Annotated in this window: 55 protein-coding genes and 2 tRNA genes (2 of these 57 cut by a window edge); 28 read left to right on the top strand and 29 right to left on the bottom strand. The window is 35.6% G+C overall.

Features of this window, described 5'->3' with window-relative positions; all coding sequences use genetic code 11:
- Window positions 1-1,115, top strand: the 3' portion of a protein-coding gene (locus tag RNZ47_RS05230; protein ID WP_311937403.1) for a sensor histidine kinase. It extends 1 nt beyond the left edge of the window; 1,115 of the gene's 1,116 nt are visible here — the last part of the coding sequence; its start codon straddles the left edge of the window (only 2 of its three bases are visible, at window positions 1-2); it ends in the stop codon at window positions 1,113-1,115.
- On the opposite strand, the gene galE is transcribed toward RNZ47_RS05230, so the two are convergent.
- Both galE and RNZ47_RS05220 read right to left on the bottom strand, forming a co-directional pair.
- Window positions 1,112-2,134 (bottom strand): UDP-glucose 4-epimerase GalE, encoded by a 1,023-nt coding sequence (galE, locus tag RNZ47_RS05225; RefSeq protein WP_311937401.1) that lies wholly within the window; start codon window positions 2,132-2,134, stop codon window positions 1,112-1,114. The two genes, RNZ47_RS05230 and galE, sit on opposite strands and share 4 nt — an antisense overlap.
- The gene (locus tag RNZ47_RS05220; RefSeq protein ID WP_311937399.1) at window positions 2,127-3,260 is read right to left on the bottom strand and encodes a DegT/DnrJ/EryC1/StrS family aminotransferase; all 1,134 of its coding nucleotides are present in this window, start codon (window positions 3,258-3,260) and stop codon (window positions 2,127-2,129) included. The genes galE and RNZ47_RS05220 overlap by 8 nt, the downstream gene beginning before the upstream one ends.
- A gap of 159 nt (window positions 3,261-3,419) precedes the next feature.
- Here RNZ47_RS05220 and RNZ47_RS05215 point away from each other — a divergent pair, with 159 nt between their 5' ends.
- On the top strand, window positions 3,420-4,655 hold the full coding sequence (locus tag RNZ47_RS05215; protein ID WP_311937397.1) for a 3-deoxy-D-manno-octulosonic acid transferase: 1,236 nt from the start codon (window positions 3,420-3,422) through the stop codon (window positions 4,653-4,655).
- A 126-nt stretch (window positions 4,656-4,781) separates the two neighbouring features.
- On the top strand, window positions 4,782-5,069 hold the full coding sequence (locus RNZ47_RS05210; protein WP_311937396.1) for a hypothetical protein: 288 nt from the start codon (window positions 4,782-4,784) through the stop codon (window positions 5,067-5,069).
- A gap of 286 nt (window positions 5,070-5,355) precedes the next feature.
- Here RNZ47_RS05210 and RNZ47_RS05205 read toward each other — a convergent pair whose 3' ends face one another.
- The 4 genes from RNZ47_RS05205 to mutS form a co-directional block, all read right to left on the bottom strand.
- Window positions 5,356-5,562 carry a hypothetical protein gene (locus RNZ47_RS05205; RefSeq protein ID WP_311937394.1) on the bottom strand — a complete coding sequence of 69 codons (207 nt, stop codon included), beginning with the start codon at window positions 5,560-5,562 and terminating at the stop codon, window positions 5,356-5,358.
- 295 nt (window positions 5,563-5,857) lie between these two features.
- Window positions 5,858-5,941: transfer RNA gene (locus tag RNZ47_RS05200), tRNA-Leu, on the bottom strand.
- Between the two features lie 30 nt (window positions 5,942-5,971).
- Window positions 5,972-6,043 (bottom strand) — tRNA-Gly (locus tag RNZ47_RS05195).
- Window positions 6,044-6,141: 98 nt separating this feature from the next.
- Window positions 6,142-8,754 carry a DNA mismatch repair protein MutS gene (mutS, locus tag RNZ47_RS05190; RefSeq protein ID WP_311937391.1) on the bottom strand — a complete coding sequence of 871 codons (2,613 nt, stop codon included), beginning with the start codon at window positions 8,752-8,754 and terminating at the stop codon, window positions 6,142-6,144.
- A gap of 235 nt (window positions 8,755-8,989) precedes the next feature.
- Here mutS and RNZ47_RS05185 point away from each other — a divergent pair, with 235 nt between their 5' ends.
- The 3 genes from RNZ47_RS05185 to RNZ47_RS05175 all read left to right on the top strand — a co-directional run bounded on the left by RNZ47_RS05185 (window position 8,990) and on the right by RNZ47_RS05175 (window position 11,154).
- Window positions 8,990-9,526 (top strand): RNA methyltransferase, encoded by a 537-nt coding sequence (locus RNZ47_RS05185; RefSeq protein WP_311937387.1) that lies wholly within the window; start codon window positions 8,990-8,992, stop codon window positions 9,524-9,526.
- Complete coding sequence (locus RNZ47_RS05180; protein WP_311937383.1) at window positions 9,519-10,178, top strand: class I SAM-dependent methyltransferase; 660 nt, start codon at window positions 9,519-9,521, stop codon at window positions 10,176-10,178. The genes RNZ47_RS05185 and RNZ47_RS05180 overlap by 8 nt, the downstream gene beginning before the upstream one ends.
- A gap of 451 nt (window positions 10,179-10,629) precedes the next feature.
- Window positions 10,630-11,154 (top strand): T6SS immunity protein Tdi1 domain-containing protein, encoded by a 525-nt coding sequence (locus RNZ47_RS05175; protein ID WP_311937380.1) that lies wholly within the window; start codon window positions 10,630-10,632, stop codon window positions 11,152-11,154.
- A 214-nt stretch (window positions 11,155-11,368) separates the two neighbouring features.
- Here the strand turns inward: RNZ47_RS05175 and folK are convergent, their stop codons facing one another.
- Window positions 11,369-12,499 (bottom strand): 2-amino-4-hydroxy-6-hydroxymethyldihydropteridine diphosphokinase, encoded by a 1,131-nt coding sequence (folK, locus tag RNZ47_RS05170; RefSeq protein ID WP_311937378.1) that lies wholly within the window; start codon window positions 12,497-12,499, stop codon window positions 11,369-11,371.
- A gap of 212 nt (window positions 12,500-12,711) precedes the next feature.
- Between folK and RNZ47_RS05165 the strand changes: the two genes are divergently transcribed.
- The 5 genes from RNZ47_RS05165 (at window position 12,712) to rpsU (ending at window position 18,023) form a co-directional block, all read left to right on the top strand.
- A complete protein-coding gene (locus tag RNZ47_RS05165; RefSeq protein WP_311937375.1) occupies window positions 12,712-13,008 on the top strand; it encodes a GIY-YIG nuclease family protein in 297 nt (98 codons plus the stop codon).
- Window positions 13,009-13,184: 176 nt separating this feature from the next.
- The gene (locus RNZ47_RS05160) at window positions 13,185-13,889 is read left to right on the top strand and encodes a queuosine precursor transporter (protein WP_311937372.1); all 705 of its coding nucleotides are present in this window, start codon (window positions 13,185-13,187) and stop codon (window positions 13,887-13,889) included.
- A 108-nt stretch (window positions 13,890-13,997) separates the two neighbouring features.
- Window positions 13,998-16,667 (top strand): AsmA-like C-terminal region-containing protein, encoded by a 2,670-nt coding sequence (locus RNZ47_RS05155; RefSeq protein WP_311937370.1) that lies wholly within the window; start codon window positions 13,998-14,000, stop codon window positions 16,665-16,667.
- Between the two features lie 265 nt (window positions 16,668-16,932).
- Entirely contained in the window at window positions 16,933-17,796 is an 864-nt protein-coding gene (locus RNZ47_RS05150; protein WP_311937367.1) for a sigma-70 family RNA polymerase sigma factor, read from the top strand.
- 32 nt (window positions 17,797-17,828) lie between these two features.
- On the top strand, window positions 17,829-18,023 hold the full coding sequence (gene rpsU, locus RNZ47_RS05145; protein WP_311937365.1) for a 30S ribosomal protein S21: 195 nt from the start codon (window positions 17,829-17,831) through the stop codon (window positions 18,021-18,023).
- Window positions 18,024-18,219: 196 nt separating this feature from the next.
- Here rpsU and RNZ47_RS05140 read toward each other — a convergent pair whose 3' ends face one another.
- Both RNZ47_RS05140 and RNZ47_RS05135 read right to left on the bottom strand, forming a co-directional pair.
- Entirely contained in the window at window positions 18,220-18,444 is a 225-nt protein-coding gene (locus RNZ47_RS05140; protein WP_311937362.1) for a hypothetical protein, read from the bottom strand.
- 67 nt (window positions 18,445-18,511) lie between these two features.
- Window positions 18,512-19,306, bottom strand: a complete 795-nt coding sequence (locus RNZ47_RS05135) for a DUF2797 domain-containing protein (RefSeq protein WP_311937360.1) — start codon at window positions 19,304-19,306, stop codon at window positions 18,512-18,514.
- A 164-nt stretch (window positions 19,307-19,470) separates the two neighbouring features.
- Between RNZ47_RS05135 and RNZ47_RS05130 the strand changes: the two genes are divergently transcribed.
- Both RNZ47_RS05130 and RNZ47_RS05125 read left to right on the top strand, forming a co-directional pair.
- Entirely contained in the window at window positions 19,471-20,985 is a 1,515-nt protein-coding gene (locus RNZ47_RS05130) for a GH3 auxin-responsive promoter family protein (RefSeq protein WP_311937356.1), read from the top strand.
- A gap of 133 nt (window positions 20,986-21,118) precedes the next feature.
- The gene (locus RNZ47_RS05125) at window positions 21,119-22,744 is read left to right on the top strand and encodes an OmpA family protein (protein WP_311937353.1); all 1,626 of its coding nucleotides are present in this window, start codon (window positions 21,119-21,121) and stop codon (window positions 22,742-22,744) included.
- A gap of 301 nt (window positions 22,745-23,045) precedes the next feature.
- Here RNZ47_RS05125 and clpX read toward each other — a convergent pair whose 3' ends face one another.
- The 6 genes from clpX to RNZ47_RS05095 form a co-directional block, all read right to left on the bottom strand.
- Entirely contained in the window at window positions 23,046-24,278 is a 1,233-nt protein-coding gene (gene clpX, locus RNZ47_RS05120; RefSeq protein WP_311937351.1) for an ATP-dependent Clp protease ATP-binding subunit ClpX, read from the bottom strand.
- Window positions 24,279-24,354: 76 nt separating this feature from the next.
- Window positions 24,355-25,029, bottom strand: a complete 675-nt coding sequence (clpP, locus tag RNZ47_RS05115; protein ID WP_311937350.1) for an ATP-dependent Clp endopeptidase proteolytic subunit ClpP — start codon at window positions 25,027-25,029, stop codon at window positions 24,355-24,357.
- A gap of 218 nt (window positions 25,030-25,247) precedes the next feature.
- Complete coding sequence (gene tig, locus RNZ47_RS05110) at window positions 25,248-26,576, bottom strand: trigger factor (RefSeq protein ID WP_311937347.1); 1,329 nt, start codon at window positions 26,574-26,576, stop codon at window positions 25,248-25,250.
- Between the two features lie 143 nt (window positions 26,577-26,719).
- Complete coding sequence (locus RNZ47_RS05105) at window positions 26,720-27,067, bottom strand: phage holin family protein (RefSeq protein WP_311937344.1); 348 nt, start codon at window positions 27,065-27,067, stop codon at window positions 26,720-26,722.
- A 30-nt stretch (window positions 27,068-27,097) separates the two neighbouring features.
- Window positions 27,098-27,895: an alpha/beta fold hydrolase gene (locus RNZ47_RS05100; protein WP_311937342.1), complete on the bottom strand. Its 798-nt coding sequence runs from the start codon at window positions 27,893-27,895 to the stop codon at window positions 27,098-27,100.
- A gap of 22 nt (window positions 27,896-27,917) precedes the next feature.
- Complete coding sequence (locus RNZ47_RS05095; protein ID WP_311937340.1) at window positions 27,918-28,631, bottom strand: pyridoxine 5'-phosphate synthase; 714 nt, start codon at window positions 28,629-28,631, stop codon at window positions 27,918-27,920.
- Window positions 28,632-28,720: 89 nt separating this feature from the next.
- On the opposite strand from RNZ47_RS05095, the gene RNZ47_RS05090 reads away from it, so the two are divergent.
- The 9 genes from RNZ47_RS05090 (at window position 28,721) to RNZ47_RS05050 (ending at window position 38,286) form a co-directional block, all read left to right on the top strand.
- Window positions 28,721-29,380 carry a CBS domain-containing protein gene (locus RNZ47_RS05090; RefSeq protein WP_311937337.1) on the top strand — a complete coding sequence of 220 codons (660 nt, stop codon included), beginning with the start codon at window positions 28,721-28,723 and terminating at the stop codon, window positions 29,378-29,380.
- Window positions 29,381-29,384: 4 nt separating this feature from the next.
- The gene (locus RNZ47_RS05085; RefSeq protein WP_311937335.1) at window positions 29,385-30,269 is read left to right on the top strand and encodes an NAD kinase; all 885 of its coding nucleotides are present in this window, start codon (window positions 29,385-29,387) and stop codon (window positions 30,267-30,269) included.
- 112 nt (window positions 30,270-30,381) lie between these two features.
- Complete coding sequence (gene porG / locus RNZ47_RS05080; RefSeq protein ID WP_311937333.1) at window positions 30,382-31,071, top strand: type IX secretion system protein PorG; 690 nt, start codon at window positions 30,382-30,384, stop codon at window positions 31,069-31,071.
- 1 nt (window position 31,072) lies between these two features.
- A complete protein-coding gene (gene uppS, locus RNZ47_RS05075; protein ID WP_311937330.1) occupies window positions 31,073-31,813 on the top strand; it encodes an undecaprenyl pyrophosphate synthase in 741 nt (246 codons plus the stop codon).
- A complete protein-coding gene (locus tag RNZ47_RS05070) occupies window positions 31,785-34,397 on the top strand; it encodes a BamA/OMP85 family outer membrane protein (RefSeq protein WP_311937501.1) in 2,613 nt (870 codons plus the stop codon). The genes uppS and RNZ47_RS05070 overlap by 29 nt, the downstream gene beginning before the upstream one ends.
- 198 nt (window positions 34,398-34,595) lie before the next feature.
- Window positions 34,596-35,666, top strand: coding sequence for an OmpH/Skp family outer membrane protein (locus tag RNZ47_RS05065; RefSeq protein ID WP_311937327.1), 1,071 nt, complete (start codon window positions 34,596-34,598; stop codon window positions 35,664-35,666).
- A gap of 43 nt (window positions 35,667-35,709) precedes the next feature.
- On the top strand, window positions 35,710-36,216 hold the full coding sequence (locus tag RNZ47_RS05060; protein WP_311937324.1) for an OmpH/Skp family outer membrane protein: 507 nt from the start codon (window positions 35,710-35,712) through the stop codon (window positions 36,214-36,216).
- Between the two features lie 177 nt (window positions 36,217-36,393).
- Window positions 36,394-37,173 (top strand): glutamate racemase, encoded by a 780-nt coding sequence (gene murI / locus RNZ47_RS05055; protein WP_311937321.1) that lies wholly within the window; start codon window positions 36,394-36,396, stop codon window positions 37,171-37,173.
- Between the two features lie 15 nt (window positions 37,174-37,188).
- A complete protein-coding gene (locus RNZ47_RS05050; RefSeq protein ID WP_311937319.1) occupies window positions 37,189-38,286 on the top strand; it encodes a hypothetical protein in 1,098 nt (365 codons plus the stop codon).
- Window positions 38,287-38,428: 142 nt separating this feature from the next.
- Here the strand turns inward: RNZ47_RS05050 and RNZ47_RS05045 are convergent, their stop codons facing one another.
- Genes RNZ47_RS05045 through RNZ47_RS05030 form a run of 4 tightly spaced genes read right to left on the bottom strand, consistent with a single transcriptional unit; the run spans window position 38,429 to window position 42,264 of the window.
- Window positions 38,429-38,944: a gamma carbonic anhydrase family protein gene (locus tag RNZ47_RS05045; protein WP_311937316.1), complete on the bottom strand. Its 516-nt coding sequence runs from the start codon at window positions 38,942-38,944 to the stop codon at window positions 38,429-38,431.
- Between the two features lie 33 nt (window positions 38,945-38,977).
- The gene (locus RNZ47_RS05040) at window positions 38,978-39,712 is read right to left on the bottom strand and encodes a LytR/AlgR family response regulator transcription factor (RefSeq protein ID WP_311937312.1); all 735 of its coding nucleotides are present in this window, start codon (window positions 39,710-39,712) and stop codon (window positions 38,978-38,980) included.
- Window positions 39,713-39,739: 27 nt separating this feature from the next.
- Complete coding sequence (locus RNZ47_RS05035) at window positions 39,740-40,087, bottom strand: hypothetical protein (protein ID WP_311937309.1); 348 nt, start codon at window positions 40,085-40,087, stop codon at window positions 39,740-39,742.
- A gap of 2 nt (window positions 40,088-40,089) precedes the next feature.
- Window positions 40,090-42,264: a histidine kinase gene (locus RNZ47_RS05030; RefSeq protein WP_311937307.1), complete on the bottom strand. Its 2,175-nt coding sequence runs from the start codon at window positions 42,262-42,264 to the stop codon at window positions 40,090-40,092.
- 249 nt (window positions 42,265-42,513) lie between these two features.
- On the opposite strand from RNZ47_RS05030, the gene RNZ47_RS05025 reads away from it, so the two are divergent.
- A complete protein-coding gene (locus tag RNZ47_RS05025) occupies window positions 42,514-43,665 on the top strand; it encodes a vWA domain-containing protein (protein WP_311937303.1) in 1,152 nt (383 codons plus the stop codon).
- Between the two features lie 142 nt (window positions 43,666-43,807).
- Here RNZ47_RS05025 and RNZ47_RS05020 read toward each other — a convergent pair whose 3' ends face one another.
- Window positions 43,808-44,812 (bottom strand): PorP/SprF family type IX secretion system membrane protein, encoded by a 1,005-nt coding sequence (locus RNZ47_RS05020; protein ID WP_311937301.1) that lies wholly within the window; start codon window positions 44,810-44,812, stop codon window positions 43,808-43,810.
- Between the two features lie 142 nt (window positions 44,813-44,954).
- On the opposite strand from RNZ47_RS05020, the gene RNZ47_RS05015 reads away from it, so the two are divergent.
- From RNZ47_RS05015 to RNZ47_RS04995, 5 genes are all read left to right on the top strand, one after another.
- Window positions 44,955-45,857, top strand: a complete 903-nt coding sequence (locus RNZ47_RS05015) for a NifU family protein (protein WP_311937297.1) — start codon at window positions 44,955-44,957, stop codon at window positions 45,855-45,857.
- Window positions 45,858-45,963: 106 nt separating this feature from the next.
- Window positions 45,964-46,164, top strand: coding sequence for a dodecin family protein (locus tag RNZ47_RS05010; protein WP_311937295.1), 201 nt, complete (start codon window positions 45,964-45,966; stop codon window positions 46,162-46,164).
- A gap of 147 nt (window positions 46,165-46,311) precedes the next feature.
- Window positions 46,312-48,348, top strand: a complete 2,037-nt coding sequence (locus RNZ47_RS05005; RefSeq protein WP_311937294.1) for a thioredoxin domain-containing protein — start codon at window positions 46,312-46,314, stop codon at window positions 48,346-48,348.
- On the top strand, window positions 48,345-48,701 hold the full coding sequence (locus RNZ47_RS05000) for a DUF1304 domain-containing protein (protein WP_311937293.1): 357 nt from the start codon (window positions 48,345-48,347) through the stop codon (window positions 48,699-48,701). Before RNZ47_RS05005 ends, RNZ47_RS05000 begins: the two co-directional genes overlap by 4 nt.
- A 16-nt stretch (window positions 48,702-48,717) precedes the next feature.
- Complete coding sequence (locus RNZ47_RS04995) at window positions 48,718-49,533, top strand: mechanosensitive ion channel family protein (protein WP_311937291.1); 816 nt, start codon at window positions 48,718-48,720, stop codon at window positions 49,531-49,533.
- Here RNZ47_RS04995 and tsaB read toward each other — a convergent pair.
- The 9 genes from tsaB to RNZ47_RS04950 all read right to left on the bottom strand — a co-directional run.
- The gene (tsaB, locus tag RNZ47_RS04990) at window positions 49,530-50,207 is read right to left on the bottom strand and encodes a tRNA (adenosine(37)-N6)-threonylcarbamoyltransferase complex dimerization subunit type 1 TsaB (protein ID WP_311937289.1); all 678 of its coding nucleotides are present in this window, start codon (window positions 50,205-50,207) and stop codon (window positions 49,530-49,532) included. The two genes, RNZ47_RS04995 and tsaB, sit on opposite strands and share 4 nt — an antisense overlap.
- A gap of 241 nt (window positions 50,208-50,448) precedes the next feature.
- Complete coding sequence (locus tag RNZ47_RS04985; protein WP_311937285.1) at window positions 50,449-51,837, bottom strand: TolC family protein; 1,389 nt, start codon at window positions 51,835-51,837, stop codon at window positions 50,449-50,451.
- Window positions 51,821-52,939 (bottom strand): efflux RND transporter periplasmic adaptor subunit, encoded by a 1,119-nt coding sequence (locus RNZ47_RS04980; RefSeq protein ID WP_311937282.1) that lies wholly within the window; start codon window positions 52,937-52,939, stop codon window positions 51,821-51,823. Before RNZ47_RS04980 ends, RNZ47_RS04985 begins: the two co-directional genes overlap by 17 nt.
- Before the next feature lie 15 nt (window positions 52,940-52,954).
- Window positions 52,955-54,199, bottom strand: coding sequence for an ABC transporter permease (locus RNZ47_RS04975; RefSeq protein ID WP_311937279.1), 1,245 nt, complete (start codon window positions 54,197-54,199; stop codon window positions 52,955-52,957).
- 2 nt (window positions 54,200-54,201) lie between these two features.
- Window positions 54,202-55,431 (bottom strand): ABC transporter permease, encoded by a 1,230-nt coding sequence (locus tag RNZ47_RS04970; RefSeq protein WP_311937276.1) that lies wholly within the window; start codon window positions 55,429-55,431, stop codon window positions 54,202-54,204.
- Window positions 55,424-56,125 carry an ABC transporter ATP-binding protein gene (locus RNZ47_RS04965; protein WP_311937273.1) on the bottom strand — a complete coding sequence of 234 codons (702 nt, stop codon included), beginning with the start codon at window positions 56,123-56,125 and terminating at the stop codon, window positions 55,424-55,426. Before RNZ47_RS04965 ends, RNZ47_RS04970 begins: the two co-directional genes overlap by 8 nt.
- Before the next feature lie 94 nt (window positions 56,126-56,219).
- A complete protein-coding gene (locus RNZ47_RS04960; RefSeq protein ID WP_311937270.1) occupies window positions 56,220-56,438 on the bottom strand; it encodes a CAMCR motif-containing small membrane protein in 219 nt (72 codons plus the stop codon).
- 25 nt (window positions 56,439-56,463) lie between these two features.
- Window positions 56,464-56,997, bottom strand: coding sequence for a DUF420 domain-containing protein (locus RNZ47_RS04955; RefSeq protein WP_311937268.1), 534 nt, complete (start codon window positions 56,995-56,997; stop codon window positions 56,464-56,466).
- Between the two features lie 47 nt (window positions 56,998-57,044).
- Window positions 57,045-57,671 carry the 3' portion of an SCO family protein gene (locus RNZ47_RS04950; protein ID WP_311937266.1) on the bottom strand. 117 nt of this gene lie beyond the right edge of the window, so 627 of the gene's 744 nt are visible here — the last part of the coding sequence; its start codon lies off the right edge, out of view; it ends in the stop codon at window positions 57,045-57,047.

Below are 57,671 nucleotides of genomic sequence, written 5' to 3'. Positions count from 1 at the left end.
TGATAAAAAAATTAAAAAAGTATTTAGACTTTAAACTTATAGCCATTCTATCGTTTGTCTATTTGCTATTTGTTATTATTTATTCTTCAAAAAACGCCTATTTACGAATCTTAATCAAAAGAAAAACAGATTGGGGAGAATTTGTTTTTAACAATGTTTTAGACTGGTGCCTAATTATAATCTTTATGGTTTTTATAGCCATTACCACAAAGTATTTAATGAGTAAAAAAACAAAGCTCATTTTAATTGCTTTTATACATCTATTTTTTTCGTTTTTTATAGGCGCATTTACCATTGGTATTTCGTGGTGCATTGATATGCTCAGAAACCCTTCGGATGAAGTTAACTTTTCTTTTGAAGAGCTTTGTATAACTTTTATAAGACTGGTGGATTTACATTTTTTAATCTACATATCCTTAGTGGCGCTAATCTATATGTATTACTATTTGAAAAAAGTTGAAGAAAGCAAAATACAAACCATAAAGCTTCAAGAGCAACTTTCAAAATCGCATTTAAAATTTCTTCAATCTCAAATGCATCCGCATTTTCTATTCAACACGTTAAACGGGATTCATTCCTTAATGGATATAAATATTGAAAAGTCTAAAACCATGGTTGTCGATTTAAGTGATCTTTTAAGAAATGTATTGGATAAAAAAGATGAGAATTTAATTGAACTGCAAGAAGAACTGAAAATACTTAAAAAATACATCCACATTAAAAAAACGCGCTTTTCGGACCAACTTAATATTCATCTCAATATCGAAGCGGGTTTGGAAAATGTTTTGGTGCCCAACATGCTCATTCAGCCCATTGTCGAGAATTCCACCAAACACGGTTACGGCACGGAATTTATTTCATTGGAAATTATAATCGATATTTATAAAAAAAACGAAAAGCTTATTGTTAAAGTTCAAAATGATGGAAAAGCGTTAAAAGAGAAACTTCCCGCTTTGCTAAAAAAAGGTACGGGACTTAAAAACATTAAAGAACGATTGGCCTCCTTATATGGCAACAATTATAAGTTCAAAATTTATAACGAATCTGGTAAAGTGGTTACCAAGGTAAGCTTCCCTATAAAATTATCGATATCTAAAATTGAAAAAGAATTTTAACCCTTTCTAACTTTTTGCTCCCATTTCCAAGCAGATCGCATGGCATCATCAAGGGTTAATTCTGTTTTCCAACCTAACTGGTTATTAGCCTTGGTGGTATCGGCATAGGCCGAAATAATATCGCCTTCTCGTCTGCCAACAATTTTATAATTTAGCTTTTCTCCCGAAACTTTTTCGAAGGCTTTAACAACTTCCAAAACAGAGCTGCCTTTTCCGGTTCCTAAATTAAAGGTTTCGTAATTCGCTTTGTTTTTATTTTGCAATAAGCGATTAAGCGCCACAACATGTGCTTTGGCTAAATCTACTACATGAATGTAATCGCGAATACACGTCCCGTCTGGCGTTGGATAATCGTCACCAAAAACGGATAACTGCTCGCGAATACCAATAGCTGTTTGGGTAATAAATGGCACCAAATTTTGTGGTACGCCTATGGGCAATTCCCCTATTTTTGCCGATTCGTGCGAACCAACCGGATTAAAATAGCGTAATGCAATCGCTTTTAAGCTTGGGGTTACTTTACAGGTATCGCTTATAATTTCCTCTCCTATTTGTTTGGTGTTACCGTATGGCGATTCCGCTTGTTTTACTGGCGCATTTTCGGTTATTGGCAATTCATCGGCTTGACCGTAAACCGTACAAGAAGAACTGAAAATAAATGACGCCGACGGTAATTTTTTCAACTCTTTTAAAATATACACCAGCGTAGAAATGTTGTTTTCGTAATACAACAATGGTTCTTGCACACTTTCGCCAACCGCTTTACTTGCCGCAAAATGAATCACCCCTTTTATGTCGTTATGCTTTGCAAAGAAGTGTTCTACTTTCGGTCTATCCTTTAAATCCAGTTTTTCAAAAATTGGAGTTTTTCCCGTAATAGCGGAAATACCATCTAAAACATTTTCAGAAGAATTCGACAAATCATCAATAATAACAACCTCGTAGCCTTCGTTTTGTAATTCTACAACCGTATGCGAGCCAATAAAACCTAAACCGCCTGTAACTAATATTTTATCCATTTATAAAATTTATAAGAGTTGATGTGATATATTCGATTTGTTCGTCATCCAATTCCGTGTGCATGGGTAACGAAATAACATCTTTAACCAATTGATTGGTAACAGTAAAATCTGCTTCGTTATAACGCGTATCAGCATAAGCCTTTTGCCTGTGAAGCGGAATTGGATAATACACTCCACACGGTATGTCGTGTGCGTTTAAGTGCTTTACCAAAGCATCTCTATCTACACCTTTTACCTTTAAGGTGTATTGATGGAACACGTGATTATCATCACTCCCCGTTCTAAAAGGAATTTCAACGTTATTTATATTTTTAAATGCCGCATCGTATTTGTTGGCGGCCTCTCTTCGTCTATCGCAATAATCATCTAAATACGGTAATTTTGCATCTAAAACAGCCGCTTGAATACTATCTAATCTGGAATTCACTCCAACAACATCGTGATGGTAACGCTCGTACATCCCGTGATTTACAATACCTCTAATCGTGTGCGCTAAATCATCATCGTTTGTAAAAATGGCACCACCATCGCCATAACAACCTAGGTTTTTTGATGGAAAAAACGACGTAGAGCCCACGTGGGCAATAGTTCCGGCTTTGGCTTTTGTACCGTCTTTATAGGTATATGTCGCGCCAATGGCTTGCGCATTATCTTCAATAACAAATAAATTATGTGTTTTTGCAATGTCCATGATAGCTTCCATATCAGCACACTGCCCAAACAAATGCACAGGAACTATGGCCTTTGTTTTTGGTGTGATGGCTTTTTTAATGGCTTCAATATTTATATTGAAATCATCCGGATTAACATCTACTAAAACCGGGGTTAAATTTAGCAAGGCGATAACCTCTACAGTCGCTGCAAAAGTAAAGTCGGCCGTAATAACCTCATCACCTGGCTTTAAGCCTAATCCCATCATGGTAATTTGCAACGCATCGGTACCATTGGCACAGGGAATAACATGTTTTACATTGAGATACTGCTCTAAATTCTTTTGAAACTCATGAACTTTATACCCGTTTATAAATGAGGCGGTGTCAATAACCTCCTGAATTGCTGGGTTTACAACATCTTTTATTTGACTGTACTGACCTTTAAGGTCTACCATTTGAATTTTCTTCATCTAAAAATTTTTATGGTTCATTTATGCTAAGAAAACAGATGAACATTATTTTAATGAATACGCTTTTAACAGCTTTAATGTAGCGAAATTACAAAATTCATAAGCGTTAACCAACGTATTTATTTTAAAGAAATGTATTTTAGCATTAAAGAAATAAAATTGAGTTTAATTTATAATTTAGGAATTTATCTGGCCCAATTAGGCTTAAAATGTGTTGCGCCATTTAACAAAAAAATTGCCTTAGGCGTTAAAGGACGCTCTGAAACCTTTAATACTTTAAAAAACAACCTTAACAAAACCGACAAAACGCTTTGGTTCCATTGTGCCTCTTTGGGCGAATACGAACAAGGTCTTCCTGTTTTTAAAGCCTTACGCGAGCATTACAAAACACATAAAATCGTGCTCACTTTTTTTTCGCCTTCAGGGTACCAAATTCGTAAAAATTCACCCATTGCCGATGTGGTTGTTTATCTGCCAATAGACACAAAAAAGAATGCCAAATCCTTTTTAAATATGGTAAACCCCGAACTTACCATTTTTGTTAAATATGATATTTGGCCCAATTTTTTAAATGAATTAAAACAACGGCAATTATCCACTATTTTAATTTCGGCCGCATTTAGGGAAAATCAATCGTTTTTTAAATTTTACGGCAAAACACTGCGGGATGCTTTATTTACTTTCGAACATATTTTTACTCAAAACAGAGCTTCAAAAACATTGTTGGAGTCCATAAACTACAATCGTGTTACCGTTTCTGGCGACACCCGTTTCGATCGTGTTTACAGTCAATTAAACCAAAACAATCAGTTAGATTTTATCGAAGATTTTAAGGACAACAACTTATGCGTTGTAGCTGGAAGCACTTGGTTACCGGACGAAAATTTATTTGTAGATTACATTAATAATGAAACCGCAAAGGGGGTAAAATTTATATTGGCGCCTCATAATATTAATAATGCCCAAATAAAAAACTTAAAAGAAAAATTACATACCGAAACCGTTTTATTTAGCGAAAAAAATGAAAAGGACTTCTCGCAAGCACAGGTGTTTATTATTGACACCATAGGTTTATTAACTAAAATATACTATTACGCCGATATAGCTTACGTTGGTGGCGCCATGGGAAACACGGGCTTGCACAACACTTTAGAGCCTGCGGTTTTTGGTGTTCCTATTATTATTGGGAATAATCACGTTAAATTTCCTGAGGCTAAATCTATGATTGATATTGGCGGGATGTTTTCTATTTCCAATCAAAAAGAATTCAATACCGTATTAAATGAACTTGTTAAAAACGAGGTCAAAAGATTGGATTCGGGTAGTAAGAATTTAGAATACATTAAAAAAAACAAAGGCGCTGTCATCCAAATCCTCGATTATCTGCGTATATAGAATGATTTTAATATCAAATGTTAAAAAATTAACACAATCTTAATAGGTTTTAACAATAAGTTATTAAATTCGTAATCTAGATTTTAAAAATTAACACTAAAACAAAAACCAATGAAAAAATTATTTTTGAGCACTGCTTTATTGCTAGTATTAGGCTTATCATTTACATCTTGTAGAGACACCAAAAAGGCTGAAGATTCAATAGAAGAGGCTGTAGAAGCTACAGAAGAAGCTGTAGAAGAAGCTGCTGATGCCATTGAAGACGCTGTTGATGATGCAGGTGATGCTATAGAAGAAGCCGGTGATGATGCTGGTGAAGCAATAGATGAGGCTGCAGACGCTGCTGGCGAAGCTGTAGACAAGGCTGCTGAAAGTGCAACACAAAAAGTAAAAGAAGCTACCGGCGGAAATTAAAAAACGTCTAAAGTTTAAAGAACCACCTTTTAGGTGGTTTTTTTATGCTTAAAAGTTAAATATATTGTGACTTTCAAAACAAGTTGACGGCTTTTTGTTGTGTACACAGCTTTCTTACTTTTCCGTATTCATTTCCTCACTGCTTTAATAATAGCCAAAGCATTTTTTAAATCTTGCTCTAGTTTTTTATAATCCTTGTTGGTTATAATATCCTTAGAAATCAATTGGAAACCGAAATAAAAAACTTTAAGTGCGGTTATTATCTTGACAAGTATTTATCAAGGTTTTAACCCTTTGAACTTTTACTTCTTAAAAATTCCACATCTGACAATAATTGATTTGCTAGCATTTCTGCCGCCTCTAGAGTTAGATTTACACGTTTACTACCTATTTTAGTACAAATACTTTTGCCACTTGGAGAAAAAACCTCTATTGTTTTCTCAAAAGTTGTTGTCTCACTAATTTTACCTTTAATAATTGTCTTTTTTAACATAATAATTTGCTTTTCTTGATTATCGCCATAAATATAATACAATAATAACACTGCCCTATGATGCTATAGGATTTGAATGTGACAACGGCATTACTGTAATTGATAATATTACTTAAAAAAATCAAAAATTGATTTTTAGTGATTTCTACCAATTTTTCAAAAGCAAAATAATGATTGTCCTAGGAAAGCTAAAACTCTAAAAAACACTTTTATTGACGAGGTTGGCTAAATGTTGCCTAATTAAAAAAAGAAAACCGCAAACAATTGAATAGCAATCGTTTACGGTTCTTCTGAGTACTGAAGACGGGACTTGAACCCGTACGTCCTAATGGACATTGGATTTTAAGTCCAACGTGTCTACCAATTCCACCACTTCAGCAACTTTGGTATGTTTTAATAAAGTTTTCAGAGCGAAAGACGGGATTTGAACCCGCGACCCCCACCTTGGCAAGGTGATGCTCTACCCCTGAGCTACTTTCGCAGTAATTATAATTAACGAGCAATATCGCTATTGCGGATGCAAATTTAAAATATTTCTAGGAATTCCAAAGCCTTTTTAGAGAAATTATAAAATTATTTTTACGCTTGTTTTTTCTTCACCAACATCCGCTTAATTTCGTTCAATTTCATAAGCGCTTCAACAGGTGTAAGTGTATCAATATCAATGTGTAAAATTTCTTCTTTTATATTCTCCAACAACGGATCGTCTAAATTAAAGAAGCTTAACTGCATCTCGTCGTTTAACGATTTTACTTTATCGGTGAGTTCTTCACTTGAGTGCGATTGCTCTAGTTTTTTTAATATTTTGTTCGCACGATGCAAAACCTGCTGTGGCATGCCCGCCATTTTTGCAACGTGAATACCAAAACTGTGCGCGCTTCCACCTTCAACCAATTTTCGTAAAAAAAGCACATTGTCTTTTAATTCTTTTACAGACACATTAAAGTTTTTTATGCGCGAAAAAGTCTCGCTCATTTCATTTAACTCGTGATAATGTGTGGCAAACAGGGTCTTGGGTTTTGCAGGATGCTCGTGTAAATACTCACTAATTGCCCAAGCAATCGAAATACCGTCATAGGTACTTGTACCTCTTCCAATTTCATCTAAAAGCACCAAACTTCTGTCGGAAATATTATTCAATATTGAAGCCGTTTCGTTCATTTCTACCATAAACGTAGATTCTCCCATCGAGATATTATCGCTGGCACCAACCCTTGTGAAAATTTTATCCACCAATCCAATTCGAGCGGTTTTGGCCGGCACGAAACTTCCTATTTGCGCCAATAAAACAATGAGTGCGGTTTGACGTAAAATAGCCGATTTACCAGACATATTAGGTCCAGTAATCATAATGATTTGCTGTGTTGTTCTATCTAAAAACACATTGTTTGCAATATAGTTTTCGCCAATGGGCAATTGCTTTTCGATAACGGGATGCCTCCCATCCTTTATATCCAAATCAAACGAATCGTCAATAGTGGGATAACTGTATTTATTCTCTTTTGCCAATTGCGAAAACCCACATAAACAGTCTATTTGCCCAATTAAATAAGCATTTTGCTGTACGGGTTTTATATACTGATTTAACCAAATTACCAATTCTGAAAACAACTGCTGCTCAATGGCTAAAATGCGTTCTTCAGCACCTAAAATTTTGGCTTCGTACTCTTTAAGCTCTTCGGTTATATACCGTTCGGCATTAACCAAAGTCTGCTTTCGTATCCACTCTTCCGGCACTTTATCTTTGTGCGTGTTACGGACTTCAATATAATACCCGAACACGTTATTCGAGGCTATTTTAAGCGATGTAATGCCCGTGCGCTCACTCTCGCGCTCCAACATAGCATCCAAATAATTTTTTCCGGATTTTGACAACGCCCTTAACTCGTCCAATTCCGAAGAAAATCCAACAGCAATACTATTTCCTTTTAAAACATTAACGGGTGCTTCTTCATTTAAAGTTTCCTTTATTTTCTCACGAAGCACATCGCAACCTTGTAATTTATCGCCAATAATTTTAAGCGATTCGTTATCACAATTTGAAGCCAACGCCTTTATGGGCACAATAGCTTCTAAAGAATTTTTAAGCTGAATAACCTCGCGCGGATTTACTTTTTCTGTGGCCACCTTAGAAATTAAACGTTCTAAATCGCCAATATGCTTGATGTGATTCTGAATTTTTTGAAGCGTTGATTTGTCTTTGGTCAAAAAACTAACCACTTCGTGTCGCTGTTTTATTTTTTCAACATGTTTCAAAGGCAATGCCAACCAGCGTTTTAACAACCTGCCGCCCATGGGCGAAATGGTTTTATCAATCACATTTAATAGCGTTACGGCATTGTTATTTGTAGAGTGATAAAGCTCTAAATTCCGGATGGTGAATTTGTCCATCCACACATAATCATCTTCCGCTATTCTAGAAATTGAAGTAATGTGCTGCAATTTATTATGTTGCGTTTCGCCCAAATAATGCAAAATAGAACCTGATGCAATAATGCCTTCGTACAAATCTTCAATACCGAAGCCTTTAAGCGTTTTTGTGTTGAAATGTTTGGTTAGGGTTTCGTAGGCATAATCGGTTTGATAGACCCAATCCTCTAAATAAAAGGTATGAAAATCGTCGCCAAAGGTGTCGTTAAAAAGAGTGCGCTTTTGTTTGGACACCAACACTTCGCTCGGGCTGAAATTTTGAAGTAACTTATCGATATATTCCGCATTGCCTTGCGAGGTTAAAAATTCGCCTGTTGAAATATCCAAAAACGAAATGCCAATATATTTTTTTTCAAAATACACCGAACATAAAAAGTTGTTGGATTTCGATATTAAGACCTCATCGTTTAAAGCCACACCAGGCGTAACCAATTCGGTAACACCACGTTTTACAATGGTTTTGGTTTGCTTTGGGTCTTCAAGCTGATCGCAAATAGCAACCCGCTCGCCCGCTTTTACCAACTTAGGCAAATACGTGTTTAACGAGTGGTGCGGAAAACCGGCCAACTCAATTTCGCTTTCGCTACCTGCACCGCGTTTGGTTAAAATAATACCTAAAATACCCGCCGTTTTTACGGCATCACTTCCAAAGGTTTCATAAAAATCGCCAACACGAAACAACAACAAAGCATCAGGATACTTGGCCTTAATGGCGTTGTACTGTTTCATTAACGGTGTTTCTTTTTTTGATTTTTTTGCCAACGGAATTTTGTTTTTAAGTAAGTTTGCTAATGTAATTAATTATTGATGTTTTTTTAAGCCGAAACGCTAGAAGTTATCTACAATTATTAACAAAATACTAACTTTTAGGTCGCTGCGAATACACGAATGATTGACTTGAAAAGATTTGTATGGGTTTAAGAAAATATCCGTGCTTTCATGGCGAATAAATAAAATTAAGATTTCCGCCTTCGCGGAAATAAAAAAACGATATTCAATGCGCAAACTAAAAAATAGCGAATTAGACCGATTAAGCATTCATGCTTTTAAAGACGCCCAAAAAACACCGTTAATCATTATTCTCGACAACATTAGAAGCTTAAATAACATTGGTTCGGTTTTTCGAACCAGTGACGCCTTTTTAATCGAAAAAATTTATTTGTGTGGCATTACGGCAACGCCTCCGCATAAAGACATACATAAAACCGCATTGGGAAGTACCGAAACGGTAGATTGGGAATACGCCGAAAACACTTTAGATGTGGTTGAAAAACTTAAAGCCGAAAACGTAAAAATATGTGCGATTGAGCAGGCCGAAAATGCCACCATGCTTAACGATTTTACAGTTTTACCCAACACCAAATACGCCTTGGTTTTTGGCAACGAGGTAAAAGGTGTTGCCCAAAATGTGGTAAACATTAGCGATGTGGTTATTGAAATTCCTCAATTTGGCACCAAACATTCTTTAAATATTTCGGTGAGCTGTGGCGTTGTGGTTTGGGATTTGTTTAGCAAACTTAATTGCAGTGACTAAAAAACCAAAACAGCCTTGGCCCACAAAAGCAGTGATGCATCAAATTTACGAAAGGCATCTTTGGGGCGGAAACGAGACCGATTTTTATTCGGGAGAAGGCTCGCACAATCCAGAAATCACAAAGCCATATTTAGAGGCGGTCTCCACATTTTTAAAATCTTTTACAAACCCGCTAACGGTATGCGATTTAGGTTGTGGCGATTTTAATATCGGCAAGCAACTCACCAAATACACTAAAAAATATAGTGCCGTAGATATTGTTGAATCCCTTATTGAAAGAAATAAAACATTATTTAAAGAAGACAACTTAGAGTTTCGCTATTTGGATATTTCAAAAGAAGCACTCCCCCAAGCAGACTGCGTTATTTTACGGCAAGTTTTGCAGCATTTATCGAATGCTGAAATACAAAACATTTTAAAAAAATTAAAAACTTATAAATACATCATTCTAACGGAACATATACCTTTGGGTAACTTTACCCCGAACAAAGACATCATTTCCGGGCAAGGGATTCGGCTAAAACAAAACAGCGGTGTTAACATTTTGGAAGCGCCTTTTAATTTTAAGATTAAAAATGAAAAACAACTTAACAAGTATGTTTTGGATGATAAAAAAGGACGTATTGTAACGACGTTGTTTGAGGTGTTTTAGCGGTGGTTTTTTGAGTGAACTCGTTTTTGTCATTCCGTGCTTGACACGGAATCCAATAATAATCGAAACTGAAATGTAGATTCCTGCCTTCGCAGGAATGACAAAATTAACTTACAATTCAACTTGGTTCTAATTTTAAAAAAAATTAACTTCGCTTATCGGTGGATATTAATCATTGAAACAGATTGATATGCAAAAACCATGGTAAAACATTTAATGAAAAACTGATTGGAACCATTTAAACTAATAGAAAGAGTTAACTCCTTAGATACTTTTCTTGAATTTATCAAAGCTCTAATGCTTGACAAAAGAGAGGAAGACGAAAAAGAAAATTAGAACCATCATCACCTTATTCATCCGGACATAATGGTTGGGAACATAATGATATTGCTTCACTTCTTGATGCTATACACGCTGGCACAAAGGACAGTGGGTTTTCTGAAGAGGCAAGTTGGAAAAATTTTGCAGAAATAATTTATATTGGGAAAATCTACGAATAATGAAAATTACTTGGAACGACTTAAAGATTGATTTTAAACACATTGACCAAAATCGGTTGACAGAAAGTTGGAGTTGGTTAATCGGAACTGATAAAAAACCAATTTTAATGTCTAGTATTGGGGATTTATTTCTTGCTGATGAAAAAGGGTTCTGCTTTTGGCTTAATGTTGGAGAGGGAATTTTCGAAAAAGTGGCTGACAACATCGAAGAGTTTAAATCTAAACTAAAAGACAGTGAACAAGTTGACGAATGGTTTTTAATTGGACTTATAGAAAAATTAAAAGAAAGCGGACTTGAGTTAACCGAAAAGCATCTTTACGGATATAAAAAATTGCCCGTTTTAGGTGGAGAATATGAGCCAGAAAATTTTGAATTAACTGATATTGAAGTTCATTTCGAATTAAGCGGACAAATTCATAAACAAATTAAAGATTTGCCAGACGGAACAAAAGTCAATTTAACAACAACCGAATAAAAAACGTTTTACAACACGATGTATAAAACATAGCTAATAAGTACAAAACCGAAAGGTTTTTTATATTTAGAAAGTCCGCCAAATTTTTAATTTGGCTTTAAAAAGAGAAAAACTAAAACAAAATATAAAAATTTGGCTCTATATTAATCCGAAAAGTTAGTGTCTTTTTACACGCTACGTTTCATATACAAAACCGATAAGCGGAACTCCAAAATCACATCCCACAAATCTCATCCAAAACCCATAAATAATCCCCTCGATTTTCAACAAAATCCCTGTCGGAAATATCAATGATTTTTACATTAAAATCGCTTTGGGTTTTTAAAAATTCCAAATAACCCGCGTTTATTTTTTCCAGGTATTCGTTGTCTATATTCTGCTCGTAATCGCGTCCGCGTTTTTTAATGTTTTGTTGCAACCGTTCGGTGTTTTGATACAAATACACGTATAATTCAGGCTTTTTTAAATCTTTGTACATCAAATTAAAAAGCTTTCGGTATAACATAAACTCATCTTCAGCCAAAGTAATCTTTGAGAAAATAAGCGATTTAAACACGTCGTAATCGCTCACGATAAAATCTTTAAACAAATCGAGTTGCGCCAAATCGTCTGATATTTGCTGGTAGCGATCGGCCAAAAAACTCATCTCCAAAGTAAAGGCGTAACGCTGTGCATCTTCGTAAAATTTAGGCAAAAACGGATTATCGGCAAAACGTTCTAAAATAAGTTTCGCATTAAAATCGTGCGCCATTTTAGTAGCTAAACTGGTTTTTCCGGCGCCAATATTCCCCTCAATGGCAATGTAGTTGTATTTTGAAAAATCATAGACTTTGCTCGGATTTTTCAACCAAATATTAATGGGTTCCAAAACCGATTCGTCTTCACATTCCGCCAACAAAACCGAGACGACTTTATGGTTTTTGGGGTGCTTTATTTTAGATGCAATATCGTTAAGCGGTTGCAGTACAAACCTGCGTTTTTCCATTTCGGGATGCGGCACTTGAAGTGTTTGGGTATCGATAATTTGGGTTTCGGCAAAAACAATGTCCAAATCAATGGTTCGGGCTTCATAACCCGCTCTTTTTTTTCGGGTGCGCCCTAAAGCGGTTTCAATAGACAGTAGTTCCTGTAACACCTGTTCCGCGCTCAAATACGATTCCAATACCGCGCAGGCATTAAAAAAGTCATCACTTTCAAAACCAAAGGCAGGCGATTTATAAACTTTCGAAATCAGTTTTATATGCCCTATCTTTTTATGAATGGCATCCATGGCGTTTTGTAAATTTTTAAATTTATCGCCTTTGTTGCTGCCTAATGCAATATAAAATGTAGTTGGTTTTTTCATTGAGAAAGCAAATTAACTAAAAGTAAATGGTTTACTTTATATTTACATTAATGATTTATTCACAATTATTAGTTCCCGAAACAATGCTCTTGTGTGGCACCACTGAAACTTGTATAGAACTAATAATAATTAATAACGAATGTCACTTCGAGTGATTCCGATTTTTTTATCGGAATTGTATCGAGAAGTCTAGAATTTTCAACTTTATAACTATGAAAATCTATTATGTTTATATTTTAAAATGTTCAGACAACACGTATTACACAGGCATAACATCTAATTTAACTAAGCGAATTGCTGAACATAAATCTGGAAAATATAATGATAGTTACACTTTTGAACGGAGACCAATTCATTTAGAATTTTATGCAGAATTCACAAATATCGATTTGGCTATTGCAACCGAAAAACAAATCAAAAAATGGTCCCGAGCTAAAAAAGAAGCATTAATTAATAATGATTTCGATAAGCTTCCTAACTTAGCCAAAAAGAAATTTAACAAACCTTAGTTCTCGTTATATCGCTTCGAGTGATTCCGATTTTTTTTATCGGAATTGTATTGAGAAGCTTTAGAAATCAAAATTTAAAACTATTAAATAAGTATATTGAATTAAACAAGTTCTCGATACAATGCTCCTGCGTCGCATCACTCGAACTGACAACAAATTATTTATTCACAATTTATATGACATTAAAAGACAAACTTGCGGCACAGCGTATTTACATGCTTTTAGGGGCGCTGTTTATAACATCGTTGGTGGTTTCAAACTTGATTTTTCAAAAGTTTTTTTATTGGCACCCGTTGGACATTGAGGTTTTTGGGAGCAAACTTTTTATTGTGTCGGTTGGTATTTTACCCTATCCCATTACCTTTTTAATCACCGATTTAATTAGCGAGATTTACGGTAAAAAGCGGGCAAATCAAGTAGTGGTTACCGGTATTTTTGCCTCTTTGTTTTCGGTATTAATTGTTTATGTTGCCGATGTGGTTCCCGCTTTTGCAGATTCGCCCATTAACGATTCTATTTTTACAAAAGTATTTGGCCGAACCATTTTAGCGGTTGGCGCCAGCATGACGGCCTATTTATTTGCGCAATTTGTAGATATTCAAATTTATCATTTCTGGAAAAAACTCACCCGTGGCAAATACCTTTGGCTGCGCAACAATTTCTCGACATGGTTATCGCAATTTGTCGATACATTTTCGGTTGTTTTTCTGTTGTGCTTTTTCGAGGTTTTGCCCTGGAGCCTTTTTAAAGGCTTATTGGTTAGCGGGTTTTTATTTAAGGTTTTTGTAGCTGCTTGCGACACGCCTTTTTTATATTTGGGCGTTTATTTATTCAGAAAACGTTTTAATCTAAAGGTAAATGAAGAGATAGATTTACTGTAATTTCGTTTGCGTTAATATTACTTTCGTTAAGGTTAAACTTTTATTAAACTTTTTAGTTATTTAAACTTAAACACAATCACACTCGTATATTTATATAAACTCGTTTTTATGAAAAAAGCTTTAAAAATTATTGGCATTACATTACTAATTATCATTGTACTTTTAATTGCAATTCCTTTTGCGTTTCAAGGCCAAATTAAAGACATGGTTAAGCGATTTATAAACGAGAACGTCAATGCCAAAGTGGAGTTTAGCGATGTTAGCCTAAGTTTTATCAGTAGCTTCCCGCAAGCCCATGTTAGCGTAAGCGATTTGGTGATTACCAATTTTGCGCCTTTTAAAGACGAAACGTTGGCCACCGCAAAAAACATCGCGTTTACCATGCCTATTAAAGAGCTGTTTAAAAAAGCCGACGACGACCCGATAACCGTAAATTCCATTGATGCCGACGAAGTTTTATTAACCTTAAAAACAAATAAATTTGGCGATGTTAATTATGATATTGCCAAAGCAGATGAAAAGGCTTCAACCGAAACACCATCAAGTAGTTTTTCCTTTAATCTTGAAGAGTACAGCATCAACAACAGTGCGTTAACGTATTTGGATGAAGCTTCAAATATGATCATCCACGTATCTGAAATAAACCATACAGGCAACGGTATTTTTTCCGCGGAAGCGTCAGAATTAAACACCAAAAGTGAAGCCAATTTGAGCATTACCATGGATAGCACTACCTATTTAAGCAACAACCCCGTAAAATTGGATGCTTTAATTGGGTTGGATTTAAACAACAGCATTTACACCTTTAAAGAAAACAAAGGTTTTATTAACGATTTGCCTTTGGAGTTTCAAGGTTTTGTGAAGCTGTTGGAAAACGGACAGGAGATCGACATCACTTTTAAAAACCCGGAATCTGATTTTAAAAATTTCTTGGCGGTGATTCCAAAAGCCTATTCAAAAAATATTGACGATGTACAAACGACGGGCGATTTTAAAATAAGCGGTATTATAAAAGGGTTGAATTCGGATGAAACCATTCCTAATTTAGACATTACTATCACTTCAAACAACGCCTCGTTTAAATATCCCGATTTGCCAAAACGTGTGAGCAATATTTCCATAAATACATCAATAAAAAACACCACGGGCAATGTAGATGATACGTTTATAGCCATTGATAAACTCGATTTTAAAATTGATGACGATGTATTTAAATCGTCGGCAACCTTAAAAAACATCACCAAAAACATGCTGGTTAACGCCAATATTGACGGGGTTTTAAATTTAGCCAACATTACCAAAGTGTACCCCATTGAATTGGATAATGCGTTGAGCGGTATTTTAAAAGGAAAAATCAATACTTCCTTTGATATGAAAGCCATTGAAACCAATGCTTATGAGCGTATTAAAAATAACGGTTCGGCCAGCATTACGGATTTTGTATTTTCATCGGAAGATATTGTAAACCCCATTCATATTTCAAAAGCAGATATGACCTTTAATCCGGGAACGGTTTCGTTAAATCATTTTAAAGCCAAAACGGGCGATAGCGATATAAACGCTACCGGAACGATTAAAAATCTACTGGGTTTTTTATTAAGCGACAACACCTTGCAAGGGAATTTTAACGTGAATTCCAACGTATTTAAAGTGAGTGATTTCATGTCGGAAGATGAAGCTTCCGCTGAAAACAAAACGACATCAAATACCGAATCGCTAAAAATTCCCGCCTTTTTGGATTGTACCATTAATGCCGATGCCAAAACCGTGGTTTACGACAATTTAAATTTAAAGGATGTTAAAGGCACGCTGTTAATTAAAGACCAGCAAGCCACCTTAAAGAACATGACCTCCAGTATATTTGACGGTGCGTTATCGATTACCGGCGATGTGTCAACAAAAAGCGAAACACCCACTTTTAATTTGAATTTGGGCGCCAATGGGTTTGATATTGCGCAATCGTTTAACAACATGGAATTGCTTCAAAATTTAGCTCCCGTAGCCAAATTGCTCGCTGGTAAATTAAATACAACCATTAATCTTTCGGGTAAATTAGACGAAACATTTTCACCCGATTTGGGTAGCATGTCCGGTAACGCTTTCGCGGAATTATTAGCAACTCGAATTGGCGCAAACCAAAGTGAATTGATGACAAAACTTGAAGGCGCACTAAATTTTATAGACTTTAAAAAATTGGATTTAAAGGATTTAAAAACCAAACTGGAATTCGCCAACGGACAAGTAAGCGTAAATCCATTTCAAATAAAATACGATGATATTGTAATTAACGTTTCGGGCTCCCACGGTTTCGATAAAACCCTAAATTACAGCGCTATTTTTAACGTACCCGCAAAATATTTAGGCGGTGAGATCAATCAATTAATCGGAAGAATCAATACCGAAGAAGCTAAAAATATCGCCATTCCGGTTACGGCCAATATTGGTGGCTCTTACACGAGTCCGACCGTAAAAACCGATTTAACCAGTGGCATTAGCAGCCTAACAAAACAACTTATTGAGATTGAAAAACAAAAATTATTAAATCAAGGCAAAGACAAGGTCAAGGATTTAATTGGCGATGTTATTGGCAACAATAAAACCAAAACCGACTCGCTTAAAAAAGAACAAAACAACACGGTTAAAGATGTTTTAGGTGGTATTATCAATAAAAACAAAACACCAACAGATTCTACAAAAACAAATACCAATGATGCGGTTAAAAACGTGCTTGGAGGTTTATTGGGTAAAAAGAAAAAAGCAACGGATACGGTTAATTAGTTGCTAGGAATTGCCCAAATTTATCATTCGCACAATATTTTTATTAAATATAATGGAATGAAGTGTTTATCTAAAATTATTTGAAGGCTTCAATTTTGGAATACAAATACCCTAAATCGTTCAAAATTGCCCAAAATCTTTAAAAAAACACTAAATTTTGTTCGTTTTTGCCCGTTTTTACATAAAAAATGGTTAAAAATTAGGTTTTATAAAATATAAAGTTATGTTGTATGGCGAAAATTATTTAAATTTTATATAAATAGATATGAGGCAATTAAAAATCACTAAACAAGTTACTAATAGAGAGTCTAAATCGCTTGATAAATATCTACAAGATATTAGCAAAATACCGTTAATTACCGCAGACGAAGAAGTGGAGTTGGCGCAAAGAATTCGCCAAGGCGATCAAAAAGCATTAGATACACTTACAACCGCTAACTTGCGTTTTGTTGTTTCAGTCTCAAAACAATACCAAAATCAAGGTCTGTCATTACCAGATTTAATTAACGAAGGTAACGCAGGCTTGGTAAAAGCGGCTAAACGTTTTGATGAAACTAGAGGTTTTAAATTTATTTCTTATGCCGTTTGGTGGATTCGACAAGCAATTCTTCAAGCTTTAGCAGAACAATCTCGAATAGTTAGATTACCTTTGAACAAAATTGGTTCTATAAATAAAATAAACAAGGCTTATTCATTTTTAGAACAAGAGCACGAAAGAGCGCCGAGTGCTGAAGAAATTGCTAATAATCTAGACCTTTCGGTTAAAAACGTAAAGCAATCTATGAAGATTTCTGGCAGACACGTTTCAATGGATGCGCCTTTGAAAGAAGGAGAAACATTTAGTTTGTATGATGTTGTAATGTCTGATGAATCGCCTAAACCAGATAATGGTTTAATGAGAGATTCCTTAAACATTGAGTTAAATAGAGCATTAGACACCCTATCTGAAAAAGAGGCAGAGGTAATACGAAACTATTACGGCATAAGTAAAAAGCACCCGATGAGCCTACAGGAAATAGGCATTTCGTTTGGATTAACACGCGAACGGGTAAGACAAATTAAAGAAAAAGGCATTCGCAGATTGCGACATACCTCTAAAAGTAAAGTATTAAAAACGTATTTAGGATAGTCCTAAAAACACAAAACTATTAATAAAAATATATGCTAAAAATTATTGTAAAAGATGGCGAAAACATCGAACGCGCCTTAAAACGTTACAAAAGAAAACACCGTAACATTAAAGTTATGCAGAATTTAAGAGACGGACAGTTTTTTACTAAACCTTCAGTGAAAAGACGTCGCGAAATTCAAAAAGCCGCTTACATTCAAAAGTTACGAGATCAAGAAGATATATAGTTTTCTAGTTTCTTTACAAAACATAAAGGCTGTCTAAAAAAAGGGCTTAATGCTTGTTAATTTGAGCTAAGCCAATTTTTCAATGCAATAAAATCTGTGCATTCAAACTATCGTTTAGGCTAAATATTCACTTTTTTTTTAGACAGCCGCTTTATCAGTAAATTTCCAAAGGTTCCAACATGCTTTTAAAAAACGGCTAGCTTCTATAGCCTATAGGGTTGTCTTCATAAAAATCATCAAAAGTTTTAGTGGTTGTATAATTGTCTTTTAAAACCTTATAAACCGTAATAACCACAAAAAGCTGCCCGAAACACATAAGATAAAACACCCAGTTAAAAGGCATGTTTAGTGACGCCATAATGGTTAACGTTACCAACAAGAGTGTTGCAATAACAACATAAAATATACCTGTAATTTTCATTTTTTACTTTCAATTTACTAAATAACAGGGTTTTATGAAAATTTACAGCGTTAAAAATAGTATATAACTACGGCAAGCTTATTTGAACAACCAAACCTTCGTTTGCCCGAATATTAAAAACGGTATCGTCTTCAAATATTAAATATTGGCCTTTTAATCCAACCAACGTTCCAGTGTATTGTTGCTGCTTGATAATATTCAAGCTTTTAGGTTTTAAAGGATATTTATAAACAGGGAAATCTATGTTTGTTTCCGTATTATTTTCGATAAAATAGTCTTTAGCCTCATCCGGAATGTATTGCTTCAGTCGCTCACGCCACTCTACTAAATCTTCATCTTCCACATCGTTTTTAAGCATTTTCCGCCAGTTGGTTTTATCGGCCACATGGTCTTTTAAAGCTACTTCGGTTATACCTGCCAAATACCTGTTTGGTACTTCTACAATTTCAATGGCTTCGTGTGCGCCTTGATCTATCCAACGTGTCGGCACTTGCTGTTTTCGGGTAACTCCAACTTTTACGTTACTGGAATTTGCCAAATACACAATGTGTGGCTGCAACTGTACTTTCTTTTCATAGGCCAAATCGCGGTCTTCTTTACCCAAATGTGCCGTACTTAATTCGGGGCGCATAATCCAATCTGCCGCTTGAGGCACTTCAAAAAAACATTGCTTATCAAAGCCTTGTCGGTAAATGGGCTTATCCAATCCGCAATTTAAACACTGATATTTAACAAATTGCATAGTTATGGTTTTGTTCAACAGCTGATTCATGTTTAAAAAATCGTTTTCAAACACCAAATAATATTGAATGGGTTGCGAAAACTCTGTTTCCATTTTTGTTAAAACACCTTGGTAGGTCATCTGTTTAAAATTTTTAATTGTTTCAGAATGTAACAAAAATTTTATCACATTCAGGAATTCGCATCAAAATTTCAAACATTTATTTGAAAAACCTAAATGTTAATTTTTGATACGCATTTCATAAAAAAAAGTCTTATTTTTAAGAACTTAAAGATAAAATAAATATGCCAATTCCTTTAGTAAATTCTATTGCTTCTTGGTTTTTAAAAAAACGATTTCATCAAATCGATTTATTTTTAAAATACCCAAACGAAGTACAAAACGAATTGCTTTTAAGCCTTATAAACACTGCTAAAGATACCGAAATTGGCAAACAGTACGATTTTGCGTCCATTACCAATTACAGCACATTTGCAGAGCGTATACCTATAAAAAACTACGAAGGTTGGCAGGATGTTATTGAGCGATCGCGCAGGGGTGAAACCAATATCTTTTGGCCGAGTCCCATAAAATGGTTTGCAAAATCTAGCGGCACCACCAATGCCAAAAGTAAATTTATTCCGGTTAGCAGCGAATCTTTAGAAGACTGCCATTACGCCGCCGGAAAAGACTTGTTGTGCATGTATCTCAACAATAACGAGGATTCGCAGTTGTTTACGGGCAAAAGTTTACGCTTGGGCGGAAGTAAGGAATTGTACAAAGAAAACGGTACTCTTTTTGGTGATCTGTCGGCCATTTTAATCGACAACATGCCTTTTTGGGCAGAATTTAGCAGCACCCCAAGCAACAAAGTCTCGTTAATGAGCGATTGGGAATATAAGATGCAAGCTATTGTTGATGAAACCATAAACGAGAATGTTACCAGTTTGGCCGGCGTGCCCTCATGGATGCTCGTGCTATTAAACAATGTTTTGAAAACCACGGGCAAACAGAGTTTATTTGATGTTTGGCCCAATTTAGAGGTGTACTTTCATGGCGGTGTTAGTTTTACGCCTTATGTCGATCAATACAAAAAAATACTGCCTAAAAACAGTTTTAAGTATTACGAAATATACAATGCTTCAGAAGGATTTTTTGCCATTCAAGACCAAAACAATTCAAGTGAATTATTATTGATGTTGGATTACGGCATTTTTTATGAATTCATTCCCATGGATGTTTATGCAACTTCGGAAGAAAAAGCTATTCCGTTAAGCGACGTAAAGCTCAACCAGAATTACGCGGTGGTCATCACCACAAATGCCGGTTTATGGCGTTATAAAATTGGTGATACCGTTCGGTTTACTTCTTTGCATCCGTATAGAATAAAGGTTTCCGGCAGAACCAAACACCATATTAATGTTTTTGGCGAAGAACTTATTATTGAAAATGCCGAAGATGCCTTGAAAAAAGTGTGCAAGCGCACCAAAGCTGAAATTGTAGATTACACGGCTGCACCCATTTTTATGAACGGCAAAGAAAAGGGCGCACACGAGTGGCTGATTGAATTTAAAACACCACCAAAAGACCTGGGTTATTTTAATGAATTGTTCGACAATACTTTAAAGGCGTTAAACTCAGATTACGAAGCTAAACGCTACAACAACCTAACCCTTAACAAACCTAAAATACACATGGCTCGTGAACGCTTATTTTATGATTGGCTTAAGGAGAACAACAAATTAGGCGGCCAACATAAAATACCCAGACTCTCCAACACCAGGGATTATTTAGATGATTTGCTGCGTTTAAATACCTAAATTTTCAACGATCAAAAACCCCTGACAAACAATGACTTAACGAATTAAATCGTACTTAGTCTAGTAAATTTCATTTTATATTGGATTAACAACTATTTTTAAAATCCTAATTAATCCAAAACCCTCTATTAAAATGAAAACCAAGGTATTCGTTATCATTTGTCTTATCTCAAATTTAATATTTAGCCAAGGGTCAAATCTCATCGCAGGAAATATCAACACCTCAAAACCCGCTTTAACATATACTAATAATACTTCCGTTTCACCTATCGACATTGGTGCTAACGGTTTTGATTTTGAACTTTTAGATGCTGGCGTTAATACCAAATTCTCAGAAATTGGCACGGGTTTTTTTAGAAACAAACTCATTTTGGTGTCGACCAAAAAACTGGGTGGATTGGCAAAAATTGATGTGAACACAAACGAAGCTTACAAAGAATTGTTTTGTTTGGATATTAGTAAAAACGGAACACTAAGCCGGCCTTTATTATTTTCAAGGATATTGAACACCAACGATAATGAAGACCAACTTACGTTTTCACCAGATCAAAAAACCGTTTATTTTACAAGAAGTAACCGAAAAAATTCACTCGAATATAAATTATACAAAGCCAATCTAGAAGAAGGCTCGCACGGAAATTGGGTTAATGTGGAACTGCTAAGCATCAATAAAAACAATGTTTCCATTGAAACGCCTTTTTTAAGCCGATCCGGCGACAAGCTTTATTTCTCCTCCAATATGCCCGGATCTATTGGCGGCTACGATATTTATGTAGCCAACGTTAAAGCCGATGGCACCTTAGACACACCTAAAAATCTAGGGCATTCCATCAACACCACTTCCGATGAAAAATATCCGTCGTTATCCATGGATGGGAAACATTTGTATTTCTCCTCAAAAGGGCATCAAAGTTTTGGTGGTTATGATTTGTTTGTAAGTAGAATTCTGAGTGATTCGTATAAAGCACCAAGAAATCTTGGAAACACCATCAATACCAGTTACGACGAAATTGCCTATTTTTTAGCCACAAAAACCAAAGGTTATGTGTCTTCAAACAAACCCAACGGGAAAGGCAGTTTTGATATTTATACTGCGGTTAATGACGAAATTGTTCAATCTTTAGAAGGAAAAGCCATTGATTTGGTTACAAAAATCAAATTGCCAAATACGCTTATCATATTAAAAGATGAAGACAACAATGAAGTAGCAAGACAAATGACAAATGCCTCCGGGGCATTTAACTTTGACAATATTGTGCCTTTTGAATTGTACACGTTGCACACCGAAAAAGATGGTTTTAAAGATGCTGCATTTGAATTTTTAGCAAATAGAAATTTTGATACTACATACAATAAAGATTTAGAGCTGAATACCACCGAACCTGTGATTGCCGAAGTTGATGATGAATTAAGAATTGTGTTGGAAAATATTTATTTCGATTTTGCAAAGTACAGCATCAAAGAAGAGTCGACTATTTCGTTAAATAAAATCATAAAAGTACTAAATGATAATCCCGACATTACACTAGCCATTAATGCTCATACCGATATTAGAGGCAACGATGCTTATAATTTGAAATTATCTAAACAAAGAGCAGAATCTGCAGTAAACTATTTAATTAAAAACGGCATTGCTAAAAGCAGATTATCATCAAAAGGTTACGGCGAAACAAAACCGTTAATTGATTGCAAAACCAATTCGTGTACAGATGAGGAGCATCAATCTAACCGTCGTATCGAGTTTGTTATTTTGGATTAAGGGACGCTGTTGTTTATTAAATCCGACTAAATGCAAGGTTAAAAAGTGTTTAAACGAGTATTTCGTCTAATCATCTAAAAGCTTAAAAAACTTTTTGTGAACTTTATAATTAAATATACTTTTAAAACGTATTAATTGCTATACGACAAAAATTCAACATAATATTTTTAACAATCCTCATTAAAAAACTGTTGTATTCTAATAAAAAATTAGTCATAGTGTCCATTATTAATTAACATCCATAAAACAAAAAACCACGCAAATTGCGTGGTTTTTTTTATAGTCTTTAAGTCCTGAAAACTTAAGAAACCGCTTTGAGTTTCTTTATTGTGGTTTTGGTTAATTTGCCTTCAGCGTACATTTTAGTAACATTAAGTTTCTTTTCGTCGCTACTTGGCAATTCAAACATGGCGTCTGTTAATATTTCTTCGCATAACGAACGTAATCCTCTTGCACCAAGTTTATACTCAATGGCTTTCCCCACTATAAAATCAAGAGCGCCATCGGTAATGGTAAACTCTATATCGTCCATGGCAAACAGCTTTTTATACTGCTTTATAATGGCGTTTTTAGGCTCTGTTAAAATAGCGCGCAAGGTTTTAGCATCCAACGGATCCATATAGGTTAGCACAGGAAGTCGCCCAATAATCTCAGGAATTAATCCAAAATCCTTCAAATCTTTCGGAATAATATATTGAAGCAAATGATCTTGGTCTACCACATCATCAGACATGGAAGCGCTATAACCAACCGCTTGCATATTTAATCGTTTAGAAATTACACGGTCAATGCCATCAAAAGCACCACCGGCGATAAACAGGATATTTTCGGTATTAACCTCAATAAATTTTTGGTCCGGATGTTTACGTCCGCCCTTAGGTGGCACATTTACAACGGTACCTTCCAAAAGCTTTAGTAAAGCTTGCTGCACCCCTTCGCCCGAAACGTCGCGCGTAATAGATGGGTTATCGCTTTTACGGGCAATCTTATCAATTTCATCAATAAAAACAATACCTTTTTCCGCTTTTTCCAAATTATAATCGGCCGCTTGAAGCAATCTTGTTAAAATACTTTCTACGTCTTCGCCAACATAACCCGCTTCGGTTAAAACGGTAGCATCAACAATGGCCAAAGGCACATTAAGCATTCTTGCCACTGTTTTGGCCATTAGTGTTTTTCCCGTTCCGGTTTGTCCAACCATAATAATATTCGATTTTTGAATATCGATATCATCATTTGAAAGCGGTTGCAATAACCTTTTATAGTGATTATAAACAGCAACAGACATTACTTTTTTGGTCATGTCCTGTCCTATAATATATTCGTCTAGAAAATCTTTAATTTGTTGCGGCTTTCTTAGCTTCAACTCAGCAGATAAGTCACTGCTATCGGTTTGCTTGGATTCTTCAATCACAATGCCATGCGCCTGCTCGATACAACGGTCGCAAATATGAGCATCCAATCCAGCTATTAATAAATTCGTTTCTGGTTTTTTTCGCCCACAAAACGAGCATTCTAGTTCTTCCTTTGCCATTAATCTTTATATTTAAGAAGATGAGAATTCTTATAAATCCCTCTATAACAATCTTATAAAATTACAAAAAAATTATTTAACTACGGACTAAAATCTCATCAATCATACCGTATTCTTTAGCTTTATCGGCTTTCATCCAATAATCTCTATCGCTATCTTCAAACACTTTGTCGTAATCTTGACCCGAATGCTTACTAATTATTTTGTAAAGTTCTTCCTTTAAGGTTAAAATTTCTCTTGCCGTAATTTCAATATCACTGGCTTGTCCTTGCGCACCACCAAGTGGTTGGTGAATCATAACACGAGAGTGTGTTAAACCACTGCGTTTTCCTTTTTCGCCAGCGCACAATAACACGGCACCCATGGATGCTGCCATTCCGGTGCAAATAGTGGCCACATCTGGTTTTATAAACTGCATGGTATCATAAATACCTAAACCTGCATATACACTTCCACCCGGAGAGTTGATGTAAATTTGTATGTCTTTTGAGGCATCGGTACTTTCTAGAAACAGTAATTGTGCTTGAACAATATTAGCAACTTGGTCGTTAATTCCTGTTCCTAAAAAAATGATTCTGTCCATCATTAAACGCGAAAACACATCAAAAACAGCGATGTTCATTTGGCGTTCTTCAATAATATTTGGTGTGAGGTTTGTTGGGTACATACTACTGATGATTTTATTGTAATACGTACTGTTAATTCCTTGATCTTTTATCGCGAATTTTTCAAACTCTTTTGCGTAATCCATAGTTAATTTTAATAATTTACTCGATAATCGAGATTTTAATACTTTGAAATATTAAGACTTTCTTTATACTTGCCCCGTGAGCTTGCTTCTTAACAGATTGTAATCCGTTGATTAGCATTAAAATAAGCCAAACTTTTTTTATTGGATTATTTTGTTGAATAAAAAGGCACTTAAATCTGCCGATTTAAGTGCCTAAATATAAGGAATTATTATTTGATTTATTTATCGCCGTATACTTCTTTAACAAACTTTTCGTAACTCAATTCCTTTACTTTTAGGTTTGCTTTTTCCTTATAAAGCGCTAATAATTTTTGACTTATTAATTGTTCTGAAATACGACGTGCCTCGTCTTGGTTCCCTAAAACCCTAGCAGCGATATCGTCCAATTCTTTATCTGACGGATTCATTTGACCAAACTGAGCCATTTGCCCTTTTATCATTTCCCTAGCATGATTTTTAATATCATCCATAGTGACTTGAATATTGTTTTCCTCAATCAGCTTGCCTTCAATCAATTGGTAACGCAAGCTTTTTTCAGACTTCTCGTACTCTTCTTTGGCCTGCGCTTCGTCCATTTCTTGCTCACCCGCGGTTTGCATCCATTTGGTTAAAAATTCTGCCGGTAAATCGAATTTTGTGTTTTCAACTAAATATTCGGTAACGTCGTTTAAAAGCTTTTGATCGGCTTGTTGCACAAATTGCTTTTCGGCATCTTCCTTAATTTTTGCTTTTAATTCGGTAACAGAAGTTACGCCTTCTTTTCCAAAAAGCTTGTCGAATAACTCTTGATCTAAATCTGCCAACTCGCGTTTGTTGATTTCTGTAATTGTGAAAGACACCTCAATATCCAAACCATGAACTTCGTCGTGACCTAATTTTAATGCATGCATCAACTCGTGCTCATCATCATAAAGTCCTTTTGTTTTTAACACAATAACGTCGCCAACTTTTGCGCCAACAAATTGTTTCGCCGTTGCTTTTCCTTTAAATTTATCTAAAGTTAAGGTTACGGTGTTATCAATCTCTTTTTCTTCGTTGGTGTAAGTTCCCGTAATTTCGCTGTCTTTTTCAACCGTATCCTGAGATATCAATTTCCCGTATTGTTTTTGAATACGTTCAATTTGCTCATCAATCATCTTATCATCAGCAATAATATTGTACTGCGTAATGGCTTTTTTGCTTGTTAAGTTAACCTCAAATTCTGGTGCCAGACCTAATTCGAATTCAAAAGAAAACCCTTCAGCATCCCAGTCAATTTCATCTTGTGTTTTTGGTAATGGCTGCCCCAGAACATCTAACTTTTCTTCAGTTAGATATTTGTTCAAAGCATCTTGTAAAAGCTTGTTTACCTCATCAACCAAAACCGCTTTTCCGTATTGTTTTTTTACCATACCCATAGGCACGTGTCCTTTTCTAAAACCAGGAATATTAGCCGTTTTACGGTAATCCGATAATATTTTTTCTACTTTCTCGCTATAATCTTCTTTAGCAATATCTACTTTTACTACCGCGTTTAACGCATCAACGTTTTCTCTTGTAATGTTCATTTTAAATGATATATAGCCTTTAATCAGGCATTTAACAAAAAGGTTTCTTTTTTTAAAACCTATAATTTATGTAATCAAAATTGGGATGCAAAAATAATATATTTTTACATCCCAACAAAGTTTTTAATGCGTTGAATTACAGCCTATTTTTTATCTTCTTTTAAGATTGAATGCAGGATGGATTCTAAAATTGACAATAGGATACTAAAGAGCAATGCCCACCAAAAACCATCGACCGAAAAACCGTTTACTAAATTACTAGCCAAAAGAATAATTATAGCATTTATAACCAGCAGAAACAACCCTAAGGTTAAGATGGTGGCCGGCAAAGTAAAAATTACCAAAATGGGCTTTACAAGTAAATTTAAAACCGAAAGCACTAAGGCCACAATTAAGGCGCCTGTGTAACCATCAACATGTACACCGGAAAGCAAGTGGGCTAAAATAAAAACGGCTACCGCGTTTAAAAGGAGTTTAAGAATAAGATTCATAATTTTATTATTTTAATAAATGTACAAAATCTAAGAAACAAATTGAATGACCGCTTCAAAAAAAGCCTTCGGGTTTTCGGCATGTAACCAATGCCCCGAATTTGCAATGGTAACTATTTTGGCGCTTGGGAAATGATTTGCAATAAAGCGCTCATCATCAACACCAATATATTCCGATCGATCGCCTCGTAAAAACAAGGTGTCTTTTTCAAATCTTGCATAACTTGGAAGCGCTTCGCCAATTTCGGCAACTTCATCTTTTAAAACCTCTAAATTAATACGCAATGCCAGTTTGCCTTTTTCAACCCAATACAGATTTTTAAGTAAAAATTGACGAGTGCCTAAGTTGGAAACATGGTCGCTCAAAACAGTATCGGCTTCGCCCCTGCTTTTTATCACATCAAAATTCAAAGCACTTAAGCCCTCTAAAATGGCTTCGTGGTGAATGGGGTAAAATCGGGGTGAAATATCGGCAACCAATAACTTAGACACCAATTCTGGATATTGTGCCGCAAACAACATGGCTGTTTTTCCGCCCATGGAATGCCCGAGCAGAATAATATCCTTCAAATCGTGCACCTCGCAATAGTGTTTTAAATCGTTGGCCAGGGTTTCATAATTAAATGTGTTGCTCCAAAAACTTCGCCCGTGGTTTCTTTGGTCGACCAAATGCACCTCGAAACCATGTTCGCTAAGGTTATTGCCATGGGTTTTCCAGTTATCGCTCATGCCCAAAAAGCCATGTAGAATAACAAATGGCTGCCCTTTCCCTATAATGTTTGAATGTAAAATATCTTGTTTTGCCACTAATTCACTAGTATTTATCAATTATTTAGTACTTACTGCCTACTTATTTTAATTTGTGCAAATACATCTGTATCACGTTTTCGGCACCTAAATATAAGCTTTCAGAAATAAGCGCGTGCCCAATTGAAACCTCCAACAAATTAGGCATATTATCTTTAAAAAACTCAATGTTTTCCAACGATAAATCGTGACCCGCATTAATGCCCAAGCCCAACTTATTTGCCAATTCCGCACATGTAGCATATGGTTTTATGGCGTCTTTATTCCCAAAATCGTATTGATGTGCAAAGGCTTCGGTGTACAGTTCAATCCTATCTGTTCCTGTATTTTTAGCACCTTCAATTTGTTTTAAAACGGGATCGACAAAAATAGATGTTCTTATGCCGTTTTGTTTAAATTCCTTTATAACCTCAACCAAAAAATCTTTGTGTTTAATGGTGTCCCAACCGGAATTGCTTGTTATGGCATCAACTGCATCGGGCACTAAAGTAACTTGCGTAGGCGCCACTTCTAAAACCAAATCTATAAACTTTTTTATGGGATTGCCTTCAATATTATATTCGGTATAAACCTCTGGTTTTAAATCGCGTGCATCTTGATAACGGATATGGCGCTCGTCTGGCCTTGGATGAATGGTTATACCTTCTGCCCCAAAACGCTGAGCATCTTTAGCGAACTGCACCACATTGGGCATATCGCCACCTCGCGAATTTCTTAAAGTTGCTATTTTATTGATATTTACGCTTAACTTTGTCATCTGTCCCTTTTTTACAAGACAAAAATACAAAGTAGAACACCTTTATATACTATTTTTTTGATTAATTTGCATACTTACAAAGTCAGGCAATGAAACTTACAGAATACATAATAAACGACATAAAACCTTTAAATAACGATAGCACAATAAGCGATTTACAGCAGTTATTCAATCAGTTAACCTATTCCCATATTCCGGTTAAAGATGAAAACAACAGGTATTTGGGTAGTTTTTCTGAAACCGATGCGCATTGTTTTGAAGGCGGCAAATTACTTAGCGAATACGCTTATGCCCTTGAAGATTTTTACGTTAGGGACACCACGATTTGGTTAGATGTGCTTGAAGCCTTTGCAAAAAACGCCGCTAATATCATGCCGGTTTTAAGCGACAGGAATGTGTATTTGGGGTATTATGAGTTAAATGACGTTATTGGTCTTTTTAACGAAACCCCGTTCTTTTTTGAAGCTGGCGGTATTTTGGTTATTGAAAAAGGTTTAACGGATTATTCGTTTAGCGAAATAAGTCAAATTGTCGAGTCTAACAACGGCAAGCTTTTAGGCGCTTTTGTTTCAAAAATTAAAAATGATGTGGTGCAAATTACGCTGAAAATTAGCAATTCCAGTTTAAACGACATCACCCAAACCTTCCGCAGATACAGCTATAATATCGTTTTTGGACATGAAGGAGATAATTATAACGAAAGCCTCAAAGAGCGATCGGATTATTTAAGAAAATATTTAGACATATAGATTTATGAAAGTTGCTGTTTTTGGACGATTTTACAATGAGCGCACCACCATTTCGGTTGAAACCCTTTTTAATTATTTATTGAAAAACAATTTAGATGCCTATATTGAAACCGAATTTTTCAACCTTATAAAAAACGAAGAGCCCAACAAAAAAGGCTACACCTCATTTAAAACATTTGATGCCTTAGACACCTCTTTCGATTTGTTGGTAAGTGTTGGTGGCGATGGTACCATTTTACGGGCCATTACTTTTGTACAAGACATGGGTATTCCCATTATAGGCATTAATACCGGCAGATTGGGTTTTTTGGCAACCATACAGGTTGATGGTATTGAAAACGCGATACAGGATATTATTGATGGCAAGTACAAAATATCCGAACGCAGTTTGCTTGCCGTTGAAACCACTCCAAAAAACGATACGATAACGGCACTTAATTTTGCCTTAAACGAAGTAACCGTTAGCCGAAAAAACACAACCTCAATGATAACGGTTGAAACCCATTTGGATAACGAATATTTAACATCCTATTGGAGTGATGGCCTAATCGTTTCAACGCCAACCGGTTCAACTGGCTACTCTTTAAGTTGCGGCGGCCCCGTAATAACACCAGGCGCCAATAGCTTTGTGTTAACGCCCATTGCACCTCATAATTTAAGTGCCCGCCCTTTGGTGGTTCCAGATACCACCGAAATACAACTAAAAGTAGATGGCAGGGAAGAACAGCATTTAGTATCGCTCGATTCCAGAATTGCGACTTTAGATAACGGCACGTTGATTAAAATAAAAAAGGCCTCGTTCAAAATTAAAATGATCGACCTTTTAAATGAAAGCTTTTTAGACACCCTTCGAAAAAAACTGCTTTGGGGCGAAGACAAACGCAATTAAGGCTTGCTAAAAAACAATAATTTATAAGAAAAACTGTTTTACAGAAATACTGTTTACTTCAAATAGCAACAGTCAAATCTTATTTATTATATTTGCAAACTTTTGAACACCAATGAGGTATTTAATCATATTAACATTTAGCATTTTAAGCTTTCAATTAAGCCATTCTCAAATTAACGAAATTGGCGTTTTTGCCGGTGGCAGTAATTTTATTGGAGATGTTGGAGCTACAAACTACATCTCGCCAAACAGCCCTACTTTGGGATTAATTTACAAATGGAATGCGAGTCCGAGACACTCGTGGAGAGCCTCGTTGATATATTCTGATTTAAAGGCCAATGATATAGATTCAGACGACCCAAGGCGCATACAGCGCGGTTATAAATTCGATTCCAATTTATTGGAAATTTCGGCAGGTATAGAGTTTACCTTTTTCGATTTCAATTTGCATACCGGCGAAAAAATTGCGACACCATATATATATTCGGGCATAAGTGTGGCAAAGCATGACAACTATTATTTTTTAAATGGCGTACAAACCCCGGAGAACAGTTCCAGTTGGGCTTTCGGTATACCTATGGCGTTGGGTGCAAAAGCCAATCTTTTTGGCAACATTATTGTAGCTATCGAGATTGGGGCACGTTACACGTTTTCTGATGGAATAGATGGTAGCCTCCCAGAAAATCAAGCAAATCAACAATACAGATTTGGCAATATAAACAATAACGATTGGTATGTGTTTTCGGGTGTAACGCTAACCTATACTTTTGGCTTAAACCCTTGCTATTGCCCTACAGATTAAAATGGATTTAAAAGAAAACATACATATTAACAAACTACCAAAACACGTTGCGATTATTATGGATGGCAACGGCCGTTGGGCAAAGCAAAAAGGTATGTTGCGTGCTTTTGGGCACGAAAACGGCACCAAAGCGGTTCGTGAAACGGTTGAAGCTTCAGCTGAATTGGGTATAGAAAACTTAACATTGTACGCGTTTTCAACCGAAAATTGGAACCGCCCAAAACTAGAAGTGCAAACCCTAATGAAGCTGTTGGTATCTTCATTAAAAAAAGAAATAAAAACACTTCAAGACAACAATATTAAACTTTCGGCCATTGGCAATCTTAATACCTTACCTAAAAAAGTCTATAAAGAATTGCATGAGGTTATAAACAGCACAAAAAGCAATAACAGAATGACTTTAACCCTAGCTTTAAGCTATGGCTCTAGGGAAGAAATCCTAAATACTGTTAAAGAGATTAGTATTAAAGTTAAAAATAATATAATTTCGCCCGAAAAAATTGATGAATCGATAATTAATAAGCATCTTTACACGCAAAATTTACCAGATGTAGATTTGCTTATTAGAACCAGTGGCGAACAACGCATAAGCAATTTTTTGCTCTGGCAAATAGCGTACGCAGAGCTATATTTTACCGATGTACTCTGGCCGGATTTTAAAAAGAAACATTTGTACGAAGCTATTATTGAATATCAAAAAAGAGAACGACGATTTGGGAAAACAAGTGAACAACTTAGCTAATATTTTATCTTTGACAACTTTAAAACACTGTTTATTAGCAATAATAACATTGTGCAGTTTTAGCATTCAAGCACAAGAATTACCATATAGCGATGGTAAAAAATACACCTTAGGAAGCGTTACTGTTTCTGGTAACACCAGTTTTAGCGAGCAAACCATAGTTACTTATTCCGGTTTAAGCAAAGGCAAGGAAATGACTATCCCAGGAGAGGATATTAGCACTGCCATAAAAAAACTTTGGAACTCAAAATTATTTAACGATATAGAAATATACATCACCAAAATTGAAGGCGATGTAGCGCATTTGGAAATTAGGTTGTCGGATTTACCACAGCTTAACGAGTTGAAAATAAACGGCATAAAAAAAGGTAAAAAAGAAGCCATTATTAAAGATGCCGGTTTAAAAAAAGGCACCAAAGTAACCGAAAACCTGATTACAAATACCAAAAACTTCCTTAATAAGAAATATAGAAAAGAAGGTTTTTACAACACCAAAATACTTATAAATACCATTGATGTAAAAGACTCTATAGAAACAGCTAGGGTGAACATGGTGGTAAATATCGACAAAGGCGAAAAAGTTAAGGTTAAGGATATTGTATTTAACGGCAACGACATTTTAAGCGATAAAAAGCTTAGAAAGGCCATGAAAAATACAAAAAAAATTAACCGACTCCGCATCTTAAAACGCTCAAAGTTTGTTGATTCTGCTTATCAAGAAGATTTATCTAAAATCATTGATAAATATAAAGAAAACGGTTATAGGGATGCGCGTATTTTATCGGATAGCTTAATCGTAAACGACGATAACAAAACCGTTTCACTTCATATTAATGTTAATGAAGGCGAGCAATACACCTTTGGCGATATTACCTTTATTGGTAATACGGTATATTCAAACGAGCAATTAAGACGATATTTACGCATTAACAAAGGCGACACCTATAACGGTGTGTTATTACAAGAGCGTATTGCGGACAACTCGAAACCCGATGCCGCAGACATCACAAACCTATATCAAAATAGCGGATATTTATTTTCGTCTATCAATCCCGTTGAAGTCAATGCCGATGGAAATGTTATTGATATGGAAATTAGAATAACAGAAGGAAAACCAGCCTATTTTAATAAAGTATCGGTTGTTGGAAACGACAAAACCAACGACCATGTAATTTACCGTATGTTACGCACACGCCCTGGGCAGCTGTACAGTAAAGAAAACGTGGTGCGTTCGGTACGGGAATTGGGACAACTGGGCTTTTTCGATGCCCAGGAAATCTCACCAAACTTTAACAACCCAAATCCAGACGAAGGGACTATTGATATGGAATATTCTGTTAAAGAAACAGGTTCCAGCCAAATAGAACTGCAAGGTGGTTACGGCGGCGGCGGTTTTATTGGTACGCTTGGACTTTCGTTTAACAACTTTTCAATAAAGGACATCTTTAAAAAAGACGCTTATAAACCCATCCCAATGGGCGACGGGCAAAAATTAGCGTTGCGTTTACAGGCCAGTCGTTTTTACCAAACCTATAGTTTCTCTTTTTCAGAGCCTTGGTTGGGTGGTAAAAAACCCGTGCAGTTTTCAACATCGCTATCGCATACCAAACAGTTTTTATACAACCCCATTACACGAAATGCCGATAAAAGTAAGCGTTTCAATATCACGGGGATTTCAGTTGGTTTGGCAAAACGTTTAACCGTTCCAGACGATTATTTTACATTATCGCAAGCCGTAAGTTTTCAGCACTACGATTTACAAAACTACAACACAGGCTTATTTACTTTTGGAAATGGAGACTCAAACAACTTATCATACACCATTGGTTTAAGCAGAAACAACACGCGAATTGATCCTATTTACCCAACGGGTGGTTCAAATTTTTCGGCTACCGCAAAGTTTTCCGTTCCTTATTCGTTGTTTAATGATGTGAATTATAAAGCACTTAAAGAAGAACGCGATGCATTGGAGGTTATAGTGAGCGATTCAACCAGACCTATTGATGAAAGAACCGAAGCCTCAGACAGAGTTGGGGAAATTGACCAAGAGCGTTACAAATGGTTGGAGTTTTATAAAATAAACTTTAAAGCCGATTGGTACGCGGAAATTGTAAAAGACCTTGTATTAAAACCAAGTGCCGAATTTGGATTTTTAGGAGCTTACAACAATGATAGAGGGGTAATTCCTTTTGAGCGTTTCTTTGTTGGTGGCGATGGTTTAGGCAGTTATAGTTTAGATGGAAGAGAATCTATCGCGCTTCGTGGATACCCAAATCAATCGTTATCCGATCAAGATGGTGGCACGATTTACAACAAGTTTTCATTAGAGCTTCGTTACCCAATTACATTAAAAGCATCAGCAAAAATTTATGCATTGGGCTTTTTAGAAGGCGGTGCATCTTATAACAGTTTTAGAGATTACAACCCATTCAGCATTAAACGATCTGCTGGTTTAGGGATTCGTATTTTCATGCCGGCGTTTGGTTTATTAGGGATTGATTTTGGTCATGGATTCGATGCCTTACCAGGGGAAACTGTAAAGAATGGTTGGGAAACGCACTTTATAATAGGACAACAGTTTTAATCATTATTGATATAGTAAAATTTACTTTGGCACGATATTTTCTAATAACAACTAGATGATTTGAGTAAGAATTGAAATTTTTCAGATTAAAATTCGTTAATTTTGAAGATACAATTCAAAAAATGACAGAATTAAAACCAAACCATCATCTGTCTATTTTAGAATTTATAGCCAATAAATTATAAAAATATTAAACAGATGAAACAAACATTGTTGAAAAATTTAAAGTTTGAACAAAATAATATATCTGAGTTGCATGTGTCAAAAAATAGAGGTATTTATAGCCACATGAAATTAAAAGTTCTTTTTTTACTGATAGTAATGTTTACATTAAGCCTGTCGATACATGCACAACGCGGTGTTCGAATTGGTTATATAGACACCGAGTATATTTTAGAAAACGTTCCGGAATACCAAGAAGCCATGGCACAATTAGATGAAAAGGCTCAGAAATGGAATTCTGAAATTCAAGCTAAATTGAGTGCTGTTGAACAAAAACGAAAGGATTTAAGCAACGAAAAAGCACTTTTAACAAAGGCACTTATTGATGAACGCGATGAAGATATAACTTTTGAGGAACAGGAAATTTTAGATTACCAACAAAAGCGTTTTGGACCCAATGGCGATTTAATGATTCAGAAAAAGCAATTAATGCAACCCATACAAGATCAAATTTTTGCTGCAGTGCAAGATTTGGCCGGAAGCAGAAAGTACGATTTTATATTCGATAAATCCGCCGATGTTGTAATGCTTTATTCGGCAAAGCAATTCGATTTAAGCGAGCAGATTTTAAGAAGTATCAAAAGAGCATCAAAACGCAAACAAGTACAAACCAAAGCCGAACGAAAAGAAGCTGAAAAAGAAGAGGTTGTACCAGAGGTTAATTTAGAATTGGAAGAACGTCAAAGAGCGTTGGAAGAAAAAAAAGCGGCCAGAGAAAGTGCCGTTGAAAAAGCAAGACAAGAGAAATTAGCAGCTCGTGAAGCCAAGGTAAAAGCAGCTGCAGAAAGACGTCAAAAAATATTAGACGATCGCGCCAAAGCGAAGCAAGCTAAACTAGATGCAAAAAACAAAACAACAGGCGCTGAAACGGGTAAATCCGCTGATGAAAACACAACCGGAGAAACCAAAACAAAAGCACAACTAATTGAAGAAAACAGACAAAAGAAACTAAAAGAAAGAGAAGCAAGGAAAAAAGCACTTGAGGATAGAAAGAAAAAAATATTGGAAGAACGCCAAAAAACAAAAGACAGTATAAACAATAATTAACAAAACAATTTATAACACATTAATACTTTAATACTTTTTAAAAATGAAACAATTTAAAACTATTTTATTAGCAACGGCATTATGTATAGGAACAGTTAGTTTTACACAAGCTCAAAGTAAAGTTGCCCATATAAATACACAGGAATTAATTACTGCTATGCCAGAAATGAAAGCAGCCCAAACACAACTTGAAACACTTGGTAAAACTTACCAAACAGATATTCAAACCATGGCTACCGAATTTCAAAACAAGGTAAAGCAATACGATGCTGAAGCGGCTTCAAAAACTCAAGAAGAGAATACTAAAAGAGCTCAAGAAGTACAAACTATGGAGCAAAATATCCGTCAGTTTCAAGGGCAAGCACAACAAGATTTACAAACTAAGGAAATGGAGCTTTTAAAGCCTATAACCGAGAAAGCTAAAACAGCTATTTTAAAGGTAGCCAGAGCCCAAGGATTTGACTATGTTTTAGATTCTGCACAAGGGGTTATGATTATGGCTGATGGCAAAAATCTACTTGACGATGTAAAAAAGGAGTTAGGAATTTAAACCATCCTTTATTAAATAATAATTTAAAAGCTGCCTTAAACAAGGCGGCTTTTTTGCTTTTCTTTAAAATAGTATTACTTTAACCAAATGTCCCCTCGAGCACAGTCGAGAGGCTGTACACATTAGTAGTTTAAAGTTTAAAAAGAAGGTCTCGACTGCGCTCGACCAGACAAAATTATGAGCAAACTTCCTATTGGTATTTTCGATTCTGGTGTTGGTGGCACGTCTATTTGGAAAGAAATTCATTCTCTTTTACCTAACGAAAACACGATTTATTTGGCCGACAGCATCAATGCGCCCTATGGACCAAAAGGAAAAGAAGCCATTATTAAACTGAGTATAAAAAACACCGAATATTTACTTAGTAAAAACTGTAAACTTATTGTCGTAGCCTGCAACACCGCCACGACCAATGCGATTGATTATTTACGCAACTCATATAATGTGCCATTTATTGGCATTGAACCTGCCATAAAACCAGCAGCTTTACAAACCAAAGCACATGCCATTGGCATATTGGCCACGAAAGGTACCTTAAGCAGTGCGTTATTCTCGAAAACTTCTGGGTTGTTTGCCAGTAATATTAAGGTTATTGAACAAGATGGCGAAGGCATTGTTGAGCTAATTGAAAGCGGAAATTTACATTCAGATGAAATGCGAACCTTACTAAAGCTTTACTTAAAACCCATGATTGATGCTAACATTGATTATTTGGTTTTAGGCTGTACGCATTACCCCTATTTAATGCCTTTACTTATTGATTTGTTACCAAGTCATGTGAAAATTATAGATTCGGGTGAAGCTGTGGCGCGACAAACCAAGGCGGTGTTAAAGCAACATAATTTGTTAAACAGTCAAGTATTAAATACTAAAAATGAGTTTTTCACTAATGGAAATCCTGAAGTGATGCAATCGCTTTTAGGTATGAATTTTGATGTAAACTATTTGGAGTTTTAATTTAATAATTACATTTTGAATAAATTTTTTACAATTCCATTACTATTCTTTTTCCTTAATTGTCAAGATAATATTCAAAAGGAAAGACTTAAAGGAACTTTAGATTTTGAACCTGAATTAACACAGCAATTTTTTGTTGCTCCAAATTCAATCATACAAATTCAAGGAAAAAAAGGAACAAAAATTATTTTTAAAATTGAAGACTTAGAGGGCATTTTAAGCGGCCCAAATATTAAAGATTCTTTACTCGTTAATTTAATAGAGTTAACTACTAAACAAGATTTATTAAATGCAAATACTCAGACCGTTTCTAATGAAAAATGGTTAATTTCTGGTGGTGCTTTTAAAATAGAAATACTAGTCAAAAATAGCAGCGAATCATTAACTTTAAAAAAAGGAAAAACAATTTCTGTTCAATTCCCAAAATCCAGTAATGAAAACAATATGATAATATTTTATGGCGCTAGAGACAAAGATGATAATATGAATTGGGAAGAAACCGATATCAATTTGGAAGAAAAGAAGTTCTATTCTCTATTCTATACATCTCAAAGCTTTATTGACACTATCTCATCTTCTTTATATGGAGTTGACATGTATTATAACGAAATTGATACTTTGGGCTATTTAAGTTTAAGTGAGTACAAATATATTTATCCAAAAATAGATAGTTTATATGTTGTTAACGACACTTTATCTAATTTGAAATCTTGGAAAACCTATGAAGACATGCTAGCTAATATATCTCAATCTCAGTTAATGTATAACAGTTTTTATAATAGTATTGAAACATCTAAATTAGGTTGGATAAATATTGACAAATTTGCTCCAAATGAAGAAAAAATAAAAATTAAATTAGAATTAAGTACTGATTTGGATGCAATTCAAACTTATATAATTGACAAAAAAAATAATACTGTTTTGAATGTTGAAAACAATGAAGTTGAAATTCCAGTGAACAGAAGTTTTTTTATTATTTCTTTTGGCTTGGTAGATGATGTTTTTTATGCTTCCAAAAAATCCGTAAGATTTAATGAAAGTAAAACTCACACTATTGAATTCAAGAAATTAAAAAATTCTCAACAAATGAAATCATTTTTAAAATTGAAATAATACTTTGCGTTAGCGATTGAGGCATCTGTTGGAGCTCGCCGACGCAGGAGGAAGCGACTACCGAAAGCGCGACCCTTTTTAGGGTAACGCCCAACTTCTCGATACTATTCCGATAAAAAAATCGGAATCACTCGAAATGACATTACTCTTTAAACCAACCTGAATATTTTATATAATTGTTTGCGATACGGTCTATTTCGCCCGAAATGAGTTCTTGACTGATATCTTTCACTTTTTTTGCCGGAACACCCGCATAAATGCTGCCAGCTTCTACCCTGGTGTTTTGCGTAACCACCGCGCCTGCCGCAATAATACTGTTGCTCTCTACAACGCAATCGTCCATAATAATACTGCCCATGCCCACCAAAACATTGTCGTGAATGGTACATCCGTGCACGATGGCATTGTGCCCAATGGACACGTTATCGCCAATAGTTGTGGGTGCTTTTTGGTAGGTGGCGTGTATAACCGCGCCGTCTTGCACATTGACTTTATTGCCCATTTTTATGTAATGTACATCGCCACGAATTACGGCACTGAACCATACGCTGCATTGGTTTCCCATAACGACATCACCAACAATAGTGGCGTTTTCGGCAATGTAACAATCGCTGGGGATTTGTGGGTGTTTTCCGTTTACTGGTTTTATTATTGGCATCACTTGAATTGATTATTTTCTATTGATTATTGACTATTTAAAATACGATAACAAAGCTGATTTTTTTGATGCTGAAACCATAATTTCTTTTCCGTTGCTAAGTATTACGCTTCCGCCTTTGCCTTTCATATATTTTACCACTTCGTTTACATTGACCAAATGCGATTTGTGCACACGGGCAAAACCACTATCCTTTAAAATATCTTCAAAATATTTAAGTGTTTTACTTACCACTTTCTTTTTATTCGTATTAAGGTAGATTTCGGTGTAGTTATCGTCGGCTTTACAATACAGAATATCGGAGGTGTTAATAACCTCGAAACCGTTTTGCTGTGGAATGGTTATTTTACCGTTAACCGTATTTGTTTTTGGAACCAATACTTGGTTTTGGAGTGCCTCTTCCTTGGTTTTTATTTCGGTAACGTAATCGACGGCTTTAATGAGCTCGTCGATAGAAATTGGTTTCATTAAATAATAGGAGGCGTGGGCATTTAAAGCGTCTATCGCATAATGATTGTACGCGGTTACAAATACGGTTTCAAAATTGATATCGCCTACTTTATCGAGCAAATCGAAGGCGTTGCCATAGGGCATTTCCACATCGAGAAACACCAAATCCAAATCGTTGTTTCTAATTAACACCAAGGCTTCTTCAACATTTTCTGCTTCGCCCAAAACCGTAACGTTTGGGCAGTATTTTTTTAGGTAATTCTTTAGAATTTGTCTGCTGGTCTCTTCGTCTTCGACTATGATTGAGGTTAGTTTCATGTTGGTATTCCTTATTGTCTATTTGTATTATTTCTTTAAGCAGTTGTTCGTTAAAATCAAAACTACTTTTGTTGATGGTTTACAAAACGATAATGTTTTAGCTTTAGGTAAATAATCCACTTTTAATAAATCGAAATCTTTTTTATTTATAGTATTAACAATTAAATAATCTTCTACTGGAACTCCATCAATTATCCATAATATTTCTTCCAAATCTTCGTTTTCAATTTTAATATAAGATGTAAGTTCTTGAAAACTATTAATATTAAGAGCCATTTTATCTTTCACATTTTCCAAACATAATTTCTTTTCTTTTGCGGCTTTGCATGATGTAATCAAAAAAGCTAATAAGACTAAAAATGCTCTTGAATTCATAATCAATCTTTTTTTAATGTTACAATTACTTTGGTCCCTTTGTCTTCTTTATTTTGAAAATCGTCAATAAAAACATCGACTTTATCTTTGTACATAGCATTCAAAATCGATACGCGTTTTTTAATGTTTCCCATGCCTTTTGAGTTTTGCTTTTGCTGGTTTTCGGTTTTTAAGGCTTTCGACTTTTCTCTTCCAATGCCATCATCGGTAATGGTAATTTTTATTTCATCAGCTTTATTTTGAGTAATTTCTATATTTAAATGCCCTTTTGTTTTCTTATACCGTAACCCGTGCCAAACGGCATTTTCAATATAGGGTTGCAAGAGCATGGGCGGAATTACAAAATCGCTGCCGTTAATATTTTTATCGACCGTTATGTTGTAATCAAATTTATCTTTAAATCTAAAATGCTCCAATTTGGTGTAAAGTTCCAAAAGCTCGATTTCTTTTTCCAAGGGAATAAAATCTTCTTCGCTATTCTCCAAAACGGCTCGCATTAACAATGAAAAATCCGATAGATATTTGTTTGCCGTCCGTTCATCATTTGACGCGATAAAACTATTTACCGAATTTAAAGCGTTGAAAATAAAGTGCGGATTCATTTGGCTGCGCAAGGTTTTTAATGCCAACAAATTGTTTGCCAATCGCTGTTGCTTAATGTATTTAAACATTAAAAATGCCGTGACCAACAGCAATAAAACACCGCCGATTAAAGAGTAAATAATAAGTTTTTGTGTGCGTGCCTGCTGGATATTAAGTTGGTATTTACTTTCTGAAAGTGCTCTATCGCTTTCTAAACTTAAAATCCGGTTTTGTTTGCTAACAATATCTTTGCTAAATCGGGCGGCCTGCGAAATTTCCTGTTCTTTTTTTGAGTACACTTTGTCCACCAAATCAACGTACTTTTGATAGGCAACAAGGGCTTTATCAAACTTGCCGGCATCACGCAACACCTCAGATAATTTTCTGGTGGCATCTTTTTGAACGATTAAATCTTCTTTATCATCGGCTTCCTCAATACTTTTTTCAAGATAGGTTATGGCTTGACCAAAATCCTTTTGCAAAGCATAGGCATTACCAATTTTATAGTTTTGTTTTTGAGGCGTTAAGGCGCTTTCATTATCGAAAACCGAATCGCTTTCTATTTCGTTTATGGCTTCCAAGGCTTCCTTTCGCAATTCAATTTCACTTGAATAATCGCTTAAATTATTCTGAAAATCGGCGACTTTAATTTTCTCTTCAACCCCCCTTTTTTTGTTTTGGGTTTTAGCCAGTTTTAACGATTCGTTAAAGTAGCCCTTTGCTTTTTGCGATTCTCCTTTGGCATCATAAACCTGTGCTATTTTAGAATTTAAGTCGGTCACTTTCGGGGTTATCAAATGCTTTTGTGCCACCTTTAAACCCTCAGTATAAGCATCAATTGCCGCGTCAAAGGTTTTGGTGTTTTGGTGCACATCGCCAACGCCTTCGTAAAGCACAACCAATTGCCAATTAGAGAGCTCGGTTTTATCGATATCGTTGTAAGTAGCCAGACTTTCTTGATAATTTTTATTGAGCTGATAGGCTTTTGCCAATTTAATTTTAACGGTATTGGTCGCCCTGTTTTGAATGCTTATTCGGTAATTTGAAACGGCTAAATCGTACTGTTTCCAATGCATATACACATCGCCCAAAACCTCGTAAGCTTCGCTATTTTCTTTAACCGATTTGCTGTCTTTTAAAGCATCAGCTACAAACTGAATACTCTTTTTGGCATCCTTTTTTAAATACACTTCGGCAGAATCAATAAGCGATTTAAAAACCTGGGTAGCAGCTCTCGATTTAAAAAGTTCACTTTCATATTCGTCCATTTTATTGGGCTGAACCTCAACTTTAATGCGCTCGCTATTCTTAATAATATAGTAAACGGTTTCAAAATCTTTTTGCCTTACAATCAGCTCGTCGCCTTTTTTGGCTTCAATTCTAAACTCGCCAAAGGCATCGGTTGTGGTGTATGCGCCACCGCTAACCTCGATATTTACATTGGGTATTGGGTTGTTGGTATCGCTTTCAACTACAGAACCACGCACCGCAAATCGCTTTTCTGTACTTATAACATCGTTTCGTTCCTGCGCAAGCATAAAACCCGCGCTAAAAACAAGGCACAAAAAAGGAATGTATTTCGCTAATAACTTCATGGGTTACTTTATAATAGATAAACTTACGCACTTTCTTTGTTATAATAAAATGAGGATTTTAAAATGCCGCTGGTTTTTAATATGAAAAGGAAGCGTTTACGCATTCAAAGGTTTCGTTCGCTCATTTTACATGCCGTTTTACTCATTCTGCTTTTTTTAAGAAGAAAGTTGCTTTTAGATTTACGCTAATCAAAAAGCCCAAAATGGGCATTTCGAAAAACCTTCATTAAATCAAAAAACAATAGTATTATGAAAACTTATTTAAAAACATTCCTTATTAGCATCGCGCTAATTGGTTTTACGGCCTGCAATGCAAACAGCAAAAAAACAAACACAGATTTCGCACAAGTAACAGCGCACAAACCCAGTAAACAGTACATTAAAGTAGCGCTTTTACTAGACACCAGTAATAGTATGGACGGTTTAATAGACCAAGCCAAAGCACAACTTTGGGATATTGTAAACGAATTATCGTACGCCAAATGCGGCTACAATAAACCCAATTTACAGATTGCCTTATACGAATACGGCAACGACCGATTAAATAGCGACGAAGGTTATATCCGGCAGGTTTTAGGCTTTAGCGAAGACCTTGACGAGATTTCAAAAGAGCTGTTTTCGTTAACCACAAATGGTGGCGAAGAATATTGCGGACAAGTCATTCAAACGTCGTTAAACCAATTAAAATGGGGCGATAATCCAGACGATTTAAAACTTATTTTTATCGCAGGAAACGAGCCTTTTACTCAAGGAAAAACAAACTACAAAGACGCTTCGACTAACGCAAAAGAAAAAGATGTGACCATTAACACCATTTTTTGTGGCGATTACCGACAAGGTATTTCAACGTCTTGGAAAGATGGCGCAAGTTTAACAAATGGCGATTATATGGCCATAAACCAAAACAATGCTACGGTGCATATTGCATCGCCTTATGATGATGAAATTTTAATTTTAAATCAAAAACTGAACAAAACCTATGTGATTTACGGTCAGGCCGGAAGACAAAAAATAGCGCTCCAGGCGGAACAAGATACCAATGCAGGGTTATACAGTAAAGCCAATGCAGTAAGCAGAACGGTAAGTAAAAGTTCGCATTTATACAAAAACAAATCTTGGGATTTGGTGGATGCTGAAGAAGAAAAGGACTTTAATTATGATGATATAAAAGAAAGCCAATTACCAGAAGTTTTAAAGGGGAAATCGGAAACCCAAATTAAAGCTTACGTTGCTAAAAAGCGCATTGAGCGCGAGAATATTCAAAAGCAAATTCAAGAATTAAACAACAAGCGTAAACTCTATATTTTAGATCATAAAAAAGAAAACTCAAACGGATTAGAAAATGCTATGACCAAAGCGATTAAAGAACAAGCCAAAAGAAAAAAGTATACTTGGGATTAAAAACCAAAAACTTGTCATTACGCAGGAGGTATGACTGAAGTAATCTTATAAATTCAAACTTGTTGTGTTAAAATAAGTCGATTAGATTAAACAGATTGCCACGTCGTACCTCTTCGCAATGACAGCTATTACTTCAAAAAATTTAATTTACAGCAGGACATCTACATTCGTAGCGTTTTCTTTTACAAGCAAAATTAAACCCTAAGGTTAATTGATGAAAACCACCACTTGTAAATACTACCGAATTGTTTTGATAAGTATAGGTGTAAGCAAACATAAATTGCTTGTAATCGATGCCTAAAATGGGTGTAAACTGTTGTAATTTTTGGCTTTTAACCGTGTTATTGTTAATTAAATATTCCGCACCATCAAAGCTTTGTCGGTACGATAAGCCAGCCCAAACTTTACCAAAATCCATGTCTTTATAGACTTTTCCGTTTACATCGATTGAAGCTTCTTTTGTGCCATCTTTATACTGAAACATTATGGAAGGTTCGTAACTCCATGAGCTTCCTAATTTTCCAAATACACCTCCAACGGAAAGCAAGTAGCGTCTTAAGTTACTCGTAATTTCAACATCGTTATTTACACCGGCATTTTTCAATACATTTTTAACGGTGGCATGCGCGTAGTAATCCAAAAAATGATATGAGAACCCTAAATCGATATTAAAATTGGTTTCGTTTTGCACAATACCATCAATTATGGCATCTGGTCCGTCAAACAAAAAACTGGTTTCGTCTAGTTTATACTGTATAAAACCCGCGCTTATACCAAAAGAAAGCATATTTAAATCTACTTCGTTTCTTGAAAACAACAAGTGGTGCGCATAAGTGGCATAGGCTCCCGACTGGGAATGGTACCCGTTTTTATCGGTATATAAAATACCACCAATTGCAGATGGTGTATCGCCAATTCTTCCATTTAAGCTTAAAGTGGTAAGCCTTGGCGCATCTTCGTGCCCAAACCATTGCTGGCGCGAGGTTAACCTAACCTTTGAGCAATTGGCAATTCCTGCCATGGATGGATGGATGAGGTAATAATTATCGGTTAAATAATCTGTATATATTGGTAAACCTTCTTGCGACGTAGCCGTGTGAGCAAATAATACGCCGATAGCTATCATAAAGATATTCTTCAATTTCATAATTTTTTTTACCAAGTAGGTTTTTGGGTTTATTACAAACGTTTTAATTTTTAAAAAATTACATCTAAAAATAAAATACACTAAACTCAAATATATGCATATCTTGGTTTTCTTTTAGTATTTTTGTAAAAAATTAGCTAAAATGAATAATTTCAAGGTTTCTGTGCAGGAAACATCCAACAACGCGATAGTAAAATTTGAGTTAAATCAATTTATAACCAAGCACCAAAGTTTCGAGTTTAACAATATAGACGAAGCAAAAGCATCGCCTTTAGCACAACAATTGTTTTATTTGCCCTTTGTAAAAAAGGTTTACATCACTAGTAATTTTATAGCTGTTGAGCGTTACAATATTGTGGAATGGGACGATGTTAAAGATGAAATGGCAGAACAAATTGAAACCTATTTAAACGATGGCGGCGTTGTGGTTGAAGAAACCAATGCACCTAAAAAAGTGCCCGTTACCGTTTATGCCGAAAGCACGCCAAACCCGTCGGTAATGAAATTTGTTGCCAATAAAAAAATAGTGACCACATTGTTTGAATTTACTTCAATTGATGACGCGAAACTATCGCCATTGGCCACGGAGTTATTTCATTTTCCGTTTGTTAAAAGTGTTTTTATTGACGAGAATTACGTGTCTATCACCAAATACGATATGGCCGAATGGCAAGATATTAATATCGAACTCCGAGAGTTTATTAGAAGCTATATTGAAAACGGAAAAGATGTTGTTTTGCCCGAAGCTGTTGACGCTTTAAAAAAATCGACAGATCAATTAGACAGTCAGTTTGAGAATTTAGATGATACTTCAAAAGAAATCGTTAACATTCTTGAAGAATATGTTAAGCCAGCGGTAGCCAGCGATGGTGGTAACATTCAATTTATTTCTTACGATGCTGAAAGCAAAAATGTAAGCGTTATGCTGCAAGGTGCTTGTAGTGGCTGCCCATCGTCAACTTACACTTTAAAAAGCGGTATAGAAAACATGTTAAAACAAATGCTTCCCGGAAAAGTAAATATGGTTGAAGCCATAAACGGATAATATTTGCATAATTTTTATTGGTGACTTTTTAAATTTATCTGTGTCTAATTAAAAACAAGTATCTTTAAATCAAACAGATAAGTAATAACCTTTAAAAAAACGAATTATGGCTGTATTAAAAGTAATTGAAATATTATCAAACTCAGAAAAAAGTTGGGAAGACGCTACTAAAAAAGCAGTAAAACACGCTTCAAAGAGTGTGAAAAATATACGTTCGGTATACGTTAAAGAGCAAAGTGCCATTGTAAAAGATGGGGAGGTTACAGAATTTAGGGTAAACTTAAAAATCACTTTCGAAGTCGATTAAATTTACATTTATTTTAAAATATAAGCGTTCATCAATTGAACGCTTTTTTTATGCCCAATTTTCGTTAACTTTGAAAACATGAAACACATACTATTATCCCTTTTTTTTATCTCTTTAATTAGCTGTAAAGGTCAGAATTCAAAAACCATGAAACATAAATATACAAACGACCTTATTAACGAAACTAGTCCGTATTTACTGCAACACGCCCATAATCCGGTAAACTGGAACCCGTGGAGTTCAAAAACTTTAGCTAAAGCTAAAAAAGAAAACAAACTTATACTCATTAGTGTAGGTTATGCCGCTTGCCATTGGTGTCACGTGATGGAACACGAAAGTTTTGAAGACAGTTTGGTGGCACAAGTGATGAATAAAAATTTCATCAATATTAAGGTTGATAGAGAAGAACGACCAGATGTAGACCAAGTTTACATGAGTGCCGTACAACTAATGACCGGGAGTGGCGGTTGGCCACTTAATGTTATTGCCCTGCCCGACGGCAGGCCGGTTTGGGGCGGTACCTATTTTAAAAAAGAACAGTGGATGGATGCTTTGGAGCAAATCTCTAAACTTTACGTTGAAACGCCCGATAAACTTTACGAATATGCCGATAAATTAGAGCAAGGTATTAAAGCTTTAGATGTGGTTACATTAAACACCGATGAGCCGGTTTTTGAAAAAAGTTACATCGATGAAGCCCTAACAAATTGGTCTAAACATTTTGATAATAATGAAGGCGGCATGAATAGAGCGCCAAAATTTATGATGCCCAATAATTATCATTTTTTACTCCGTTATGCGTATCAAACCAACGATAAAAAGCTGCAGGATTATGTAAACCTTACGTTAACAAAAATAGCTTATGGCGGTGTTTACGATCAAATTGGAGGTGGTTTTTCGCGCTATGCCGTCGATACCAAATGGCATGTGCCTCACTTTGAAAAAATGCTTTACGACAATGGGCAATTGGTTAGTTTATATGCCGATGCCTACCTCATCACAAAGAACAAATTATACAAAGATATTGTTACCGAAACGTTAGCATATATAAAGCGTGATATGACGACCGAAAATGGCGCATTTTACTCCTCGCTGGATGCCGATAGCAACACACCCGAGGGTAAACTTGAAGAAGGCGCGTTTTACGTTTGGAAAAAAGCCGAATTACAAACCCTTTTAAAAGATGATTTTGAACTGTTTTCAGATTATTATAATGTAAATAACTATGGTTTTTGGGAACACGACAATTATGTTTTAATTAGAAAAGACGATGATGCCTCCATCATTAAAAAACACAATTTATCTATTGAAACCTTAAATAAAAAGAAAGCTGAGTGGAAAAATACGCTATTCAAAGCGCGCAATAAAAAAGCCAAACCAAGGCTTGACGATAAAACACTTACCTCGTGGAATGCTTTAATGCTTAAAGGTTATGCTGATGCGTACCGTGTTTTTGGTAATGAAAATTATCTCGCTTCCGCGGAAAAAAACGCCAACTTTATCATAAATAATATGCTGCGTGAAGACGGCGGACTGAACCATACGTACAAAGATGGAAAAAGCACCATTAACGGTTATCTTGAAGATTACTCGGCCACCATTGATGCCTTTTTAGCATTATATGAAAACACCTTAAACGAAACCTGGTTAAGCGTTGCGAGAGATTTGGCAAACTACACGTTCGATCACTTTTTCGATGAAAAAAGCAAAATGTTTTATTTCACTTCAAACCAAGATGAATCGTTGGTATCAAGAAGTATAGAATATCGCGATAATGTGATTCCAGCGAGCAATTCCATTATGGCGAAAAACCTTTTTAAATTATCGCATTATTTTGATAACGAGCATTTCAGCAAAACAGCTATGAGCATGCTTAACAACGTAAAACCTGAAATGATGGAATATCCGTCAGGCTACTCCAATTGGTTCGATTTAATGCTTAATTATGCCCAACCTTATTACGAGGTTGCCATTGTGGGCGCCGATGCAAAACAAAAAATAACGGAGTTAAACAAAACCTATTTACCTAATAAACTGATAGCGGCAAGCACATCAGAAAACAACATGCCTTTATTGGAAAATAGGTTTAATCCGGGAAATACATTTATTTATGTATGTGTTAACAAAGCCTGCAAGCTCCCGGTTACCGAGGTAAAAGATGCCATTAAATTTATAAAAGAATGACACTTTTAACCACCGTTTTAATATCCTTTGTAGCTTTTGAGCATGTTTATTTTTTAATCTTGGAAATGTTTTTTTGGTCCAAACCAAAAGGCATAAAAACATTTGGATTAAAATCGAAAGCATTTGCCGAAGACACCAAGGTTCTTGCTGCCAACCAAGGCTTGTACAATGGTTTTTTGGCTGCTGGTTTGGTGTATTCCATCATTCAGAATGATATAAATACAGCTATATTTTTTCTTGTTTGTGTGACTATTGCAGGTATTTATGGGTCTTATTCCACAAAGCAAATTAAATTGTTTTATGTTCAGAGCATACCAGCAATTGCTGCACTCATTGCAATATTTATCAACTAAAAAATAAAATGATAATATGAATTTAGAAAACATCGATACAGAAAAGTGGCTACAGTTAGCTTTAGATTACGGACTAAAAATTATCGGAGCCGTTCTTATTTGGGTTATTGGCTCATGGGTGATTAAAAAAATCCTGAAGACCACTAAAAAAATAATGTCTAAAAGAGATTATGATGAGAGTCTTCAAAAATTCCTGTTAAACCTTTTAGGCTGGATATTTAAAATTATTTTAATAGTTGTTGTACTCGGTACGGTTGGGGTAGAAACCACATCGTTTGCCGCCATTTTAGCTGCCGCAGGTTTAGCTATTGGTTTGGCCTTACAAGGTTCGTTGGGTAATTTTGCGGGTGGTGTTTTAATTATGATTTTTAAACCCTTTAAAATTGGTGATTTTATTAATGCCCAAGGTGAAGCTGGAACCGTTAAGGAAATTGAAATATTTACAACCAAATTAACGACACCCGACAATAAAGAAGTTATTATTCCTAACGGAAGTCTTTCTAACGGCAACATCACAAATTTTAGTACCGAAGCGACAAGACGTGTGGACTTTACCTTTGGAGTTGGTTATGATTCCGATATTAAAAAAACAAAAGAAGTGATATTAAGTGTCATTCAATCCAATCCTTCCGTTTTAAAAGAACCTGAAGCTACAATAAATGTTTCGGAATTGGCGGATAGCTCCATTAACTTTCTCACCAGAGTTTGGGTTAATAAAGAAGATTATTGGGCGGTGAATTTTGATATTATTGAACGTACCAAAGAAGCACTTGATGCTGCTGGTATTGATATTCCTTACCCACATCGGGTTGAAATACAGAAAAAAGGTTAAGTTTTTTTAGGCTTTAATGCCACAAAATCCTTTAAGTAATACGGTTCAAAATAAGCGACATCTTCGGTGTCGTTTTTTTTGTATTTGTTATAAGCCAATATGCCCATTTCTTTTGAGGAAGGCAGTTTGTTTTCGATAAAAACAGCATTTGGATGATTGATGCATGTTTTTGTTTTTTCAACCCCATTACCTATAAAATACACATTTCCGTTTTCTAAATATTCCGCGAAAGCGTTTTCCTCTAAAACTTGGGCTTGTGTACCCCGTATTTGGTTGTAATTTATATCGTAAATCGCTGAATACACCTCCATGCGTCTGGCATCGAGCATAGCTACTATTACGCCACTATCTGTTTTAACTTGATGTGCCAAAGCCTCTAAGGTCGACACCGAAATTAAAGGTTTATCCAATGCAAAACACAGTCCTTTTGCCGCCGAAACCCCAATGCGCAGTCCGGTATAAGAGCCAGGACCCTTGCTAATGGCAATGGCATCCAAATTGTTGGATTCGATTTCTGCTTCTTTTAAAACATCATCAATATAAAGATGCAACCGTTCGGCATGCGAATAGTTTTTGCCGTTATCTTCTTTTAAAACCAAAATCTCACCATCTTTTGAAAGTGAGACCGAACAATTGGTTGTTGCCGTTTCTATGTTTAGTATAAGCGTACTCATAAAGTTCTTTTTAAGATTCAAAAATAGGAATAAATAAAAAAGAAAGACCTGTCAAATCCCGAAGCTTTGGGATAAAAACCTGACAGGTCTAATATTTTGGTCATTCTGAGGAGCACCAAAGTGCGACGTGAGAATCTGTTTATAATTTATTTTAATTAAATTTCAGATTCAGAATAAACAGATTGCCACAGTTATGCCTCCTTCGCAATGACGTTACACTTATTTAGAAAGCCTAAAAACATCAATCAATTAAAGATTTACCCATGTAAAAATCCAATACTTTTGTTTTGAAAACAAAATCGTATTTCGCGTTTATTAACGATGATTGTGCGTTTATAAATTGTATTCTGGCCTGTTCTAAATCAAACGCCGTCATATTACCAATATCATAGCGTTCTTTTGAATTATTAAAAGCCAATTCTTGAGATGTTAATGATTTTTTTGCAGCTACATAGGCTTTTAGTGCCGCTTGGGCATCGGTATAGGCCCGTTGAATGTTAGCCTCTAAATCTAACTTAGCTTGATCTAATCGCAGTTTACTATTTGTTTCTTGAATTTTAGATTTTGCAACCGCGGTTTTATTCTGAAATCTTGAAAAAATAGGGATATTCACGTTTAAATTAAAACTATGCGATTTCTGATTATTCAATTGATCTAAAAAAGCCGCTTCGTTTTTAATAATATTGGAATAGAAAGCATTGGTGTTAAAACCATAACCCAATGTTACACTTGGCAAAAAGCCACCTTTAGATATTTCGGTGTTCAATTCGGCATTTTCAATATTCATTTCAGCTATTTTAATTTCGCTTCGGTTGTTCAATGCATAATTTAAAACCGGTGTAACATCGCCGTACAATAAAGCTTCAGATGGTGTCTCAATTTCTATAATTTCCACATCAAATCCATTAAAAGGCACTTGCAATAATTGCGATAAGGTAAGCAGCGCCAAATTAAAATTGTTTTCCGCAATGGTAACTTGTTGTGCATCTCTACTTAAAGTGGCTTCGGCATCATAAATATTAGCTTTGGGCTGTACACCGGCGTCAACCAAATCCTGTACTTGCTTAAGTTGTTTCTGGCTGAAATCGAATTGTGCTTTTGCCGTTTCTAAATTCTCTCTATTGAATAGCGTATTTAAATAGGCATTGACAACGTTTAAGGAAATATCATCTTTAATTCTACTTAATTCAAGTTTGTTTATTTCAAGATTTAAGTTCGATTGTTTATACAGATTGGTGAGTCTAAACCCATCAAAAATGGTTTGATTGGCACCAACCCCAAACCTTGTACTGTTTGAAGTTCTATCAACAATTACTTGGGTTTCGCCAATATCAATTCGCTGTGTCCCAATACCCAAACTATGGCCGGTGCTTCCGCTAATTGATGGCAAAAATTGCCCTTTAGCCGCTACTATATCCTGCTTGTTTATAAGCAAACTGTTTTCGGTTTGTTTTACCGTTATGTTATGTTCTAAAGCATGTGCGACACATTCCTGCAAGGTCCATTTTTTTTGCTGAGAGAATGATAATACCGTAAACAGTATACTAAACAATAAAATGGTTTGCTTTATACCTACAAGGTTTCTTAAACTTTGCTGGACACGTTGACTTTCATTAATCATTTTCATCATCTTCATTGTCTTTTGATGCTTTATTCCAAACTTTAATTTTATCGCCTTCTTTTACACCTTCGGTTATTTCAACATTAATCCCATCGGATAACCCAAGAGTTACATTTTCTTTTCTATATTTATTTTCGCCGTCCAATATTTCAACAAATGGTTTTTCGGTAATTCTATTGTATTGCAGTAATGCCTCTCTTATTGCCAGAACACTGTCTTTAGCTTCAATATCAATTTCGGCATTGGCACTGTAACCCGCTCTAATATTGGTGCTTTGTTCAACTTCTACATCGGCTTTTATGGTAAACTGTACCGCCCCGTTTTCTTCTTGCCCTTTTGGTGCCACGAAGGTTAATTTCGCTGGAAATTCTTTGTCGGTTATAGCACCCAATAAGACTCTAATCTCTTTACCTTCTTGTAGTTTTCCAACTTCGGCTTCATCCACCTTACCTTCAAAAATCATTTTGCTCATATCGGCTATGGTAGCAATGGTAGTACCTGCATTAAAATTATTACTCTGAATAACTTGATCGCCCTCACGTACCGGAATTTCTAAAATAGTGCCCGGGATTTGAGCCACAATATTGGTGTTTGCAGAACTTCCGCCAGAAATTGAACCACGCTTTATAATTTGGTAATCGTTTTGCGCTTGGGTTAAGGACTCTTTCGCTTGGTTAAATGACAATGAGCTATTCTCAAAATCCTGTTGGGAAATCACGCCTTTTTCAAACAATGCTTTGTTTCTATCATATAGTGTTTTGGCATTATCAAAAGATAATTTTGAAGACGAAATTCGGCTTTTTGCACTTACCAAACTTTGCTCGTTTGGCACAACCCTGATTTTTGCAATCAAATCGCCTTTTCTAACAATATCGCCTTCTTCAACCAGGATTTTATCAACAATCCCAGATATTTGGGGTTTCAGTTCAATCTCTTCCTCGGGGTTTAATTTGCCTGTTGCCACAGCTTTGGTGTTGATGGATGTGTAAAACGGTTCTTCCACTTTAAAATCTTCAATAGATTTTGAGTTGGCATCTTTAAAATACTTTAAAACGAATGCCAATGCTATAATAGCAACTATTCCAAAAATAATCTTTACTGTTTTATTCATTTTTTTTTTGATTGTTTATTCTTCTCTTAATGCTTCAATTGGTTTTATGCTGGTGGCTTTAAATGCCGGAATTAACCCTATTAAAGTTCCTAATACCACTAATATGATTAATGCTACAAATACGACGGCTATTGATACGGATGCGTTTACAATGGCAGCGTCTGCGCCTTGTCCGAAAAAGTGGTCCAGTAAAATTAAAATCCATCCGCCGGATATAATACCTAACAATCCAGCCAATAAGGTTAAAAATACAGCCTCGACCACTATTTGCCTTTTAATCTCGAAAGGTGTAGCACCCAAAGCACGACGTACGCCAATCTCCTTGGTGCGTTCTTTAACCGTAATAAGCAAAATATTACCAATGGCAAACACGCCGGCAATTAAGGTGGCAATGCCTACAAACCACGTTAAAAACTGCATGCCCGTTAAAAAACCCGTGACTTTTGCAAATTCTTTACCGAGATTAAAACTACCAAAGGCACGCTTATCGTTGGGATGAATGCTGTTTAGGTTTTTTAGTAACAGTTTAGCGTCGTTTTCAATTTGTTTGATATCGTATTCGGGTTTTCCGGTTATCATCATCCAACCAATGCGATCGCCTTGATTGTATATTTGCTGAAAGGTGGTAAACGGAATATGGATATCGGATGTGGGGCCCATATTGACATTGCCGTTTTCAAACATGCCCACAACTTTAAAATTGATGCTGTTTATTTGAATATACTCACCGATAACATTTTCGTCCTTTTCAAATAACTGTTTATAAATTTCTTCTGAAATGACAGCTGTCTTTTTATTATCATCAATATCGTTCTGATTAATAAACCTGCCGTGAATTAATTTTTTCTTTTGAACTTGGTCCAACAATGGATAATCGCCATTGATGCTAAAATTACCCGATAAGAAATTCCGAATAACTTGTGCCTGATTTTGATTTCTAGGAACGACAAACTCAATGCCTTCAACGTTTTCCTCTACTTTTTTGGCATCAGACAATGTTAACCGCACTAGCTTGCCTTCTTGGAAGCCTTTAAATGGCTTGCTGGTACTTTGTCCCCAAACAAAAACACTGTTCGTTGCAAAGCTCCCGAACAATCTGTTAAATGAATTTTCCAAGCCTTTAGCAGAACCCAACAACCCAATTAACAATAAAATACCCCACCAAACACCAACCATAGTAAGTATAGACCTTAGTTTGTTTTTGCTAAAGCTATCGTAAACTTCTTGCCATGTATCTCTGTCGAATAAAAATCTAAACATAATTAATCGTCTCTTAATGCTACAATAGGTTTAATTTTCGATGCCTTTTTTGCCGGTAAATATCCCGCAATAGCGCCAGCCGTAATAAGCGTAATGGTAGCGCCAATTACAAGGCTATTGCTTACACCTGGGTCTTTTATAAAATAGTCTACCAAATAGGGTTTAACAAGTTCTAAAACACCAACACCAATTACCAAACCTAAGTAACCCGCCATGGCCGTTATTAAAATAGATTCTATTAAAATGATAGAAACTATAGATCGCGGCGATGCCCCTAATGCCTTACGGATACCAATTTCTTTGGTACGTTCTTTTACAATAAAAATCATGATGTTGCTTATGCCCACAATTCCAGCTATTAAAGTACCAAAACCAATAACCAGAATAATTACGGTTAAACCGCCTGTTAGCGCATCTACCTGTTTTGTGCCTTCTGCCATATTACGAACCCTAACGGCTCTTTGATCGCTACTGGCAACAGAAAAACGGTCTTTAAGTTTTCGAGTTAATAAGGTACTGAAAGCCAAGGCTTCATCGTAGCCCATTTTAGGGTTGTAGGTGAGGTTTATTTGATCGATATAGTCGTTGTTGCCATATAGATGTTGCGCTGTTGTTACTGGCATGTAAATCAATCGCTCTTCGTTATCGCCGCCATCATCTGTAAAAACGCCAACAACTTTATATTGTATGCCATTCAGGTTAATGTATTTCCCTAATGCTGTTGTTTTTAAAAACAAATCTTCTTCAACCAATCTACCAATTACAACAACTTTTGTTCTGTTATGTAAATCGCTTTGGTTGATATATCGACCTTCCTTTATTTTTGTTTTTTCTAAAAATTGGTGGTCTGGATGCACGGCTCTTAAGCTGTAATTGTTTTGTTCGTTCCTGAAAGAGGCCTGTACGTTTCTATAAATTCGTGCCGTAATAAATTCAACTTTATTGCCGAATTCATCTTTTACATAACTAAAATCTTCGTTTTTAAACTGAATCCGACGACCGGCCTGTAAGCCTTTATGTGCTTTTGTAGTTCTTCCCGAATGAATAAAAATGGAGTTATTGGCATCATCGACAAAGGCTTCGGCAAAAGTGTTTTTTAAACCATTGGCAATACCAAAAAGAATGGTAAACAACAATATGGCAAACGCAACCGTAAAACCCGACAATAAACTTCGGGTTCTGTTTTTATTGATACTCTGAAATATTTCGCGCCAAAGGTCTAAATCAAACATGCTGTTGGGCTCTAACCTGTTGTACTTTTTTATCTTCTATTATAACACCATCGCGCAGCCTAACAATACGCTTGCACATGTTTGCAATATCTTCCTCGTGTGTTACCATTAATATGGTTTTGCCTTCATCGTTTAACTGCTGAATAAAAGCCATAATCTCATAAGATGTTGTGGTATCCAAAGCACCTGTGGGCTCATCAGCCAATAATAATTTTGGATTTGCAGCCAAGGCTCTTGCGATGGCGACACGTTGGTTTTGACCTCCGGAAAGTTCTTTTGGTAAATGTTGCGCCCAATTTGCCAAACCTACTTTTTCTAAATGAAACATAGCTACTTCCTGGCGCTGTTTGCGTTTCATACCTTGGTAATACAACGGAAGCGCCACGTTTTCAAGGGCGTTTTTATAGTTGATCAGGTTGAAGGATTGAAAAATGAATCCTAAAAATTTATTTCTGTAAACGGCTGCTTTTTTTTCGGTAAGATCTTTTATTTGCAATCCATCAAGGATATATTCGCCTTCATCAGCTTCATCTAACATACCGATAATATTTAGTAAGGTAGACTTTCCTGAGCCCGAAGAGCCCATTATGGCAACCATTTCTCCTTCTTCAACAGAAAGATCGATACCTTTTAAAACATGTAAACTGGAATCGCCTATGGGATAGGACTTGTGAAGCTGACTGATTTTTAACATGGACAATGATTGGTTTTAAGTTTTAGCTAAAGCACTTTGCAATTAGACTAGTAACACAAAGAAATGTTACAATATAAGTTAAAAAAAGTTTTTATTATTTTTTTAACGTATTATATTTCTTATAAATAAAAAATCCTATACCAAACACCAAAATATAGGGAACAGCCATGAGGTATACAATACCATCGTTAATGCCTTGGGCTGCGGTTTGTCCTTCTTCGCTTTCTAAAACGGCGCGACACATAGCGCATTGGGCATTGGTCTCCAGAAAAAAGAGGAAAGAAAATAGAAGTAAAATGATTTTACGTTTCATAATTAAGTTTTAAAAACCTTATAGGTTAGTAATAAGGCGAAATCATAATATAAACAATAACACCCGTAACGGCAACATATAGCCATAACGGAAATGTGATTCTCGCTATTTTTTTATGTTTCTCAAAATTGTTTGTTATGGCTCTGGCATACGTAATTAATACGAATGGAACAACGGCGATAGACAATACAATATGTGTTAACAAAACAAAGTAATATACATATTTTATAACACCTTCGCCTCCAAATTTTGTAGAATCGCTGGTCATGTGATACGCCATGTACATGAGTAAAAAAAGTGCTGAACACCAAATAGCGGTGGTCATTAAATTTTCGTGCAACACCCTGTTTTTCTTTTTTATGGCAAAAAAGGCAATGACCAAAATAACTGCTGTAAGTCCGTTTATGGTAGCATAAATGGGCGGTAAAAAACTTAAAGGCTCTACATTTGGTATTCTCACGCTAAACAAGGCTGCTACAATAATGGGGATAACAATGGACAAAACAACAATTAGCTTATTGTATTTCTTATCGTCTAAAATAGGGTCTTGATTATTCATTTTAAAAAAATTATGTGATTCTGAAACAAGTTCAGAATGACGTTAATTTATTCGTTCAGCAATTTTTTAATATCTTCTTTTAAAGCGCTAATTTCTTCTTTAATCCCGTCTTCATCAACGCCTTCTGCTTCCGACACGATGCCTCGGTAGTAAATTATGGGGTTTCCAAACCGGTCTTTTCTGGAGCGGATAAATCCGTTTTTATCGATTAAGGCAAAATTTCCCGAATGCTCAAAACCGCCTTCAACCGCTTCATTTTCGCCCGTATATAAATTAAAGCCTTCGTTAGCCAATTTATAAATGGTGTTTTTATCGCCGGTCATTAAATGCCAATTGGGGTTTGTTACGCCATAATGTTCAGCATAATCTTTAAGGATTTCCGGCGTATCGTATCCGGGATTTATAGTGAAAGACGCCACGCCAAAATCCTCAAAACCTTTAAAGGTATTTTGAATTTGAATAAGGTTTGCATTCATCCGTGGGCAAATAGTTGGGCAAGTGGTAAAGAAAAATTCAATCACATAAACCTTACCCTCGTAATCTTTATTGGTGATGGTTTTTCCATCTTGATTTGTAAATGAAAATGCTGGCACTTTTTTAGGTTCGCCATTAATTTCGATAAATGATAAATCTGAAATCGATGTTTTTTTATCGTTGGCAAAATCACTTCTGCT

It is taken from the genome of Hwangdonia seohaensis (genome assembly GCF_031932625.1).
In the GTDB taxonomy this organism is placed as follows: Bacteria; Bacteroidota; Bacteroidia; order Flavobacteriales; family Flavobacteriaceae; genus Hwangdonia; species Hwangdonia seohaensis.
This window is presented reverse-complemented; position numbering and strand designations above follow the sequence as displayed.

Excerpts from the sequence above, each read along its gene's own strand:
- galE (WP_311937401.1), bottom strand. The coding sequence starts at position 2,134 with ATGGATAAAATATTAGTTACAGGCGGTTTAGGTTTTATTGGCTCGCAT.
- RNZ47_RS05220 (WP_311937399.1), bottom strand. The coding sequence starts at position 3,260 with ATGAAGAAAATTCAAATGGTAGACCTTAAAGGTCAGTACAGTCAAATA.
- RNZ47_RS05205 (WP_311937394.1), bottom strand. The coding sequence starts at position 5,562 with ATGTTAAAAAAGACAATTATTAAAGGTAAAATTAGTGAGACAACAACT.
- RNZ47_RS05185 (WP_311937387.1), top strand. The coding sequence starts at position 8,990 with ATGCGCAAACTAAAAAATAGCGAATTAGACCGATTAAGCATTCATGCT.
- folK (WP_311937378.1), bottom strand. The coding sequence starts at position 12,499 with ATGAAAAAACCAACTACATTTTATATTGCATTAGGCAGCAACAAAGGC.
- RNZ47_RS05165 (WP_311937375.1), top strand. The coding sequence starts at position 12,712 with ATGAAAATCTATTATGTTTATATTTTAAAATGTTCAGACAACACGTAT.
- RNZ47_RS05160 (WP_311937372.1), top strand. The coding sequence starts at position 13,185 with ATGACATTAAAAGACAAACTTGCGGCACAGCGTATTTACATGCTTTTA.
- RNZ47_RS05155 (WP_311937370.1), top strand. The coding sequence starts at position 13,998 with ATGAAAAAAGCTTTAAAAATTATTGGCATTACATTACTAATTATCATT.
- RNZ47_RS05150 (WP_311937367.1), top strand. The coding sequence starts at position 16,933 with ATGAGGCAATTAAAAATCACTAAACAAGTTACTAATAGAGAGTCTAAA.
- rpsU (WP_311937365.1), top strand. The coding sequence starts at position 17,829 with ATGCTAAAAATTATTGTAAAAGATGGCGAAAACATCGAACGCGCCTTA.
- RNZ47_RS05140 (WP_311937362.1), bottom strand. The coding sequence starts at position 18,444 with ATGAAAATTACAGGTATATTTTATGTTGTTATTGCAACACTCTTGTTG.
- RNZ47_RS05135 (WP_311937360.1), bottom strand. The coding sequence starts at position 19,306 with ATGACCTACCAAGGTGTTTTAACAAAAATGGAAACAGAGTTTTCGCAA.
- RNZ47_RS05130 (WP_311937356.1), top strand. The coding sequence starts at position 19,471 with ATGCCAATTCCTTTAGTAAATTCTATTGCTTCTTGGTTTTTAAAAAAA.
- RNZ47_RS05125 (WP_311937353.1), top strand. The coding sequence starts at position 21,119 with ATGAAAACCAAGGTATTCGTTATCATTTGTCTTATCTCAAATTTAATA.
- clpX (WP_311937351.1), bottom strand. The coding sequence starts at position 24,278 with ATGGCAAAGGAAGAACTAGAATGCTCGTTTTGTGGGCGAAAAAAACCA.
- clpP (WP_311937350.1), bottom strand. The coding sequence starts at position 25,029 with ATGGATTACGCAAAAGAGTTTGAAAAATTCGCGATAAAAGATCAAGGA.
- tig (WP_311937347.1), bottom strand. The coding sequence starts at position 26,576 with ATGAACATTACAAGAGAAAACGTTGATGCGTTAAACGCGGTAGTAAAA.
- RNZ47_RS05105 (WP_311937344.1), bottom strand. The coding sequence starts at position 27,067 with ATGAATCTTATTCTTAAACTCCTTTTAAACGCGGTAGCCGTTTTTATT.
- RNZ47_RS05095 (WP_311937340.1), bottom strand. The coding sequence starts at position 28,631 with ATGACAAAGTTAAGCGTAAATATCAATAAAATAGCAACTTTAAGAAAT.
- RNZ47_RS05090 (WP_311937337.1), top strand. The coding sequence starts at position 28,721 with ATGAAACTTACAGAATACATAATAAACGACATAAAACCTTTAAATAAC.
- RNZ47_RS05085 (WP_311937335.1), top strand. The coding sequence starts at position 29,385 with ATGAAAGTTGCTGTTTTTGGACGATTTTACAATGAGCGCACCACCATT.
- porG (WP_311937333.1), top strand. The coding sequence starts at position 30,382 with ATGAGGTATTTAATCATATTAACATTTAGCATTTTAAGCTTTCAATTA.
- uppS (WP_311937330.1), top strand. The coding sequence starts at position 31,073 with ATGGATTTAAAAGAAAACATACATATTAACAAACTACCAAAACACGTT.
- RNZ47_RS05065 (WP_311937327.1), top strand. The coding sequence starts at position 34,596 with ATGAAACAAACATTGTTGAAAAATTTAAAGTTTGAACAAAATAATATA.
- RNZ47_RS05060 (WP_311937324.1), top strand. The coding sequence starts at position 35,710 with ATGAAACAATTTAAAACTATTTTATTAGCAACGGCATTATGTATAGGA.
- murI (WP_311937321.1), top strand. The coding sequence starts at position 36,394 with ATGAGCAAACTTCCTATTGGTATTTTCGATTCTGGTGTTGGTGGCACG.
- RNZ47_RS05045 (WP_311937316.1), bottom strand. The coding sequence starts at position 38,944 with ATGCCAATAATAAAACCAGTAAACGGAAAACACCCACAAATCCCCAGC.
- RNZ47_RS05040 (WP_311937312.1), bottom strand. The coding sequence starts at position 39,712 with ATGAAACTAACCTCAATCATAGTCGAAGACGAAGAGACCAGCAGACAA.
- RNZ47_RS05035 (WP_311937309.1), bottom strand. The coding sequence starts at position 40,087 with ATGAATTCAAGAGCATTTTTAGTCTTATTAGCTTTTTTGATTACATCA.
- RNZ47_RS05030 (WP_311937307.1), bottom strand. The coding sequence starts at position 42,264 with ATGAAGTTATTAGCGAAATACATTCCTTTTTTGTGCCTTGTTTTTAGC.
- RNZ47_RS05025 (WP_311937303.1), top strand. The coding sequence starts at position 42,514 with ATGAAAACTTATTTAAAAACATTCCTTATTAGCATCGCGCTAATTGGT.
- RNZ47_RS05020 (WP_311937301.1), bottom strand. The coding sequence starts at position 44,812 with ATGAAATTGAAGAATATCTTTATGATAGCTATCGGCGTATTATTTGCT.
- RNZ47_RS05015 (WP_311937297.1), top strand. The coding sequence starts at position 44,955 with ATGAATAATTTCAAGGTTTCTGTGCAGGAAACATCCAACAACGCGATA.
- RNZ47_RS05010 (WP_311937295.1), top strand. The coding sequence starts at position 45,964 with ATGGCTGTATTAAAAGTAATTGAAATATTATCAAACTCAGAAAAAAGT.
- RNZ47_RS05005 (WP_311937294.1), top strand. The coding sequence starts at position 46,312 with ATGAAACATAAATATACAAACGACCTTATTAACGAAACTAGTCCGTAT.
- RNZ47_RS05000 (WP_311937293.1), top strand. The coding sequence starts at position 48,345 with ATGACACTTTTAACCACCGTTTTAATATCCTTTGTAGCTTTTGAGCAT.
- RNZ47_RS04995 (WP_311937291.1), top strand. The coding sequence starts at position 48,718 with ATGAATTTAGAAAACATCGATACAGAAAAGTGGCTACAGTTAGCTTTA.
- tsaB (WP_311937289.1), bottom strand. The coding sequence starts at position 50,207 with ATGAGTACGCTTATACTAAACATAGAAACGGCAACAACCAATTGTTCG.
- RNZ47_RS04985 (WP_311937285.1), bottom strand. The coding sequence starts at position 51,837 with ATGATGAAAATGATTAATGAAAGTCAACGTGTCCAGCAAAGTTTAAGA.
- RNZ47_RS04980 (WP_311937282.1), bottom strand. The coding sequence starts at position 52,939 with ATGAATAAAACAGTAAAGATTATTTTTGGAATAGTTGCTATTATAGCA.
- RNZ47_RS04975 (WP_311937279.1), bottom strand. The coding sequence starts at position 54,199 with ATGTTTAGATTTTTATTCGACAGAGATACATGGCAAGAAGTTTACGAT.
- RNZ47_RS04970 (WP_311937276.1), bottom strand. The coding sequence starts at position 55,431 with ATGTTTGATTTAGACCTTTGGCGCGAAATATTTCAGAGTATCAATAAA.
- RNZ47_RS04965 (WP_311937273.1), bottom strand. The coding sequence starts at position 56,125 with ATGTTAAAAATCAGTCAGCTTCACAAGTCCTATCCCATAGGCGATTCC.
- RNZ47_RS04960 (WP_311937270.1), bottom strand. The coding sequence starts at position 56,438 with ATGAAACGTAAAATCATTTTACTTCTATTTTCTTTCCTCTTTTTTCTG.
- RNZ47_RS04955 (WP_311937268.1), bottom strand. The coding sequence starts at position 56,997 with ATGAATAATCAAGACCCTATTTTAGACGATAAGAAATACAATAAGCTA.